At 56.4% G+C, this 51316-nt stretch carries 44 protein-coding genes and 1 tRNA gene; 11 read left to right on the top strand and 34 right to left on the bottom strand.

Translation table 11 applies throughout. The annotated features are described in order from the left end of the window. Window positions 1-172: 172 nt before the first annotated feature. From BM029_RS19530 to BM029_RS19495, 8 genes are all read right to left on the bottom strand, one after another. Complete coding sequence (locus tag BM029_RS19530) at window positions 173-991, bottom strand: M55 family metallopeptidase (protein ID WP_092438872.1); 819 nt, start codon at window positions 989-991, stop codon at window positions 173-175. A 20-nt stretch (window positions 992-1011) separates the two neighbouring features. Next, window positions 1012-2043 carry a DmpA family aminopeptidase gene (locus BM029_RS19525; protein WP_092438870.1) on the bottom strand — a complete coding sequence of 344 codons (1032 nt, stop codon included), beginning with the start codon at window positions 2041-2043 and terminating at the stop codon, window positions 1012-1014. Beyond that, window positions 2043-2948, bottom strand: a complete 906-nt coding sequence (gene gsiD, locus BM029_RS19520; protein ID WP_244545130.1) for a glutathione ABC transporter permease GsiD — start codon at window positions 2946-2948, stop codon at window positions 2043-2045. The genes BM029_RS19525 and gsiD overlap by 1 nt, the downstream gene beginning before the upstream one ends. 8 nt (window positions 2949-2956) lie before the next feature. After that, window positions 2957-3877 (bottom strand): glutathione ABC transporter permease GsiC, encoded by a 921-nt coding sequence (gene gsiC / locus BM029_RS19515; protein ID WP_092438867.1) that lies wholly within the window; start codon window positions 3875-3877, stop codon window positions 2957-2959. Between the two features lie 188 nt (window positions 3878-4065). Beyond that, window positions 4066-5619, bottom strand: coding sequence for a glutathione ABC transporter substrate-binding protein GsiB (gsiB, locus tag BM029_RS19510; RefSeq protein ID WP_092438865.1), 1554 nt, complete (start codon window positions 5617-5619; stop codon window positions 4066-4068). Between the two features lie 100 nt (window positions 5620-5719). Continuing rightward, entirely contained in the window at window positions 5720-7582 is a 1863-nt protein-coding gene (locus BM029_RS19505; RefSeq protein WP_092438864.1) for a dipeptide ABC transporter ATP-binding protein, read from the bottom strand. 58 nt (window positions 7583-7640) lie between these two features. Next, the gene (locus BM029_RS19500; RefSeq protein ID WP_092438862.1) at window positions 7641-8642 is read right to left on the bottom strand and encodes an isoaspartyl peptidase/L-asparaginase family protein; all 1002 of its coding nucleotides are present in this window, start codon (window positions 8640-8642) and stop codon (window positions 7641-7643) included. A 1-nt stretch (window position 8643) separates the two neighbouring features. After that, on the bottom strand, window positions 8644-9615 hold the full coding sequence (locus tag BM029_RS19495; RefSeq protein ID WP_092438860.1) for a MurR/RpiR family transcriptional regulator: 972 nt from the start codon (window positions 9613-9615) through the stop codon (window positions 8644-8646). Between the two features lie 300 nt (window positions 9616-9915). Between BM029_RS19495 and BM029_RS19490 the strand changes: the two genes are divergently transcribed. Beyond that, window positions 9916-10419: a cupin domain-containing protein gene (locus tag BM029_RS19490; protein WP_092438858.1), complete on the top strand. Its 504-nt coding sequence runs from the start codon at window positions 9916-9918 to the stop codon at window positions 10417-10419. A 46-nt stretch (window positions 10420-10465) separates the two neighbouring features. Here the strand turns inward: BM029_RS19490 and BM029_RS19485 are convergent, their stop codons facing one another. The 3 genes from BM029_RS19485 to BM029_RS19475 form a co-directional block, all read right to left on the bottom strand. Next, window positions 10466-11743, bottom strand: coding sequence for a dicarboxylate/amino acid:cation symporter (locus tag BM029_RS19485; protein WP_092438856.1), 1278 nt, complete (start codon window positions 11741-11743; stop codon window positions 10466-10468). A 236-nt stretch (window positions 11744-11979) separates the two neighbouring features. Beyond that, entirely contained in the window at window positions 11980-13068 is a 1089-nt protein-coding gene (locus BM029_RS19480; protein WP_092438854.1) for a sialidase, read from the bottom strand. Window positions 13069-13070: 2 nt separating this feature from the next. Then, entirely contained in the window at window positions 13071-13340 is a 270-nt protein-coding gene (locus BM029_RS19475; protein WP_092438852.1) for a MoaD/ThiS family protein, read from the bottom strand. A gap of 164 nt (window positions 13341-13504) precedes the next feature. Between BM029_RS19475 and BM029_RS19470 the strand changes: the two genes are divergently transcribed. Beyond that, window positions 13505-14986 (top strand): aminotransferase-like domain-containing protein, encoded by a 1482-nt coding sequence (locus BM029_RS19470; RefSeq protein WP_092438850.1) that lies wholly within the window; start codon window positions 13505-13507, stop codon window positions 14984-14986. Between the two features lies 1 nt (window position 14987). Here BM029_RS19470 and BM029_RS19465 read toward each other — a convergent pair whose 3' ends face one another. The 12 genes from BM029_RS19465 to BM029_RS19410 all read right to left on the bottom strand — a co-directional run bounded on the left by BM029_RS19465 (window position 14988) and on the right by BM029_RS19410 (window position 27358). Beyond that, on the bottom strand, window positions 14988-15284 hold the full coding sequence (locus tag BM029_RS19465; protein WP_092438848.1) for a helix-turn-helix domain-containing protein: 297 nt from the start codon (window positions 15282-15284) through the stop codon (window positions 14988-14990). Window positions 15285-15288: 4 nt separating this feature from the next. Beyond that, window positions 15289-17610: an FdhF/YdeP family oxidoreductase gene (locus BM029_RS19460; protein ID WP_092438846.1), complete on the bottom strand. Its 2322-nt coding sequence runs from the start codon at window positions 17608-17610 to the stop codon at window positions 15289-15291. Window positions 17611-17775: 165 nt separating this feature from the next. After that, a complete protein-coding gene (locus tag BM029_RS19455; protein WP_092438844.1) occupies window positions 17776-18210 on the bottom strand; it encodes a CzcE family metal-binding protein in 435 nt (144 codons plus the stop codon). A gap of 235 nt (window positions 18211-18445) precedes the next feature. Then, window positions 18446-19537, bottom strand: coding sequence for a redox-regulated ATPase YchF (gene ychF / locus BM029_RS19450; protein ID WP_092438842.1), 1092 nt, complete (start codon window positions 19535-19537; stop codon window positions 18446-18448). A gap of 288 nt (window positions 19538-19825) precedes the next feature. After that, a complete protein-coding gene (locus BM029_RS19445; RefSeq protein ID WP_092438840.1) occupies window positions 19826-20998 on the bottom strand; it encodes an acyltransferase family protein in 1173 nt (390 codons plus the stop codon). 102 nt (window positions 20999-21100) lie between these two features. Beyond that, complete coding sequence (gene pth / locus BM029_RS19440) at window positions 21101-21685, bottom strand: aminoacyl-tRNA hydrolase (RefSeq protein WP_092438838.1); 585 nt, start codon at window positions 21683-21685, stop codon at window positions 21101-21103. A gap of 199 nt (window positions 21686-21884) precedes the next feature. Then, window positions 21885-22511: a 50S ribosomal protein L25/general stress protein Ctc gene (locus BM029_RS19435; protein ID WP_092438836.1), complete on the bottom strand. Its 627-nt coding sequence runs from the start codon at window positions 22509-22511 to the stop codon at window positions 21885-21887. 120 nt (window positions 22512-22631) lie between these two features. Continuing rightward, window positions 22632-23582, bottom strand: a complete 951-nt coding sequence (locus BM029_RS19430) for a ribose-phosphate pyrophosphokinase (RefSeq protein ID WP_038485244.1) — start codon at window positions 23580-23582, stop codon at window positions 22632-22634. A gap of 175 nt (window positions 23583-23757) precedes the next feature. Beyond that, a tRNA-Gln gene (locus BM029_RS19425) sits at window positions 23758-23834 on the bottom strand. A gap of 86 nt (window positions 23835-23920) precedes the next feature. Beyond that, entirely contained in the window at window positions 23921-24805 is an 885-nt protein-coding gene (ispE, locus tag BM029_RS19420) for a 4-(cytidine 5'-diphospho)-2-C-methyl-D-erythritol kinase (RefSeq protein ID WP_092438834.1), read from the bottom strand. A 25-nt stretch (window positions 24806-24830) separates the two neighbouring features. Further along, window positions 24831-25538: a lipoprotein insertase outer membrane protein LolB gene (lolB, locus tag BM029_RS19415; protein WP_244545129.1), complete on the bottom strand. Its 708-nt coding sequence runs from the start codon at window positions 25536-25538 to the stop codon at window positions 24831-24833. Next, on the bottom strand, window positions 25535-27358 hold the full coding sequence (locus tag BM029_RS19410; RefSeq protein WP_244545128.1) for a tetratricopeptide repeat protein: 1824 nt from the start codon (window positions 27356-27358) through the stop codon (window positions 25535-25537). The genes lolB and BM029_RS19410 overlap by 4 nt, the downstream gene beginning before the upstream one ends. Before the next feature lie 229 nt (window positions 27359-27587). Here BM029_RS19410 and mutM point away from each other — a divergent pair, with 229 nt between their 5' ends. The 3 genes from mutM to mutY all read left to right on the top strand — a co-directional run bounded on the left by mutM (window position 27588) and on the right by mutY (window position 31589). Then, on the top strand, window positions 27588-28409 hold the full coding sequence (gene mutM / locus BM029_RS19405; RefSeq protein WP_092438830.1) for a bifunctional DNA-formamidopyrimidine glycosylase/DNA-(apurinic or apyrimidinic site) lyase: 822 nt from the start codon (window positions 27588-27590) through the stop codon (window positions 28407-28409). 105 nt (window positions 28410-28514) lie between these two features. Beyond that, window positions 28515-30452: a dynamin family protein gene (locus tag BM029_RS19400; protein ID WP_092438828.1), complete on the top strand. Its 1938-nt coding sequence runs from the start codon at window positions 28515-28517 to the stop codon at window positions 30450-30452. After that, window positions 30453-31589, top strand: a complete 1137-nt coding sequence (mutY, locus tag BM029_RS19395; RefSeq protein ID WP_092438826.1) for an A/G-specific adenine glycosylase — start codon at window positions 30453-30455, stop codon at window positions 31587-31589. 273 nt (window positions 31590-31862) lie between these two features. Here the strand turns inward: mutY and BM029_RS19390 are convergent, their stop codons facing one another. The 7 genes from BM029_RS19390 to ilvA form a co-directional block, all read right to left on the bottom strand. After that, on the bottom strand, window positions 31863-32489 hold the full coding sequence (locus BM029_RS19390) for an LON peptidase substrate-binding domain-containing protein (RefSeq protein ID WP_092438824.1): 627 nt from the start codon (window positions 32487-32489) through the stop codon (window positions 31863-31865). A gap of 48 nt (window positions 32490-32537) precedes the next feature. After that, on the bottom strand, window positions 32538-33401 hold the full coding sequence (gene rapZ / locus BM029_RS19385; RefSeq protein ID WP_092438822.1) for an RNase adapter RapZ: 864 nt from the start codon (window positions 33399-33401) through the stop codon (window positions 32538-32540). Window positions 33402-33468: 67 nt separating this feature from the next. Next, window positions 33469-34416 (bottom strand): HPr(Ser) kinase/phosphatase, encoded by a 948-nt coding sequence (gene hprK, locus BM029_RS19380; protein WP_092414262.1) that lies wholly within the window; start codon window positions 34414-34416, stop codon window positions 33469-33471. A 102-nt stretch (window positions 34417-34518) separates the two neighbouring features. Beyond that, window positions 34519-34995: a PTS sugar transporter subunit IIA gene (locus BM029_RS19375; protein WP_092414263.1), complete on the bottom strand. Its 477-nt coding sequence runs from the start codon at window positions 34993-34995 to the stop codon at window positions 34519-34521. A 328-nt stretch (window positions 34996-35323) separates the two neighbouring features. Beyond that, window positions 35324-35935, bottom strand: a complete 612-nt coding sequence (locus BM029_RS19370; protein WP_092438820.1) for a hypothetical protein — start codon at window positions 35933-35935, stop codon at window positions 35324-35326. A gap of 145 nt (window positions 35936-36080) precedes the next feature. After that, entirely contained in the window at window positions 36081-36920 is an 840-nt protein-coding gene (queF, locus tag BM029_RS19365; protein ID WP_092438819.1) for an NADPH-dependent 7-cyano-7-deazaguanine reductase QueF, read from the bottom strand. A 156-nt stretch (window positions 36921-37076) separates the two neighbouring features. Next, a complete protein-coding gene (ilvA, locus tag BM029_RS19360; protein ID WP_092438817.1) occupies window positions 37077-38603 on the bottom strand; it encodes a threonine ammonia-lyase, biosynthetic in 1527 nt (508 codons plus the stop codon). A 242-nt stretch (window positions 38604-38845) separates the two neighbouring features. Here ilvA and BM029_RS19355 point away from each other — a divergent pair, with 242 nt between their 5' ends. The 4 genes from BM029_RS19355 to BM029_RS19340 all read left to right on the top strand — a co-directional run bounded on the left by BM029_RS19355 (window position 38846) and on the right by BM029_RS19340 (window position 44755). Next, window positions 38846-39337: a YqaA family protein gene (locus BM029_RS19355; RefSeq protein ID WP_092438816.1), complete on the top strand. Its 492-nt coding sequence runs from the start codon at window positions 38846-38848 to the stop codon at window positions 39335-39337. Window positions 39338-39834: 497 nt separating this feature from the next. Further along, window positions 39835-43863, top strand: coding sequence for a DUF3683 domain-containing protein (locus BM029_RS19350; RefSeq protein ID WP_092438814.1), 4029 nt, complete (start codon window positions 39835-39837; stop codon window positions 43861-43863). 2 nt (window positions 43864-43865) lie between these two features. Then, on the top strand, window positions 43866-44294 hold the full coding sequence (locus tag BM029_RS19345; protein ID WP_092438812.1) for an HIT family protein: 429 nt from the start codon (window positions 43866-43868) through the stop codon (window positions 44292-44294). Window positions 44295-44323: 29 nt separating this feature from the next. Then, window positions 44324-44755 (top strand): gamma-butyrobetaine hydroxylase family protein, encoded by a 432-nt coding sequence (locus BM029_RS19340; RefSeq protein WP_092438810.1) that lies wholly within the window; start codon window positions 44324-44326, stop codon window positions 44753-44755. Window positions 44756-44813: 58 nt separating this feature from the next. Here the strand turns inward: BM029_RS19340 and BM029_RS19335 are convergent, their stop codons facing one another. From BM029_RS19335 to BM029_RS19320, 4 genes are all read right to left on the bottom strand, one after another. Beyond that, window positions 44814-45956, bottom strand: a complete 1143-nt coding sequence (locus tag BM029_RS19335; protein WP_092438808.1) for a 2-aminoethylphosphonate--pyruvate transaminase — start codon at window positions 45954-45956, stop codon at window positions 44814-44816. Window positions 45957-46020: 64 nt separating this feature from the next. After that, window positions 46021-47754 carry a putative 2-aminoethylphosphonate ABC transporter permease subunit gene (locus BM029_RS19330; protein ID WP_170851145.1) on the bottom strand — a complete coding sequence of 578 codons (1734 nt, stop codon included), beginning with the start codon at window positions 47752-47754 and terminating at the stop codon, window positions 46021-46023. Continuing rightward, on the bottom strand, window positions 47751-48878 hold the full coding sequence (locus tag BM029_RS19325; protein WP_092438806.1) for a putative 2-aminoethylphosphonate ABC transporter ATP-binding protein: 1128 nt from the start codon (window positions 48876-48878) through the stop codon (window positions 47751-47753). Before BM029_RS19325 ends, BM029_RS19330 begins: the two co-directional genes overlap by 4 nt. 37 nt (window positions 48879-48915) lie before the next feature. After that, window positions 48916-49980, bottom strand: coding sequence for a putative 2-aminoethylphosphonate ABC transporter substrate-binding protein (locus BM029_RS19320; RefSeq protein WP_092438804.1), 1065 nt, complete (start codon window positions 49978-49980; stop codon window positions 48916-48918). 194 nt (window positions 49981-50174) lie between these two features. Here BM029_RS19320 and BM029_RS19315 point away from each other — a divergent pair, with 194 nt between their 5' ends. Both BM029_RS19315 and BM029_RS19310 read left to right on the top strand, forming a co-directional pair. Then, entirely contained in the window at window positions 50175-50891 is a 717-nt protein-coding gene (locus tag BM029_RS19315; RefSeq protein WP_170851144.1) for a phosphonate utilization associated transcriptional regulator, read from the top strand. 37 nt (window positions 50892-50928) lie between these two features. Beyond that, window positions 50929-51316 (top strand): alkaline phosphatase family protein (locus tag BM029_RS19310; protein WP_170851143.1); only part of this gene is annotated, 388 nt, incomplete at its 3' end.

The raw sequence follows: 51316 nt of genomic DNA, 5'->3' as shown, positions 1-51316 counted from the left end.
AAGACCAACTCGCTGCGCTCAAACATGTCTTCCCACAATTCCCGACTGACACGCGCCACATTTGGCAGCGTCCCAATGCGGACTTCAAATTCAAATGCCACTTCAAAAGCAACCGCAACCGCAACCGCAACCGCAACGTCAAAAGCCCGTTCGTTGTGCTTCGCTTACTCCGCTACCGCAGCATGAAAGACATGGCCGACAGGCTGTTCAGTACCCGTACTGCGTATTGAACAGATGGCGCAGAAAATGTGAGATTGACGCCGTCGATCCGTTCAATTATCGGTAATTGACAGAACAGGTCGGCTAGCGCGGGACTGGTGGTTTGCAGCTTGCATGTGATGGTGGGCGGCAGGACGAATGGACTGCAGGTTGGAATCTTGCCGATCGCTGCTTTTGCGCCGTCACCTAACACAGCCAATGCGCTTTGCGGTGACAGCGATGTCCCGCTGTTGGCGCCGTCCGCGGTTTTTATGGTGACTAACGTGGCTTGCGGGAACAGCGGTTGGTTCTCTTCGACAAACACATCGTCGCCGCTGCCGAAAATTACCGGCACGCCGAATTCTCCGGCGAGGGCGCCGTAGATGCCTGCTTCGCCTAGTTCTTGATCGTTGAGCCAGACGCGCGCGAATGCAAAACTGTTGATGGTGTGGGCCAGGATGCCGCGGCTTTGCGAACGGCCGTGGTAGCCGACCAGCATTACGCCGGCGACGCCGTGATCGACGCCACTCATCATGCCTAACAGGCGTGGCTTGCCAAGAATGGCGTTGGCCGCGGGATGCAGCAAGTCCGGCAGCAGGTTGCGGAAACCGCCGTGCGAGTCGTTCACCAAAATCTCGGTCGCACCGCCAGCCAGCGCGCCTTCGATTACGGCATTGGCTTCGGCCGTCATCAGGCGCCGCGCACGTTCGTATTCGGGATTGCCGGCGCGGGTTTGTTCCGGATGGAATACTCCGGCCACGCCTTCGATATCAACGGAAATAAGGATTTTCATTGTCGTTTATTTATAAGGGACTAAGGCAGGCCGGCTGCCGCTTCACGTAGCGATTGGCGCTGATGACCGTCACGGCCGGTGACGCTTTCCGCGGCAAACAACGCATTGACGATGGCTTGTTCGGTGCTGTCGACCACGGCCTCAAATAGCGGGTCCAGCAAATTATCGTACAAGGAAAAGGATCGTCGTAGCACACTGCAGGCGCGATATGGCACCGTCTGCGCCGTCGAAAAAGCTAAAGCCAGGTCGCCGCTGCCATGGCCGTAGATCGAACCGGTACGGCCCAGGCCGACGCCGCAGCGGGTTGCCAGCCGCCCCAGCTGGCGCGCATCCAGCGGCGCATCGGTTGCAATAATCATGATGATGGATCCCATCTCGGGGATTTCTGCGACCGGTTGCCGCAAACGGATCAATTCTTCGCCGATATGCTTGCCCGCCAGCGTCAGCGCCGCCAGTTTGCCGAAGTTGGCGAGTACCAGCGCGCCAACGCAATATTGCTGGTCGCCGATGGTTGCATAGCGTGAAGCCGAGCCGATGCCGCCCTTGAGGTCGAAACATGACATGCCACGCCCTGCGCCGACCGCACCTTGGGCAAACTCAGGCGCGGCGTTGGCCAGCGCTTGCTGATAATGCTCGGCATTGATCGCCATCGCCTGGATATCGTTCAGATAACCGTCATTGCATTCGAACACCAGCGGATTGACCGTGGGGTCGCTGCGTCCGATCTCGGGGTTGGCCTGGATCGCAGAAATGATCTGAGCCGTCGCCACGCTGCCGACCGATAAGGTATTGGTTAGCGCAATCGGCGTTTCAAGCAGACCCAATTCCTGCACCTGCACCAGTCCGATGCTTTTGCCGAAGCCGTTGAACACTGCTGCCGCTGCCGGTACCTTGTCGCGAAACGGATCGCCTTGATGCGGTTGGATCACCGTCACGCCGGTTTGCAGCGCACCCTGCGCCAGCGTAACGTGGCCGACAGTAACGCCGGCGACGTCGCTGATGGCGTTCAGGGGGCCGGCAGGTAAACGGCCAATATGAGGAATGGCAAGCATCAGCGGCGGTCGATCTTGGGATCCAGGGCGTCGCGCAGACCATCCCCCAGCAGGTTGAATGCCAGCACAGTCAGGAAAATCGCCAGGCTAGGGAAAATCGCAATATGCGGCGCCGTCATCATGTCGGAGCGCGCTTCATGCAGCATCGCGCCCCATTCAGGCATCGGCGGTTGCGCACCCATGCCGAGGAACGACAGGCTGGCGGCAGTGATAATGGAAGTGCCGATACGCATGGTGAAATACACCACCACGGCCGACACCGTACCGGGAAAAATATGGCGCAGGATAATGGTGCTGTCGCTGGCGCCGATGCTGCGCACCGCTTCGATGAAGGTCAGGTGTTTCAACGCCAGCGTATTGCCGCGCACCAGTCGGGCAAACGTCGGGATGCTGAAAATCGCCACGGCGAAGACCACGTTGGTCATGCCGTTACCGAGAATCGCCACAATGCCGATCGCCAGCAAGATGCCGGGGAATGCAAACAGCACATCGCAGATGCGCATGATGATGCGTTCGGCCCAGCCTTCGTAGTAGCCGGCAATCAGTCCGGCAAAGGTACCGATCACTGCGCCCACGGCCACCGATGAAAAACCGGCGGTCAGGGAAATCCGGGTGCCCATCAGGATCCGGCTGAAAATATCGCGGCCCAGGGAGTCGACGCCGAACCAGTGCGCCAGCGACGGCCCGGCATTCAGAGCGTCATAGTCGAAATAATTTTCGGCGTCGTATGGCGTCAGCCAGGGTGCGGCAATCGCCACCACGATCAGGAACAGGACGAAACAGCCGGCCACGACCGCCAGGTGCTGCTTCTTGAACTTGCGCCAGAATTCGCTCCACGGAGTGCGGATGGTATTCGGCAGCGGCGCGGCAGCTATTGCGGCCACAGGATTGAGTGGAGTAGACACAGGCGGCCTCACTTGTAACGGATGCTAGGGTTGATGACGGCATACAGCACGTCAACCACCAGATTGATGAAAATGAATTCCAGCGAGAACAACAGAATCTCGGCCTGGATGACAGGGTAATCGCGCATTTCAACAGCGTCGATCAGCAACCGTCCCATGCCGGGCCAGTTGAACACTATTTCCACCACGATCGAGCCGCCCAGCAAAAAGCCGAATTGCAAGCCCATCATGGTGACCACGGGAATCAGGGAATTGCGCAGGCAGTGCTTGAGCACCACGATGGTTTCCGACAGACCTTTGGCGCGTGCTGTCCGGACAAAATCTTCCTGCAACACTTCGACGAAGGAAGCGCGGGTAAAGCGTGCCATCACGGCTGCCACCGCAGCGCCCAGCGCCAGCGACGGCAAGATGTAATTGCGCCAGCCGTCGGCGCCGATGGCTGGTAGCCAGCCGAGCTTGACCGAGAACAGCTCCATCAGCAGCATACCCAGCGCAAACGAAGGAAACGAAATTCCCGATACCGCCAGCGTCATGCCGAGACGATCCGGCCATTCATTACGCCATACCGCGGAAACGATGCCGATGATCAGGCCGAACAGCACCGCCCACACCATGCTGGTGACGGTGAGCCAGAAAGTGGGCCAGAAACGTTCGGCAATTTCGGTACTGACCGGACGCTTGGTGCGCAGTGAGTTGCCAAAATCACCGCGCAGGGCCTTGCTGAAATAGTTGATGAATTGCTCGTGCATCGGCCGGTCCAGCCCGAGATCCTTGCGGATCAGCTCGACTGTCTGCGAATCGGCTTCAGGTCCGGCCACCAGCCGTGCCGGATCGCCCGGCAGCAAGTGGACAAACATGAATACCATGACCGCCACGATCAGCAAGGTTGGTATCAGGCCCAGCAAGCGTTTTATTACGTAAGGAAACATGGCGTGCTCTGGTAGTTGGCTGGACTGTAACGACAGGTCCAGCCCGGGATTATGTATCTCACCAGGTCTGTGCCTGGTTTGAGTAAATTCGTTTTGGCGCACATCGGATGGCTAGCTGAATTGCAAGCCATCCGATGCCGCTTATTTCTACTTGTTTTCTGCTTATTTACTACTCATTTTCTACTTAATTATTTCAATTCGATTTCATCGAAATTGAACGAACCGTCAGGCATCACATAGACACCCTTCAGGTTCTTGCTACGCGCATACAGCAATTTTTCAGTAACCAGGAAAGCCCAAGGTGCATCTTTCCAGATTTCAGTTTGCGCATCTTTGTACAGCGCGGTTTTTTCAGTGCGATCAGTGGTGGTCAGCGCCTTGGCGATATCGGCATCGACTTTGTCGCTCTTGTAGTAAGCGGTGTTGAACAGCTTAGGCGGGAACGATTCCGATGCCAGCAAAGGACGCAGGCCCCAATCGGCTTCACCAGTCGACGATGACCAGCCGGTGTAGTACATGCGTACCGGTGCGTTGGCCGCAACCGGTGCGCTCTCGACTTTCTCTACCCGTTGGCCAGCTTCCAGCGCCATGACCTTGGCTTTGATGCCGACTTGCGCCAGTTGCTGCTGCACGAACTGGATGATCTTCTGCGCGGTAGTGTGGTTATAAGCGGACCACAATTCGGTTTCGAAGCCATTTGGATATCCGGCTTCAGCCAGCAATTGCCTGGCCTTCTTCGGATCGTACGGCCAAGGCCCGGTCTTCAACGCGTAATCGACGCCTTGCGGCAACACGCCATCCTGTGGCATGGCATAGCCGGTGAACGCAACCTTGACCAGTGCTTCCTTGTTGATTGCGTAGTTGATCGCTTGCCGTACCTTCGGATTGTCGAAAGGCTTTTGCAGCGTATTCATCGAGATGTAACGTTGCACGATCGACGGCGACGAAATCAGGTCCAGATTTGGTTTGGACTTCAGCAGTTCGGCTTGCTCGTACGGCAGCGGATAGGCGAATTGCGCTTCGCCGGTTTGCATGATGGCGCTGCGGGTATTGTTGTCTACCACCGGTTTCCAGGTGATGCTGTCGATCTTCGGATAACCCTTCTTCCAGTAACCGTCGAATTTGGTGACCTTCAGGTAATCGGTCTGTTTCCATTCTTCGAACTTGAACGGGCCGGTGCCGACCGGATGGAACGCGATATCCTTGTTGCCCCACTTCTTGAGCGCAGTCGGTGAAATCATCGCCGCGGACGAGTGTGCCAGGGTATTGATGAAAGGCGAGAACGGTTCTTTCAAGGTAATCTTGACTTCGTAATCGTTGACGATGTCGACCTTGGAAATGCGGTTGAACAAATTGAAGCGCTTGAGCTTGTTGTCCGGATTGATGACGCGTTCCAGCACCATCTTCACTGCATCCGCCTTGAAGTCGGTGCCGTCCTGGAATTTGACGCCCTTGCGCAGGCGGATGGTGTAGACCAGGCCGTCTTTGCTGACTTCATAGCCTTCTGCCAGCACATTGACCAGTTTCAAATCCTTGTCGAAACCGAACAAGCCCTGATAGAAGGACTTGATGGCGGCCTGCGACAGCGTGTCGTTGCTGTCGTAAGGGTCGAGCGTGGTAAAGGTCGAAGCCACTGCCAGCGTGACGTCTTTGGCGGCAAAAGCCTGGCCGACCGCAAACTGGGCGGTCAGTGCAACGGCGGTGGTAGCCAGTACCTTGCCGAAATATCGAGTAGTGCGCATGTGTTACTCCCCTGGTTCAAAGATCATTGAAGATAGACAAACAAACAAAGCAAAAAAACGCTTTAGAAAAACGATTAAAACGAACGCTTAAAACGAGCACTTAAAACGCACCGGAAATCCGGTGAGTAGCAACAAAATGTCCCGGTCCCACCTGTTTCAGCGGTTCGACCACGGGCAGGTCGTCTATATTGCGGATCGGGCTGGGAATCTCTTCCGGCAGCATCTCGCGCTTGCGATGCCGCTGGTTCGGATCTGCAACCGGCACCGCCGCCATCAGTTTCTTGGTATACGGATGCTGGGGATTTTCAAAGATCGCGCGGCGCGGGCCGATTTCAACGATCTGTCCCAGATACATCACCGCCACCCGATGGCTGATGCGTTCTACCACCGCCATATCGTGCGAGATGAAAATGAATGAAATCCCCAGTTCCTGTTGCAGGTCGAGTAGCAGGTTGACGATCTGCGCCTGGATCGACACGTCCAGCGCCGATACCGATTCATCGGCGATCACAATCTTTGGATTCAACGCCAGAGCACGGGCGATGCAGATCCGCTGGCGCTGGCCACCGGAGAATTCGTGCGGATAGCGTTGCGCATGTTCCGGCAGCAGGCCGACCCGTTCCAGCAACGCCGCGACTTTCTCTTGCGCGCCTTCCGGCATGCCGTGTACCAGCAACGGTTCCATGATGGAATACCCGACCGTCAGGCGCGGATCCAGTGAAGCGAAAGGATCCTGGAAAATGAATTGAATATCCCGCCGTAGCGAGCGCAACTCCGAACGTGGCAATTTGGCCAGATCGCGGCCGCCGAACTCGACGCTGCCGCTGGTGATGTCGACCAGTCGCAGCAACGAACGGCCGGTGGTCGATTTGCCGCAACCGGATTCGCCCACCAATGCCAGCGTTTCACCCGGATACAGGTCGAAACTGATTTGTTCCACTGCGTGCACGCGCTGCTTGACGCGACTGAAGATGCCGCTCTTGACGTCGAAGCGAGTGGTCAGGTTGCGTACTTTCAGCAACGGTTGTTGCTGTGGGTCGGCGCCTGGAATGCTGCGTACGATCTTGGCTTCCGCTTCCATTTCAGGAGTGATGATTGCCCCTGCGATGGCAATCCGCTCCGGCAGATCAGTGCCATGCATTGCACCCAAACGAGGCACCGCTGCCAGCAGGGCGCGGGTGTAAGGGTGTTGCGGTGCTTCAAAGATTGCGTGCACATTGTTTTCTTCGACCTTTTCACCGCGGCACATGACCACTACGCGATCGGCGATCTCGGCCACCACGCCCATATCGTGGGTGATAAAGATTACCGCCATTTGCATTTCATCTTGCAGCGCGCGTATCAATTGCAGAATCTGCGCCTGTATCGTCACATCCAGTGCGGTGGTCGGTTCGTCGGCAATCAGCAGCGATGGCTTGCAGGACAGTGCCATGGCGATCATCACGCGCTGACGCATGCCGCCGGAGAGTTGATGCGGATGGCGGTCGAGGATGCGCCTGGCTTCGGGGATACGTACAACTTCCAGCATACGCAAGGCTTCGGCGCGTGCTGCCGCCATGCTCTTGCCCTGATGCAGGCGTATCGATTCGGCGATCTGCTCGCCGACCGTGAATACCGGATTGAGCGAGGTCATCGGTTCCTGGAAAATCATGGCGATTTCCGAGCCGCGGATACGGCGCATGGTGCCTTGATCGGCGCTGGCCAGGTCGATAACGCTACCATCGCGCCGCTGGAAATTCATGCTGGCGCCGGTGATCCGGCCGCCGCCGTAGTCGATCAGGCGCATGATCGATTGCGACGACACCGATTTCCCCGAGCCGGATTCGCCGACGATGGCCAGCGTTTCGCTCGCATCGATATGGAACGACAGATTGCGCACCGCTTCCACCTTGCGTTCGGAAGTGGTGAAGCCAACGCTCATTTGTTCCACCGTCAGTACCCGGCGGCCGATTTGCTTGTTCATAGGATCGCTTTCTGCATCTTGCGTATCAATTGCGTCATCAACTTTTGCATCTTTTGCATCATTTGTAGATTGCAGTCACCGGTGTTTCACCAACCTTGGCGAAGCCGCGATACATGCCTTCGGTATTAAACGGCAGCACCACGTTGCCCCGGGCATCGACAGCGATCAGGCCGCCGCGGCCTTTATAGCGCGGCAGCAGATCCATCACCACCTGTTCGGCAGCTTCTTCCAGCGATTGGCCCGCATACTCCATGCGTGCCGAAATATCGTAAGCCGCTACCGTGCGCATGAATGCTTCGCCGGTACCGGTGGCGGAAACGGCGACGGTGCGGTTGTTGGCGTAGCAGCCGGCGCCGATCAAGGGCGAGTCACCGACCCGGCCCACGCGCTTATTGGTAATGCCGCCAGTCGAGGTGGCCGCCGCCAGGTTGCCGTGCATGTCGACGGCGACCGCACCGACCGTGCCGAATTTGTCATCCGGATCGATGGGAGCGATTTCAGTTGTCTCATCGCTCGCCGCCTGGCTAGTGGCGTCGTGATCCAGCAACAGCATGCCTTCCTTGTCGCGTGCCCGCAGCCATTGGGCGTGACGGGCTTCGGTATGGAAATATTCCGGTTCGACCAACTCTATGCCATGTTGAGCGACAAATGCTTCGGCGCCCGCACCTGCCAGCAGGATATGCTCGCTATTTTCCATTACCGCACGCGCTGCCAGTATCGGATTGCGCACATGTTCAACCATGGCGATAGCGCCGGCGTCCAGTGTGGCGCCGTCCATGATCGCGGCGTCCAGCTCGTGCGTACCGGCGTGGGTGTAGACCGCACCTTTGCCGGCGTTGAACAGCGGGCAATCTTCCAGCATGCTCACTGCGCAGGCGACCGCATCCAGCGCGCTGCCGCCGTCAGCCAGGATTTTCTGGCCGGCGCTGAGGATCTCGTTGAGGGCGTCGTGGTAAGCCTGTTCCTGTGTGGTGTTCATGGCGCTGCGCAGAATGGTGCCGGCGCCGCCATGGATGGCGATGGTGGCAATGTTGGCGGGCTTGGTCACTGGGGTATTCACGTTATTTCACTTTCGCTGCAGGTTTGTTGGTGGCTGCTTGGTTGCCATTTTTCCCAGCCTTGTTAGCAGTAACTGGCTGGCGGTGTCCATCCGGGTGATGCAGCCACGGCAACACGGCTTCAGTCATTTTCGACGCGGCATGCACCGAACGATTGGCGCGATGGGCGACGGCGTCGCATACTGCCTGGATCAAGGCCAGCGCCGCAGCATCCGAAGTCGGCGACAGCAGACGTTCGGTCTGTGCGTACAGGGTCACGTCTGCCAGCGGCACCAGCGGCGATGTCGGCCCGTCGGTAAATGCCAGCAGTTGCGCCGAGCGTTCCTTGGCGCGGCCTGCGAGCGTTACGGTATCGGTGACATAGCGCGGGAACGCAAGCGCAATCACCAGGTCGCGTTGATCGAGTTTAAAGAATTGGCGGCTGGCTTGTGACGGCCCGCCAGGCCCGGCCACGGTAAGCACCGTGCGGCAATAGGGTTCCAAGGCGTGCGCCATGAGGCCGGCCAGAAAGCCGCTGGCGCCGAAGCCTAGTATGAATATCCTGTCTGCGTTGAGAATCATGCTCACCGCCTGGTCGCAATGCGCCGGCGACAATGCGCGTTGTGTGGCCTCCAGGTTTTGCCTATCCGCGATCAGCGCTGCTGCCATGATTTCCGCGCTGGTGGCAGGGCGCTGCACTTGATCGCGCAGTTTTTCGACCGGCGCCAGCGACGATGCGAAATCCAGCACCAACGCTGCCCGGAATGCCGGGTAACCGTCGAATCCCAGTGCATGCGCGAAGCGGTTCGCCGTCGCCAGCGAAACGCCGACAGCATCAGCCAGCTCGTCGATGGTCATGGTGGCGGTGTGGAATACATTCGCCAGCACGTAATCGGCTGCCTTGCGGTGCGCTTTCGATAGCTCCGGGTAGGCTTTGCCTATGCGTGCTGCGACTGCACTTTCGCGTTGCCATGCTGTGATTGCGGAATGTTGCACCGTCTGCCCCTTGGATTGTTTTTTATAATTTGTGTAAATATATTTTCATTTTCGTTTCAAGTAAAGGAAATTTATTTTCTTTTTTGAGATGTGTAGTTTGTGTCATCGCATGTGTGCGGAAGTGGTGCGCAAGTAGCGAGTGAGTAGCGTGGAAATGCGGCCTTGCACCATTTTTGCGTGTGGTTGTCCGCAACGGTGCATGTGAGTTTCCGCTGGGAATTACAAGGAAATGTGCTTGCGTGTATTCTGCTGTTCAGGCCCAGAATTCAGTCCTTGGAGCCGTCAATTTTCGGAGAAAAAATGAATGAAAACGCAGAGAGTCTGAGCCGTCGTTTGATTCGGAACTTCAACACCGCGCCGACTACGCATGACGTGCGCGAGCCTTTATACGATTCAATCGGCGCGCGCCTGGCGCCGGGCACCGCGGCACAGAAGCTGGGCGCCAGCATAGATACTGTCGCGCCCGGCAAGATGTCATGCCCGTACCACTTCCACTACGCGCAGGAGGAGATGTTTATTATTCTGGAGGGGAGCGGCACGTTGCGGGTGGCGGGCGAAATGCTGCCGCTGCGCAGCGGCGACGTCGTCTTTATTCCGCCTGGCCCGGAATATCCGCACCAGATAGTGAACACCTCGGATCAGCCGTTGAAGTATCTCTCGGTCAGTACCAGGGAGCAGCCTGAGGTGTGCGAATATCCCGATTCCGGGAAGTTTCTGGCGATGGCGTCTGCCGGTGGCGAACGGGTTTTCGATGTGGTGCAGCGCAGGTCGAACGACCTGGATTATTGGGACGGTGAACCGTAATGCCGTTACTGTGCTGCGTCAATAACGCAGCACAGTAGTACGTGGATCAGGCAGCCGCGTTGCTGTTCTGATCGAGTCCGACGTCGCTGTTGGAGGCGTTATAAATGTCCAGGTCCAGCAAACCTTCTTCCTTGGCCACCAGCACCGGCACCAGCATTTGGCCGGTGACATTGGTCATTGTGCGCATCATGTCGAGAATGCGGTCGATGGCGACGAGATAGCCGATGCCTTCAAGCGGCAGGCCGGCCGAACTCAGCACCAGCGTCACCATCACGATCGCGGTACCGGGTACGCCGGCGGTGCCGAACGAGCCGAGCACCGAGGCCAGCATGATGATGAAGTACTGCGACAAATCCAGCTGCAGGTCGAAATACTGGGCCACGAAAATCGAAGCAATCGCCGGATAGATAGCGCCGCAGCCATCCATCTTGATGCTGGCGCCGAGCGGTACGGCAAACGCCGCATATTCCTGTTTTACGCCGAGGTTATGCACCACGCTGCGCAGGGCGATAGGCATTGAGGCAAAACTCGATGAACTGGTGAACGCCACTTGCATGGCCGGGAAGGCGCCGCGGAAAAAGCGGATCGGATTGAGACGATGGCTCAGCAGCAGGCCGCCGTACACCACCACGATGTGCAGCGCGCACGCGAGGTACAGGGTAAATACGAAATTCCCCAGCGGCAGCAGGCGCTCGAAACCGTAAGAACCAACCAGCGCAGCGATCAGGCCAAAGGTGCCGAGCGGGGTCATTTCCAGCACAAAGCGGGTGATCTGGATCATGGCGCTGCTGGCTTCACCCATCAGTTCACGCACCTGTTTCACCTTGTCGCCCAGCTTCACCAGCGCCATGCCGAGCAGTCCGGCGAAGAAAATCACTTGCAGGATCTTGCCCTCAGACAGCGCCTTGAACGGATTCGACGGCACCACGTCCAGCAGTACCTGGATCGGGGTCGGCACTGCACGCACGGTGTAATCGGCAGCAATCGTGAGCTGGCCCAGGTTATGGCCCGGATTGGTGAAATTCGCGACCAGCAAGCCAACGCCAACCGCCAGCACCGCCGTAATGGCGAACCACAAGAAGGTCTTGCCACCCAATGCAGCAACGCTTTTCATGCCGTGCAAACTGGAGATGCTATTGGTGACGGCAAAGAACACCAGCGGCACGGCGATCATCTTGATCAGCGTGACATACAGCGTGCCGAGCGGGCCGAACCAGGTTTCAGCGGGAGCGCCCACCAGCCAGCCGGCCAGCGCGCCGAGTACGAAACCGCCAAGGACACGTTGCCAAAAGGGAATGCGGAACCAGAAAGAGAAAATGTTCATAGAGTAATCAGGGAATAGGTATGTGTCTTGCCGCAAAGTGGGTGGCAAGAGCGTGGTACGCACGGGACAGGCACGTAAACCGGATGACCCGAGAGTATCGGGGCTGGCTGCAACTGCGTCCAATATTTTTTTGCTCTATCGATATGTTTTGTTGTTATATTAATATCGAAAATCGCACGAATAAGAAAAGAAGCAGGGTGGGCACTTAGCGCCCACGATTAACGTAACAGATCCGATTAGCCGAAGCACACCGCATAAACCGGCGGCATGGTGTTGGAAATAGTCTGCCAGCTATCACCGCCGTTTTCCGACAGCCAGACACTGCCGGTAGTAGAAGCCATCAACAGGGTGCATCCGTCATCTGCCACAGCCAAGCCATGGCGATAGATCAGGTCATAGCAGTGCTGCTGGGGCAGGCCGTTGCGCAAGGCGGTAAAGGATTTTCCACCGTCGGTGGTGCGCGTGACTGTCAGGGCGGCATCCACGGGAATGCGTGTCTGGTCAGCCTGCGCCGGGGCAAACCAGGCGGTATTGCCGTCGCCCGGATGCACCGCCACGGCGAAACCGAAATTCGACAAAGGCGCCGGACTGATTTCCTGCCAGTCTGTGCCAAAGTTGCTGGAGCGCCAGATACCATTATGATGCTGGCACCAAAGCTGATCCGGGGTATCCCTGGCGCCTGCAATCCGGTGCGGGTCTTGAATATTCTGATCGTCGATGCGCTCCGGCGGCATGTAGTTGGCGTTCATGCCTTTTGCGCTCAAGTTCCAACTGCCGCCGCCGTCATGCGTAACCCAGGCGCCGCCGCAGGAAATGCCGACCAGGACATGGCGGCTGTCGCGCGGGTCAACGCAAATGCTGTGAATTCCGGGAACGTCGTAGCCTCCGCCGAACCATTCGCGGCGCTCGGGTGCATCCCACAAGGAGTGCATGAGCGTCCACGATTCGCCGCGGTCGCCGGAACGGAACAAGCCGCCCGGCAAGGTGCCAGCCCAGATGACGCCGGGCTGGTCGGCGCCGCCGCAAGCGAGCGACCAGATGAATTTCACGCTCCAGTCGACCGGGTCGCTTTCGCCTTCGGGTTTGAGGGAATAAGCCGGTGCGGCGATTTCAGTCCATTGCTCCGTCGCAGCATCCTTGCGATGCAGCTTCACACCGAAATGGCCAAGGTTCAGCGCAGCGTAGACTGCGCCGTCGCGTGGGTCCTGCAGCACCATGGAAACCGGTTCGCCGAGAAAGGCAATCGGGCCCAGGGACCAGCCGCCATCTTGCTTTTGCAGTGAAAACAATCCTTTGCGGCTTGCGATCCAGGCGCGTTCAGTCATGGTCAACCTCCGGAGAGAGCTTGCAGAACGTGCACCTTGCTATGCGCCGTCAGCGGCGCGCTCAGATGCACGTGGTCACGTACGTTATGGCCGTCGATGAAAATCGCGACATTCGGCCGCAGGCAGCCTTGTTCATCGAGCAGATAGGCGCGCAAGCGCGGGTTGGATGTGAATGCGGTTTCCAGGCCTGCACGCAAGGTGAGGGCGTCGGTGTGGATTTCCGGCGCTGAGATAAAACGGGCAAGTTGCGGAGTAAAAATGAGTGTTGCCATAAATAGTCACCATCAGTCACCAGAACTGTTTACGCGTACTGCAATTACTATAGATCGAACCTGTATTTTTGCGATGCCTGGGTGATAACTGCCGCTGACGAGCAGGGCAACGGTGTGATTTTCACTATAATGAGCCCATCCTTGGCCTCTGTCACTCCCCCGGTTTGAAAACAACGCGCCAGCCCCTTTATCAACGTTTTGCCGAGCAGATCAGGGCTTCACTGCAGAATGGCGTGCTGCGTCCCGGCGATCGCCTGAGTTCGGTGCGGCAGGCCAGCCAGCAACACGGTTTGAGCATCACGACCGTGGTGCGCGCTTACGAACTGCTGGAAAGCGGCGGCTTGATCGAAAGCCATCCGCAGTCGGGTTATTTTGTGCGAGCCCGGTTTGCAGCCGAATCCGCATCAGCTTTGGCACTTGATCCTGCGTTTTCCGCAGTCAATGCCTCCCCCGCTGAACCTGACCGATCGCAACCGCTGCCGGTATCGGCCGAAGTTGACGTCAGCCGCCATGTATTGGCTACCCTCAAATCGATTCATCAGAACGATGCCATTCCGCTCGGTTCGCCGTATCCCGATCCAACCTTGTTTCCTGCCCGGCGCATCAGTCAATACAACGGCGCCATCCTGCGCAGCGGCGGTCCGCTGGGTGTGCTGGACGATTTACCGCCTGGCCATCCGGACCTGATCCGGCAGATCGTTCGCCGCCATCTGGAAACCGGCCTTAGCGTCGATCCCGGCGATGTGGTGATCACGGTGGGTGCTACCGAGGCCATCAACCTGTGTTTGCAGGCGGTGGCGAAAGCTGGCGACACGATCGCGGTAGAGTCGCCGACCTTTTATGCGATGCTGCATGCGATTGAGCGGCTTGGCATGCGCGCCATTGAAATCCCGACCGATCCGAGATTGGGAATGGATATCGCTGCGCTGAAAAAAGTCATGCAGAGCCAGCCGGTTGCGGCCTGCATGGTGATGCCGAATTTCCAGAATCCGCTGGGTTTTGAAATGCCGGAAGAAAACAAGCGGCAACTGGTTGAACTGGGTTCCCGCTACAACATGCCGATTATCGAAAACGGCGTGTGCAACGAGCTGTATTTCGGCACGGCGCATCCGAGCGTGTTGAAGGCTTACGACAAACGCGGCATCGTGCTGTACTGTTCATCGTTTTCCAAAAGCCTGACTTCCGCTTACCGCATCGGCTGGACCTTGCCGGGGCGTTATCGGGAGCAGGTGGAAAAACTGAAATTCCTCAACACGCTCAGCACTTCGACTTTGCCGCAACGGGCCATCGCCGCTTATCTGACGGCTGGCGGCTACGATCGCCATCTGCGCCGGGTGCGACGTACCTTGCAACAGCGCTGCGACATCATGAGCGCTTTCGTCGGGCGCTTTTTCCCTGCGGGTACGCGCATCACGCGGCCTGCCGGGGGGTATGTATTGTGGATAGAATTGCCGGCGGCGATCGATTCCATGGCCTTGTATCGGCAAGCGCTGGCGGAAGGTATCACGATTGCGCCGGGCCGCTTGTTTTCAATTTCAGACGCCTATCGTAGTTTCATTCGCATGAACTTCAGCTACAGCTGGACGCCGCAGATCGAACAGGCTATACGACGCCTGGGTGAGATGTTGGCCGAGATGCTGGCGTAGATCACGCCATCTCCGCAGCCTGGTTCGCATCCAGGGCATCGAAAATCGCTATCCCGAACGCGGTCAGGGACACCCGGCCGGTACCGTCTTCGTTGAGAGCGACGCTGACAATTTCGGCATCTTCCAAGGCACTAAGATTACGTCGCAACGTGCTCATGCGCTGCTCGACGCGTTTACTGAGTTTTGCAAGCGACATTCCCGGCTCGGCGTAGTGACCGCGCTCGTCGTTAGCATCGGCGTGCAGTGCGGACAAGATCGCCAGCACTGCATCGTCAATCTGATCGTCCCAGTTCATCATCGAATCACGCCGCAAGCTGCATGGAGCGGCGCATCAGCACCGGGATCGATTTCGATGTCGGCGTGCGCGCTTTGTCGGCGAAGCTGTTGAGCGGTACCAGCGGATTGGTTTCCGGATAGTAGCCGCTGATGCAGCCGCGTGGAATGTCGTATTCCACCAGCAGGAAGCGGTCGGCGCGGCGTTCGATGCCGTCGTCCCAGACGCCGATCAGATCGACCCAGTCGCCGGGAGCGAAGCCCAGCATCTGGATATCGAGCAGGTTGGCGAATACCACGCGCCGTTGTCCGAATACGCCGCGATAACGGTCGTCCAGTCCATAGATGGTGGTGTTGTACTGATCATGCGAACGGGTGGTCATCAGGACCATCAGTTCGGGCCCGTATTTGCGGCGCGCCTGGTGAATCGGCGTGTCCTTGGGAATCGCATGCACGATGAACTGGGCCCGGTTGCTGGCCGTTTTCCAGACCCGCTCGCGCGACGCTACGCCAAGGTGGAAACCACCCGGCTGCTTGATGCGCAGGTTGTAATCCTTGAAGGCGTCGTACACTTTTTCGATGTCGTCGCGGATCAGCGCGTAGTCCTTGACATAGTCGAGCCAGCGCGTGCGGCTCTGTTTCAGCGTGGCGTGCGCCAGGCGCGCAACAATGTCGATTTCCGACAAGCAGGTTTTGGCGACGGGTTTGTTGATGCCGTAGGAAATGTGCACCATGCTCATCGAGTCTTCGACGGTCACGCCTTGCGGGCCGCTTTCCTGCTGGTCGATTTCGGTGCGGCCCATGGTTGGCAGGATCAAGGCTTCCTTGCCGTGGATCAGATGGCTGCGATTCAGTTTGGTGGTGATGTGCACGGTCAGCGCGCAAGACTGCAATGCCTGCCATGTGCGCGGCGTGTCGGGTGTCGCCATGGCGAAGTTGCCGCCGAGTCCGATGAATACCTTGACCTGTCCTTGCAGCATCGCTTCAATCGTGCCAACCACGTCGAGACCATGCTCACGCGGCGGCTTGAAGCCGTAAACCTGCTCGATGCGATCGAGGAAAGCGGCGGTCGGTTTTTCGTCGATGCCGACAGTGCGGTCGCCTTGCACGTTGGAATGGCCGCGGACCGGACACAAGCCGGCGCCGGGGCGGCCGATATTGCCGCGCAATAGCATCAGGTTGGAGACCATCTGGATCGTCGCGACGCCATGCTTGTGCTGCGTCAGGCCCATGCCCCAGGTCGCGATGACGTTTTTGCCGCGCACGTACACTTGCGTCAGTCGTTCGATATCGTCCCGGCTGACACCCGATTCGGTGACGATGTCGTCCCAGCTCTCGGCGCGGATATCGGCAGCGAACTCTTCGAAGTAGGCGGTGTGTTCGGCAATGAAGCTGATATCGATCACGCGTTCGGTCTGGTCTTGCAGCGCCAGGTCGTCCAGTTCCAGCACGCGCTTGATGACGCCCTTGACCAGCGCCAGGTCACCGCACAGGGTAGGGCGGATAAACATGTTGCTGATGCTGGTGCCGGAGCGCGACAGCATGTCGGACGGATGTTGCGGGCTGGAGAAGCGCTCCAGTCCACGCTCGCGCAACGGATTGATGGAAACGATGGTGGCGCCACGCTTGGCGCATTCGCGCAACTCACCCATCATGCGCGGGTGATTGGTGGCGGGATTCTGGCCGAAGATCAGGAAGGTATCGGCCAGGTCGAAGTCGTCCAGCGTTACCGTGCCCTTGCCGACGCCTACGGTTTCCGGCAAGCCGACGCTGGTCGGCTCGTGGCACATGTTGGAGCAATCGGGAAAGTTGTTGGTGCCGTATTCGCGCACAAACAATTGATATAGAAACGCGGCTTCGTTGCTGGTGCGGCCGGAAGTATAGAACGACGCCTGGTTCGGATCGTCCAGCGTGTTCAGGTGATCGCTCATCAGGCTGAATGCGTCTTGCCAGGAGATCGGCTGGTACTGGTCGCTGGCGGCGTCGTACACCATTGGTTCGGTCAGGCGGCCGTGTTCTTCCAGTTCGTAGTCCGATTGCTGCAGTAATGCGCCGACGCTGTTTTTTGCAAAAAAATCTGCCGTGACGCGCTTGGAGGTAGCTTCCGCCGCCACCGCTTTGACGCCGTTTTCACAGAATTCAAAGGTCGATGCATGATCGCGGTCCGGCCAGGCGCAGCCGGGACAGTCGAAGCCGTCCGGCTGGTTCTGCGCCAGCAAGGTACGCACACCACCGCCCGGCACTCTCTCTTTCAGCAAGTGCAAAGCTACATATTTCAAGGCGCCCCAGCCGCCGGCAGGGTGGTTATATTGCTGGATTTTCTGGTCGCTCAATTTTGTTCCCCGGAGCATCTTGCGCAAACCGCGCAGAGTCCGTGGGAGTGTAATTGGCGCCCGCTTATAGCAGCATGTACAGTCAATACGATGCTTTTGGAGCACAGTTACATTTTTCGTTGTAACTGTGCTTGTTGTTGTTCCGTTGTCAGGATGAGTTGCCCGGTTGTCGCGTCGGTTTGGCTATTTATGACCGCCGCCTCCACCGTGGCCACCACCGCTACCGCTGGTAAAGTCTCCCCCGTGACCGCCGCCATGATCTCCATGCCCGCCGCCGTGGCGACCGCCATCGCCGCCGCCGGCATAGAGAGGATTGGCTGCAACATAGGCAATGACACTGTGATCAAGTATGCCAGGTGGCGCGGTCTGACTTAAATCGAATTTATCAAGATAGTCGGCGCCGTCGAAATTCCAGGCAAATGATTTGTCGCCCACGACGAATTTAACGATTTCGCCGCACGTAACATTTACGTAGGTTGTATCCGGAGCGATAACGATGGTCCGCGTGGCGGCGGTTACTACAGCCGGATCGCCCATAAGATCGATTCTGGGCGGTAATGAGCATGCGGCCCATAGCGCACTCGCAGCAATTGTCGGGATAAGCAATTTGGCGTTCATGGCTCCTCCTGGAACAGATGCGGCGAGACGCAACATGCTGATGTCGCGGGCCACATGTTGTTAGAGTGAGTCGCACCCGGCTTTGTTCATCGAAGTTTGATATAGAAAAGCCCGGCGCTCATTCCCCGAGTTGCTGGGGAGAGGGCCGGGCTTTGCTGGTTTTTGAATCGGGGGCAGTCACCGCAATTCGATCAGGGCAGTCAATCTGCCCATCGAAACGGATTTTTAAGCAGATTTAAACGTTAAACAGGAAATTCAAGACGTCGCCGTCCTTGACCACATACTCCTTGCCTTCAGCACGCATCTTGCCGGCTTCCTTGGCGCCTTGTTCACCCTTGTGGCTGATGAAGTCGTCATAGGCGATGGTTTGGGCGCGGATGAAGCCGCGTTCGAAGTCGGTGTGGATCACGCCTGCTGCTTGCGGGCCGGTATCGCCCACATGGATGGTCCATGCGCGTACTTCTTTAACGCCGGCGGTGAAGTAGGTTTGCAGGCCGAGCAGCTTGAAGGCGGCGCGGATCAAACGATCCAGGCCAGGTTCTTCCATGCCCATGTCGGCCAGGAATTCGTGTTTGTCAGCTTCGTCCAGGTCGGCGATTTCCGATTCGATGGCGGCGCAGATGGCGACGATAGGGGCGTTTTGCGAAGCAGCGTAAGCGGTCAGCTGATCCAGCAGGGGATTGTTGGTGAAGCCGTGGTCGGAGACGTTGGCGACATACATGGCCGGCTTGGCGGTGATCAGGCACAGCGGCTTGATCAGGGCCATTTCTTCGGCGTCGAGACCGCAGGCGCGTACCGGCTTGGCTTGATCAAGTTCCGGCATCAGGCGTTCCAGCAGGGCGACCAGCTTGGCGGCATCCTTGTCGCCGGAGCGGGCTTTCTTGTTTTCGCGATGGATGGCTTTTTCAACCGTGCTCATGTCGGCCAGCGCCAGCTCGGTCTGGATCACGTCGATATCGTCCAGCGGATTGATTTTGCCGGCCACGTGGATCACGTTGTCGTCTTCAAAGCAGCGTACGACGTTGACGATGGCGTCGGTTTCGCGGATATGGGCGAGGAACTGGTTGCCCAGGCCTTCGCCTTTGGAGGCGCCAGCCACCAGGCCGGCGATATCGACAAATTCCACGGTCGCCGGCAGGATACGCTCGGGCTTGACGATCTCGGCCAGCGCCTTCAGGCGTGGATCAGGCACCTCTACCATGCCGACGTTCGGCTCGATGGTGCAGAAGGGATAGTTTTCTGCCGGAATGCCCGCTTTAGTCAGGGCATTGAAGAGGGTAGATTTGCCGACGTTGGGGAGGCCGACGATGCCGCATTTGAGACTCATGGAAAAACTTTCTAAATCAATAGGTTACAGGTGGTGATAGGCGTTGCAGCTCAAGATTTATTTGGTCCGCAATGACAGGACCTATAATTGCCAGACGCACAACAAAACCAACAAAATCGAGAGTGTTTTCACAAATTTTGCGCGGATTTTGTTCAAAAAAGATGACTATTGTAACTCTGTCGGAAGGCCTTCTACAAAGGCTGCAGCCTAAAAACGATCTATATCTCCCTGATCGCATTTTGTGCGGCTTTTGCGTACGAACAGGATGGCGCTCACGAACCTTTTACGTTATGAATCAATCCGCTCGACCGACGAATACTTTAAAGCCGGAGAAGTATCCTTCTGCACCAAAGAGCTGTCAGATGGATTTCGCATGGAAAGCAGATGAGCAGGTAGCCTGTTTATAAGTTTGAGCGCAGATTTCTCCACTCGACGGAAAATAACCGCTGCGGTAATGCTAGCTGCAATTGAAACAAAAATGATTAAGAAGATATGGGGCGTGTCGAGAGTCCCGAGTTCGGAAAATTTAATCGTTAAAAAAGACGTGAGCGAAATAATCACACTGAAGTGGACCAAATATAAAGGGAATGAAATTTCACCTAGAAAATGAGAAAGTTTCGACGAGAAAAAGCCAATGGCCCAGTCAGATGTGTAAAAACAGAACACGAGAGCCGCTGAAGTCACGACGTTTATATTTATGTATTGCCAGAAATATGGCTGTCTTTTGGAAAATGTGTAGATAATTACAATGGCTATCAGTAACGCTATAGCGGCAAAACGCCATATACCAGATGCGCGTAGTCGGTTGAAGACGCCATTTGCCCGGTATTGCGCAAACAGTACTCCGATAAAGAAAAGGCAATAAAATGATTGGGCAATGACTAGAAAAATAATCACTGCATACAATATCTTAATAGGGTTTTTGAGCCGGGTAGAAAGATATAAATAAAGGAAGACTAGCAGTGAGCCCACTAGCTCAATAGACATCGTCCAAAGAAATGGATTGTACGAAACAATTTTTGAATGTCCGTCATAGACTAAATAAAACGAATAGCGCAGTAGGGAAATCAAACTTGGCTCAAAAGGTATGAACGAACCAAGCCAATCTTCACGATGGACAATCTTCGCTGCGGCAACACTGTAGTTAGCTCCGGCCAGCATCAAGACATACACGATTGCACAGGAAAGCAAAATCGGGACAGTCAGACGAAAATACCGTTTAATTAGCAGTGAATCCAGGAGCGTAAGATCCGCCTTTTTAGAGAAACCAGACGAAAGTGCATCTCCGGAAAGAATAAAGAAAACGGTTACAGCTAAGCCGCCATTGGATAAAAAATAAATGAAATCGCTGCGAAACATCGGCACTAAATTACCAAATGTCTCATTCATCAAATGGAAAAATAACACGACAAGTGCGGCCCACCCTCGGATACCGTCAATTTCGTGAAGTCGGTTTTTCATTCGGACATTATCCTGTGCGGCAAATAGCCATTAGTTGTCTAGCATTAATTTCTGGCTTTTTTAATCCTGACGTCTGCAATCGTATTGACGGTTTTAGCGGCCTTATTTAGCGGTATGCAACTGCATGGTCGCTGCTTCAAATTTGCCTTCGCAAAGCTGGGGAATGATTTTCAGGCTGTCGCCGATCGCATCTTCAATCAGCACTTGTTCATCTTTGCGTGGGCGATGCAGTACAAAGTCGGCAACAACCTGCTGCAGGCTCAAGCTGCGCGGATGGCCGATACCCAACCGCAGGCGCCAGTAATCCTGGGTGCCAAGGGCGGCGGTGATATCTTTTAAACCATTATGTCCACCGGAGGAGCCGCCTTTTTTCAATTTGGCGCTGCCTGGCGGCAGATCCAGCTCATCATGCACCACCAGGATTTCTTCCGTCGCGATCTTGTAGAAACGCGCCAGCGCACCGACCGACTGACCAGAGCGATTCATGAAAGTCTGCGGTTCCAGCAGCCAGACTTCCTGGCGGGCAATGCTGGTCTTGGCGACGAAGGCGTTGAAGCGTGCTTCCCTGGCCAGTTTGCAGCCGAGCTCGTTGGCCAGATTGTCGACCAGCCAGAAGCCGGCGTTGTGACGGGTTTGCTCGTATTCCGGGCCGGGATTGCCGAGGCCGACGATGAGACGAATGGACATAGGTTTGCTTTGTACTTTTTTGGGTTGTGCCGATTTTGAACTGGCTGCTTTTGACCTTGCCGATTATCGCGGATATTGCGCATCAGTGTCTTATCGTGGCCCGGCGATTTACCTTAAACAGCTTTGCAACAATAAAAAACCCGCCACGAAGGCGGGTTTTTCGACCAGAAAACCGCTCTGGCAAATACGACGATTGCTATTACTTCTTGTCAGCAGCAGGAGCATCAGCAGCTGGTGCAGCTGCAGCGGCTGGCGCTTCAGCTTCAACCTTGCCGGCTGGGATCGATGCAGTAGCGATAGTCAGGTTTTCTTGCGAAACCGCTGTCACGCCCTTAGGCAATTTCAGGTCAGCCAGGTGGATCGAGTGACCGACTTCGATGTTGGTCAGGTCGACTTCGACGAATTCTGGCAGGTCGGCAGGCAAGCAAGCGATGTCCAGGTCAGCGATAACGTGGCTGATGATGGCGCCGGACAATTTCACTGCAGGAGCTACGTCTGCATTGATGAAGTGCAGAGGCACTTTAACGTGGATTGCTTGTTTTGCATCAACGCGCTGGAAGTCAGCGTGCAATACCAGTTGTTTGTATGCGTGGACTTGGAAGTCGCGCAGCAAAACTTTCTGTACCGAACCGTCGATTTCGAGGTCGAGGATCGAGGAGTGGAAAGTTTCTTTTTTCAGCGCGTGGTACAGCGCATTGTGGTCCAGCGAGATATTCACCGGCGCGTCGGAACCACCATAAACGATACCTGGGGTTTGGCCAGCATTGCGCAGGCGGCGGCTCGCTCCGGTCCCCTGCTCTTTGCGTACAAATGCGATTACTTTCATTTTGAAGCTCCATTGTGTGCCGGACTATTTAATGTCCGGCGGTAAAAATTCCCCGCGACCAGGGAATTTAAGGTCGTCTTTGCATCTGTTGCCAGATGCGAGGACGATAAAACTGAATTCTTATTCTGCAAACAGCGACATGACCGAGTCGCCCTTGGTAATACGCTTGAACGTTTCGGCGAGCAACTCTGCACATGACAACTGGCGGATCTTGCCGCAGGCCTTGGCTTCTGCCGACAGCGGGATGGTATCGACAACTACCAGTTCATCCAGCGGCGAATTGACGATGCGCTCGAGGGCCGGGCCGGACAGCACCGGATGTGTACAGTAAGCGACTACTTTCTTGGCGCCGCGCTCTTTCAATACTTCGGCTGCCTTGGTCAGGGTGCCGGCGGTATCTACCATGTCATCCATGATCACGCAGTTACGGCCTTCGACTTCACCGATGATGTTCATGACTTCAGACACATTCGCCTTCGGCCGGCGCTTGTCGATGATTGCCAGGTCGCAATTCAGGCGTTTTGCCAGTGCACGGGCGCGAACCACGCCGCCGACGTCCGGCGATACGACCAGCAGGTCGTCGTAATTCTTGCTAACCAGGTCGCCCAGCAAAATCGGCGATGCGTAAATATTGTCAACTGGAATGTCGAAGAAGCCTTGAATCTGGTCAGCGTGCAGATCCATGATCAAGACACGTTCGACACCGGCTTCCTGCAACATGTTGGCGACAACCTTGGCTGAAATCGCAACCCGCGCCGAGCGTGGGCGGCGGTCTTGTCGTGCGTAACCATAATAAGGAATCGCAGCGGTAATCCGGCCGGCTGAAGCACGCTTCAGGGCATCGACCATCAACATGATTTCCATCAGGTTGTCATTGGTCGGCGCGCAGGTCGATTGCAGCACAAATACATCTTTGCCGCGCACGTTCTCGTTAATCTCGACCATTACTTCGCCGTCGGAGAATTTGGTAACGTTGGCTTTGCCTAGCGGGATACCGAGTTGCTTGGCAACTCCAATAGCTAGTTCCGGGTTTGCGTTACCGGTAAAAACCATCAGGTTTTCGTTTGCCATGGATATCCCTGGATACTGTCGTTAAAAAGTTGAAAAGCCGACAATGCCAGACTGGTGCAGTCTTGCGTTGGCGGCTTATGTGTTCGCTGTGTGCAGTTTTGTATTTCTGATGCGGCGTAATGTTGCTACCGCTGTAAGACCAAATTTCCTGCTGGACATTATTGTCCGTATTTAATGGCAGGGGAAGAAGGATTCGAACCTTCGAATGCTGGAATCAAAATCCAGTGCCTTAACCAGCTTGGCGATTCCCCTACGCAACTTGTTGTCTACCATAAATCCGCGCCGCATTTGAAAGCTGCGCTTGAATCTGATGCTAAACCGAATTCTGTACTTCTCTACTACTTCAGCAACCCCGCGAGCGGATGTTCCTGCATCGCCTTGGCTTTCCATGCTTTCCAGTGACTCGGTACCAGTTTCAGTACTTCCTCAGCCTCGTTTTCTTGTGTAAAGTCACAAAAAACACAAGCGCCGGATCCGGTCATTCTGGCATCTCCATAATTACTGAGCCATTTGATGGCATCGGCAACTTCTGGGAACTGCTTGGCAGCCACGGGTTCCAAATCGTTTTTTCCGAAGATCTTTTTAGTACCTATCGAAAAGTCCGTCATTTTGACGGGTTTCGTACACCTTGTCAATTCCGAACTTGAAAAAATTAATGCAGTCGGAATTGTTACGCCGGGCTGAATTATAACGAACCACAGCCCGGGGGTGTCAAGCATTTGTAAGGTTTCTCCTATTCCTTCTGCAAATGCATTCCGCCCGAACAGGAAAAACGGCACATCAGCGCCCAATTGCAGACCCAAAACCATTAATTCTTCACGTGACAGGCCGCCTTGCCAGAGATGGTTGAGCACCATCAGCGTGGTGGCGGCATCGGAAGAGCCGCCGCCCAGTCCGCCGCCCATAGGCAGATTCTTTTCGATACGGATGTTTGCGCCTAATGCTGCAGGGGTAATTCCTGCAGCGCCGGCTTTTTCACGTATCGCGTTTTGCAGCAATTTGCCGGCGCGGACGATCAGGTCGCTTTCCTCAGGCACACCCGCAATCTCGGTGGTGCGGCGGATCTGGTCGTCAGCGCGCACTTCGAAATGCAAAAGATCGTTGAAATCGACGAGCTGGAACACGGTTTGCAGCAGATGATAGCCATCCGGGCGGCGTCCGGTGACGTGTAAAAACAGATTCAGCTTGGCTGGCGCGGGGCAGTTGTTCAACGTGCGTGTCATTACAAACTCAGTGTGGTCGATATATTTAGTGTGGCTGGCGGCTGTCGATGACGATGCGGATCGCGACATCGCCGGCTTGCGTGGCGTTGCGCGCCAGGTCTATCCGCTTCGGATAGCTTTCGGCACCGCTGCCGAGGTCTTGCCAGTTGGTATATTGGATCAGCCAGTTATCGGCGGTCGTAACGCTGAAGCTGTCGGCGGCTGTCGGCGGGGTCGCTGTAAAGCGCTTGCCGGCGGCGCTCTGGCCGAAACCTTGCAGCCAATCGCGCAGGCCGGCAATCGGCAACGGCCAGCCCAGCGCCTGCACCGTCAGCGCATCGACATCGCTGGCGCTGCGCGCCGGTTGGCCGCTTTGTTTGAGCGTTGCCTGGTCAGCCGCAATATTGATGGTGGCCAGGGTTTGTCCCAGTGGCGAGAGCAGGGTGATCACGGTTTCCCGCTTGTCTTGCGACCAGGTAAAGCTACCGTGTACTGCCTGGTCTTTGCCGTTTTGCTGATAACGTATCGACAGGCGGCCGCTGACGTCGATGGCTTGATGATATTGCCGTGTTGCCGCGCCGGCGGCGACGCTAGAGCCAGTTGCGGCAGTCGATGTGGACGGTGGCGACAACGTGCTGCAGCCGCTGAGCACAACGGCTGCCAAGGCAACCGCCGGCAGGCCGCTGCGCCGGATTGCCGCCAGCGTTGGCCACGTGGTCTTGATGCTCTTGGTCTTGCCTGATACTTGCATCATATGCTGGCGCCCAGCCGGATCAGCGTATTTTTCAGCGCGTCGTTTTGCGGGTCTTTCTGGCGCACTTCGCGCCACAATTTTTGCGCATCGGTTTTTTGTCCTTTAACCCACAGGACCTCACCCAGGTGCACGCCGATTTCCGGATCGGGCAGCAAGCCGTAGGCATTGCGCAGCCGTGATTCGGCTTCGTTCAGGTTGCCCATGCGATATTGCACCCAGCCCATGCTGTCGACAATGAACGGATCTTGCGGCGCCAGCGCCAGCGCTTTCTGAATCAGCGCCAGTGCTTCCGGCAAACGGATATTGCGCTCTGCCAGCGAGTAACCTAGCGCGTTATACGCCTGCTGATTCTCCGGCGCCAGCGCGATCAGCTTGCGCAGCGCGATTTCCATGGCGGTCAGGTTGTTCAGTTTTTCTGCTGTCATGGCGTAGTCGTACAGCAGGTCTGGATTCTCCGGTTGCGTCTTGAGCGCTGTCTCCAGAACTTTGAATGCTTCTTGCGGACGATTGGATTCGCGTAGCAATTGTGCTTCCACCTGGGTTACCTGGGCTTTTTCATGTTCGCCATTGGTCTCGATCTCGGCCAGCACCCTGCGCGCGCCGTTCAGGTCGCCGCGTTTGGACAGTAACTGGGCACGCCGCAACTGGGCATCCAGATAGGCATCGCCCGGTTCGACTTGCGCCAGCCATTTCAGCGCGGCATCGGTGTCGTTCCGATCGGCGGCAATCTGCGCCAGGATCAGCAAGGCCTGGGTGTTGTCGCGTGCTTCGTTAGGATGCTGGCCCAGTTGATCGACATAGCTGGTCAGGTAACGTTCTGCCGCCCTGGTGTCGCCGATCTGCGCATTTAACAGGCCGAGCGCCAGTAGAGTGGTGACATCCTGCTTGTCGCTTTTTAGCAGGATTTCAAATTGACTGCGGGCCTGTTCATATTTCTTCTGGTCGATCAGGGTACGCGCATAAGCCACCCGCACTTCACGCGAACCTGGATACTTCTTGAGGAAATCGGTCAGGATGGGTTCGACGTCTTTACTGTCCGGCGCGACTTGCGCGCTGGTCAGGATCGCCAGTTCAGAATCGGGCTTGAGATTCAGCGCTATTTTCGCTTCCTCTTGAGCACGGATGCTGTTGCCTGAGCCGAACGCTTGCTGCGCCAGCGCCAGATGCGCTTCCGACATTGCGGTGTAGGGCGTGACCAGTTGTTCCAGCAAGGTAAACGCGCCGGCCTTGTCTTGCGCCCGCGCCAGCAAACGCTGGATCTGCAGCATCATCACGCCACGCGCTTGCGCCGGCGCGTCTTGCAGGCGCTTTTCGAGAATTGGCCTGGCCTCTGCCAGATTGTTGCTGAGCATGATGAAGCCGAGATAATACTGGGTTGCCTCGTCCGAATCCGGTGCAAGTTCACGCCACAGACGGATGGCGACCAGCGCTTCGTTGGCTTGTTTGGCGCTGAGCGCCATTTCGGCCGCGCGCCGGGCCAGGCGCGGGTCACGCGTTTGCTGGGCAGCGCCCAGCAGCGTTACGTATGCGGATTGCCAGTTGCCGCGCTGGAAAGCGATTTCGGAACTGAGTATTTTGAACAGGAGTTCCTTGGACAACGCCACCGATGGCAAATGTTCTTCCGGCGGCTTGACCGGCATTACCCTGGGCGCCAGCTTACGGCTCGTGATTTGCTCGGGACTGGCCGTTGCGGCGGCTGCAGGTGTTGTGCTGACTGCACCTGCGGCAGCATCAGGATTTGTAGCATCGTTGCCTGGCGTCACACCGGCGCAAGCCGACAGCAAGGTGGAGAGCGTTACAATGGCAAGGGTTTTTTTCAAGGGAATATCCTGGCTTGGCATGCATTTGTAGAGACCTGATGTGGGAAATCCAAAATAAATATTACATTCAGGTCCTTAGTCATTTCCCGAAAACTGGTTTTCAGAGGTAATCTTGATTTTACGCCCAACCAGAGAGCAATGCGCAGTCGCCACCTCCGGATTTGTTTCAAAAAGTACATAAAAATAGTTGAATCGATTATGCCATTTCACGCAAGAACGTATCTGAACCATGCCCGAATTACCTGAAGTCGAAGTGACGCGACGCGGCGTTGCGCCGTATCTCGACGGTCGTGCGGTGACTGCCGTGACCTTTCGCCACCGCGGCCTGCGCTGGCCGTTTCCGCTCGATTTGCCGCAACTGCTGATCGGCCATAAGGTACGCAGCACTGGCCGCCGCGGCAAGTATCTATTACTACGTTTCGATCACGGTACTGTGATTATCCATCTGGGGATGTCTGGGCATCTGCGTATCCTGGAACTTGGCGTTGAACCGCAAAAGCATGACCATTTCGACCTGGTGGTTGGCCGGCAGTTGCTGCGCCTGACCGATCCGCGGCGTTTCGGCGCAGTGCTCTGGCATGCCGATGCCGACGGTCCGGTGGAGCAGCACGTGCTGCTGGCAGGATTGGGGCTGGAGCCGCTGGAAGATATTTTCTCCGCGCAGATTCTTTATCAAAAGACGCGTAACCGCAGCGCGCCGATCAAGCAGGTGCTGCTGGCCGGCGACATCGTGGTCGGGGTCGGCAATATCTATGCTTCCGAGAGCCTGTTTCGCGCCGGCATCAATCCAAAAACGCCAGCGCATCGCATCAGCCTGGCGCGCTATGAAAGGCTAGTTGATGCCATTCGGATAATTTTAGCGGCTGCAATTGACAAGGGTGGCAGCACTTTACGTGATTTTATTGGTGCCGATGGTCAATCTGGCTACTTCCAACAGAGTTATTTCGTCTATGATCGTGCTGGGTTGCCGTGTAGAAATTGTGGAGCATTGATTACGCAGATTAAACAGGGGCAGCGTTCGACGTTTTATTGCAAAAAATGTCAGAAATGAATATGGCTGAAATGCGTGGCTGAAATGCGTGTGTGAAGTGCGTCTCCGAAATGCACGTCAGAAGTGCATATTAAAGAAAATTAGAGAAGATAGGCGAGAGAGATAGTGAGCAATCTAGTCCAAAAATTCCAGGAATATAGCGAGTGGCGCACCGGCGTGGCGGGCGCCTTGCGACGTTATCAGACGTGGGCGAGCGCTTCGAAGCTGTCGGATGTCGCCAGCGAGCAGCGCATCAGCAGGGCTTTGGCGCGGCTGACCGACGATAAATTATCGATCGCCTTCGTCGCCGAATTTTCGCGTGGCAAATCGGAACTGATCAATGCGATCTTTTTCGCCGATTACGGCCAACGCATCTTGCCGTCAGCCGCCGGCCGCACCACCATGTGTCCGACCGAGCTGCTGTATGACGCGTCGTTCCCGTCGTGCATCCGCCTGTTGCCGATAGAAACCCGGGCAGAATCGCAATCGACCAGCGACTACAAGGGCGCACATCATGTCTGGACGGTGTTGCCGCTGGATATTTCATCCACGGACGGCATGCTGGAAGCTTTCAAGCAGGTCAGCCTGACCAAATGGGTGCCGGTGGAAGAGGCCAAGCTCTACGGCCTCTACGACGAGGACGATCCGGACGCCGCGATGACCATCGATGCGCTGGGGCGCGTCGAAATTTCTCAATGGCGCCATGCCATCGTCAATTTCCCGCATCCCTTGCTGAAAGAGGGGCTGGTGATTATCGATACGCCGGGTTTGAACGCGATCGGTACCGAGCCGGAGCTGACGCTCAACCTGATTCCCAACGCCCATGCGGTATTGTTCATCCTGGCGGCAGATACTGGCGTCACAAAAAGCGATATCGACGTCTGGCGCCATCATATCGGCAGCGGCGCCGGCCGCATGGTGGTGCTGAACAAGATCGACAGCATGTGGGATGAGCTGCGCTCGCCGTTCGAGGTAGAGCAGCAAATCAGTCGGCAGGTGTCGAGCGTGGCGCACACGCTGGGGTTGGCGGAGACGCAGGTGTATCCGGTTTCGGCGCAAAAGGGCTTGGTCGGCAAGATCAACGGTGAGCCTGATCTGCTGAAGAAAAGTCGTTTGCCGGCTCTGGAAAATGCTTTGTCGCGCGAGTTGATCCCGGCCAAGCGCGACATCATCCGGTCCCAGTTGATTGGCGATATCCATGATCTGACGGTCACCAAGCAAGCCTTGATGTCGGCGCATATCCGCAGCGTGGTTGAGCAGTTGCTGGAATTGAAGAGCTTGCGCGGCAAGAATACTTCCATCATCAGCCACATGATGAAGCGTATCGATATCGAGAAAAAGGAATTCGACGAAAGCCTGTTGAAGTTGCAGGGCACGCGCATGGTGTTTGCGCGCTTGTCGGCGGGCGTGTTTTCGACGCTGGGCATGGGTTTGCTGAAAGAAGAAATCCGTAAAACGCGGGAGACCATGGAAGGCAGCATGTTCACCGCCGGCTTCCGCCATGCTGTGAAGGAGTTCTTTGACAAGGCCCAGGAAAACCTGATGCTGTCGGGCCAGAAGACGGATGAAATTTCGGAAATGATGACCATCATGTACCGCAAGTTCTCGACCGAACACGGGCTGGCCCTGTCGACGCCGATGCCGTTTTCGCTGGATAAGTATCGCAATGAAATCGGCGTGATCGAAACTGCTTATCATCGCCAGTTCGGCGCGGTCACGTTGGTGAAGACAAGCCAGGTGGTGCTGATGCAGAAATTCTTCGATTCGATCGCCTCGCGCGTGAAGCAGAGTTTCTTGCAAGCCAACCGCGATGTCGATGCCTGGCTCAAGGTGGTGATGGCGCCGCTGGAGGAACAGATCCGCGCCCACAAATCGCAGCTCAAGCAACGTACCGATTCGATTGAACGGGTGCATGTGGCGATTGACAGCCTGGAAGAAAAAATCGAGTCGGTGGAAATGCTGCAGAGGGAACTGACTGCACAAAGGAATACTTTGATGGCGTTGGAAAACGATTTGAGAAATGCGCTGGGAAGCGAACTGGCGCCGATGAAAGTTGCGGTATAGATGAAACGTGTAGTTACTAATAGCAGTATCGGCAGCAACGGCGGTAACGGGTCTACAGATGCGCAGGCATTTGCTGACCCGTCATTTTCTTCTGCAGTGATTCTCTGGCAGAAGCAACACGGCCGCCACGCATTACCGTGGCAGCAGACGCGCGACGCCTATCGTGTCTGGCTGTCCGAAATCATGTTGCAGCAAACGCAGGTGGCCGCTGTGATTCCCTATTACCAGCGTTTCCTGTCAAGCTTTCCGGATGTGCAATCCCTGGCTGCCGCACCAAGCGAAGAGGTGATGGCGCATTGGAGCGGCCTGGGTTACTACACGCGAGCGCGCAATTTGCATCGCTGCGCGCAACGCGTGGTGGCCGAGCATGGCGGGATATTTCCGCGGGATCCTGAGCTGCTGCAAGAACTGCCAGGCATCGGTCGTTCGACAGCTGCTGCCATCGCTGCATTCTCTTACGGTGTGCAGGCGGCGATTTTGGATGGCAACGTCAAACGCGTGTTCGCCAGGGTGTTCGGTATCGATGGTTATCCCGGCGCCAAGCCGATCGAAGATGCCATGTGGCGCCGCGCAGTGGCACTGTTGCCGGAACAAGGTGTGGAATCGTATACCCAGGGCCTGATGGATCTCGGGGCAACGCTTTGCACACGCAGCAAACCGTCTTGCGGGACTTGTCCGCTGGCGCAACGCTGCGTCGCGCTGGCCACCGACCGGGTTGGACAACTGCCGGTACGCAAACCGAAAAAAGCCATTCCCGAAAAACATACCGGCATGCTGGTGATCGTCGATCGACATCAGGTTTTGCTGGAGCAGCGTCCCGACAGCGGTATCTGGGGCGGCTTGCTGTCGCTGCCGGAAATCGCGCCGGGAGCAGATTTCGAGGCAACGTTAAGTCGCGCCACCGCTGCGTTAGGCGTAGTCGCATCATGCGAACCGCTGCAACCGTTCACCCACGTCTTTACGCATTTCAAATTGCAGATATCACCATTCCAGATTGCGCTTGAGCGACGACTGGAAGGTATCGCCCAGGCCAACTACGTATGGTATCCGGCTGAAAAACTGGCAGACGCGCCGTTGCCGGCGCCGGTCAAGAAATTGTTGCTGGAAGTCTTTCGCGAAGCTGATTTGTTCGCTTGAATTTGTAGTTGCGGTCTGTGCGAAGAGCAATCCGAACTAACCGGGGTCAGAGTGAGCTTTCGGTATGCTTCACCGCCCAAACTTCACTCTGACCCCGCTTAGTGGACCACGGAGCAGGAGTCGTAAAACAAAAAGAAAAAAGCAGACGATAAGTGAACTACATTTCTCCGAAACCGTGATGTGGGGTCAGAGTCGAGTTTCGCGATAAAGCCTGCGAAAGTCGACTCTGACCCCAGATCACTATGTCGTCGATTCGCATCCACGTACCAAAGCTTAGATGATGTTGTGCTGCAGAAGATATTGATGGACTACGCCCAGCCGCTCGCGGCCGTCGATCAGTTCCAATAGCTTCTGGCGCGCTTTCAATGGAATCGGCAGGATTTCACACCAGCGGTTGGCAACCCAGCCCGCATTGTCGAATTGCATCGGCAGCGCAAACGGGCTGGCGAAATTTGCGCCATGTGTGGCGCGGCTTTTCTTGTCGATGTCGTCAATCACCAGCTTCAAAGTACTGGCACATTGCAGATGTACTTCATCGGGACGGGTTGCCTGATCGGCCTCGATCAGCGTTATTTGCGCTTCCACGCGCTGGTCGGGCAACACCCGTTGCTCCACAATCCGGAACCGCTGGCTGCCTTCGGTGCGCAACATCATCACACCCAGATCCTGCATGTCCCACTCTGTAATCCTGGTCAGGCAGCCGACGCTTTCGGGTTCGGCCGCTTTGCCAACCTCTTGCCCGGATTTGATCAATACCACGCCGAACGGCTGCTCGGTTCTCATGCATTCGCGCAGCATGTCGAGGTAACGGGTTTCAAATACCTTGAGCGGCAGTACGCCGCCGGGAAACAGCACGGTATTGAGTGGGAACAGCGGAATCCAGTGGTTATTTTCGGACATGGTAAAAGAGGGATGTGAAGCGAGTCACGAACTAAAAAGCCAGTTCGTCTAGCCCAGTTCGCGGTGACGTCGCACCACGCGTTCGGAAACCTGGAAATATTGCGCCAGCTGTTCGACCATATACACCGAGCGATGCTGGCCGCCGGTACAACCGATCGCTACCGTCAGATAGCTGCGGTTGTCGTCCTTGAACGCCGGCAGCCATTTCTCGACAAAATTGCGGATGTCGCCGAGCAGGTCGGTTACCTTCGGCAAGTCTTCCAGGAAAGCGATGACGGGCTGATCGCGCCCGGTCAGCGGACGCAGATTGGCGTCGTAATGAGGATTCGGCAGCATGCGCACGTCGAACACCAGGTCGGCATCGAGCGGCACGCCGCGTTTGAAGGCAAACGATTCGAACAGCAAGGTCAGCGGCGCCGGTTCGGTATCGACCAGTTCCTTGATCCAGCTGCGCAGCCGGTTGGCGCTGACGTCGGAAGTGTCGATCGTATGGCCGATACCCTGGATTTCAACCAGCATCTCGCGTTCATTCAAAATGCATTCGGTCAATGTCAGGCGGTCTGCCGGATTCTGGCCCGGCAGCAGGCGGTGCGATAACGGATGGCTGCGGCGGGTTTCGGAAAAGCGGGCAATCAGGGATTCGGTCTGCGCTGTCAGGAAGAACACTTTCACGTCACATCCTTCCGCCTTTAATTGCCGGATGTCCGACGCCAGGCCGGTAAGCGAGTCGGCGCTGCGAGCGTCGGTAGCCACCGCCAGCATTTGCGCGCCCTCATGCTGCCGCGTTGCGACCAGATCCCGCAACAAGGTCGGCGGCAGATTGTCGACGCAAAAATAACCCGCATCTTCGAGCACGCGAAGGGCGACTGATTTGCCGGAGCCGGAGATGCCGGTGATAAGAATTATGCGCATTATTCAATGATACCGTAAGTACGGTAATCGAGAACGTGGGTAGGCACGATGTGCCCATCCTGCAGATTCAGAGATCGCTGTCGCTATCCATCGCAATACGCTGGCGGGCGATAAAATCCTTGAGTGTATCGATGCCGCGTAATTGCAGAATGGTATTGCGTACCGCTGCTTCAAGCAGTACCGCGATATTGCGGCCGGCGGCCACTGGAATGATGACCTTGCGGATCGCCAGCCCCAGCACTTCCTGGTGTTGAGCATCAAGCGGCAGGCGCTCGTAATTTTCTTCCAGGGTGGCGCGCCGCACCAGATGCACAATCAGCTTGAGGCGCATTTTGCGGCGTACCGCGGTTTCGCCGAAGATCGTCTTGATATCGAGCAGGCCCAGGCCGCGTACCTCAAGCAGATTTTGCAGCAAATGCGGGCAGCGTCCCTCGATCATGTTCGGTGCAATGCGGGAAAATTCTACCGCATCGTCGGCCACCAGGCCATGGCTGCGCGAAATCAGTTCCAGCCCCAGTTCGCTTTTGCCGAGGCCTGATTCGCCGGTAATCAGCACGCCAACTCCCAGCACGTCCATGAACACACCGTGCATGGTGATCCGTTGCGCAAGTTTTTTCGACAGGTATACCCGCAGATAATCGATTACCTGCGCTGCCGGCAACGGCGTCGAAAACAGCGGGATATTTTTTTCGTCGCAGATCTCAAGAATGTTCGGCGGCGTCGCCAATCCTTGCGCGATGATGAAGGCGGGTGGTGCGCCGGCCACCAGTTCAGCAGTCTGGTGGACTCGCGAGGCTGGCGAGAGGCGTTGATAGTATTCGGTTTCCTGATGGCCGAAGACCTGGATCCGGCCTGGATGGATCAGGTTCAGATGGCCGACCTGGTCGGCCGCCGAGGCAGCATCGCCGGAAATCAGGCGTTCGCCGCCGGGGAAACCGGCAAACCAGCCTAATTGCAACGATTCACGGTTTTCGTCATACAGCTGCTGAATCGATAAGGGCGTGGAAACGGGCATGGTTGGCGTCTGACTTGGTTAGGTGGCAAAGTAAGATCGCCCGCGGGCGACCCGGACACGATGAGCGCTGTCTTCTTGGAACCAGCAGGTTCCTACACCAAATTATGTAGCATTTTCGGTGCCCATGGGCTGCCAGGCGACGATATGGGCGTGTACCGAGGCCGGATCGGGATCGCTGGCCAGAATGGTGCGGAAGGCATCGCTGGAAAACATTTCAGCGATTTCCGACAGGATTTCCAGATGTTGCTGGGTGACGTTGTCCGGAATCAGCAAAAACACCAGCAAGCTGACCGGTTCGCCGTCCGGCGATTCGAAGGGAATCGGTTCGGCCAGGCGCACAAAGGCGGCCAGCGGCGCTTTCAATCCCTTGACGCGACCATGCGGCACGGCGACGCCGTGGCCAAGGCCGGTAGAACCTAGACGTTCACGCGCAAACAGGTTGTCGGAGACGGTAGAGCGGGCAATCCCGCAATTGTTTTCGAAGAGTAAACCGGCTTGTTCGAAGGCGCGTTTTTTACTGGAGACTTCCAGATCCAGCGCCACATTTTGTGCGGGCAGGATTTTTGCAAGATTAGTCATAATACAAAGTGGTATGCGGCACAATACGGGTGGTTGTGTCTAAGTCAGTGTTCAGGTCAGCATTCAAGTAACCATTCAGGCCACCACTAAAACTGCCGCAGCATATCGAAAACAGGCCAATCTCGGGATTACGCGCTACTGATCGCAATAATGTGATTGTAGCTGTTATTGCAACGTCTCCCCCGGTTCTGGCCCAAGTCAGCATAACTCAGGCTACGGTGTTATTAACTTCCGGCCGTCATTAATGGCGCCCATCTCGGATTATAGACTTGATTCCAGCCAACAACATCAACTTGCGGTCATCGTTTTGGCCGGTTGACCTGAGTTTTTACTTAACTTCAAAGCGTGCAAATATCAGCCAGACGTCGCCATTGCCCTTATTTTGCGACAGGCGGGGCACATAGGATCCCATTAACTTGGCGCCTTTTACGCCCAGCGACACGACTGGTAACGCTATCGGGAACGGAAAGCCGCCGAAATAATCCTGGCGGCTCATCAACATGGCGGTATAGCCGGCGCCTACTTCGACCGGTGTCTTTGGTACATTCCAGATCCATTCATAGGCATAACCAGCCATGACCTGTGGCTTGTAGTGGGAATCGCGGATCGCAAACAGGTACAGGGATTCATCATTGCCGTCTTCATTGCGGATAGTGCGGCCGCCACCCAGGCCCCAGGCCTTTTCATTCAATTCCTCGATGCGCTCTTTCGTATAGGTTCGACGGCCGTGATAGGCGTAACCCGACAGATACACTTCCATGTCGCCGTTTTCGACAATATTGTCGAGCCGGTTTTTGGTCTGTGTGAGAGTTTTGCTGAACCAGCCGGTGGTGTCCGGGGTTTCCTGAGCGTGGGCTGGAGCACCCACAGCGACGAGTGCGGTCATGCAGGATAGCAAAGCGGTGCGTTTGAGAGCGGTAAAACGAGAAAAAATTGTCATGTTTAAAAGAATCCTTTACAGCGAGGTCGTAAGGTAGACGCCGATCCTTTGAACGTCAATAATCCTGACCAATTAATTGTCATTCAGCTATTTAAGTGCTGTCTTTTTGCCACGATTTGTGGCTAACCCCGTAGCTAATTGTTAACTATTGCCGTGCCTGGCGCCAATTCAACGGTGGCTGCGGAGTGGAGAAATTGCTGCGCCATGGATTGATATCGAGACCACCGCGCCGGGTATAGCGCGCGTATACAGACAACTTTTGTGGCGAACAGTTGCGCATCAGGTCCATAAATATCCGTTCGACGCATTGTTCATGGAATTCGTTATGGTCGCGGAAGCTGATCAGGTACTTGAGCAAGCTTTCCTGGTCGATGGCGGCGCCTACATAATGGATCTGCACGCTGCCCCAGTCAGGCTGGCCGGTAACCAGGCAATTCGATTTCAGCAAATGCGATACAAAAGTCTCTTCTACAACAACCTGGTTCGGGTCGCTTTTCAATAGCGATGGGTTTGGCTGGTATTCATTTACTTCAATATCCAGCCGGTCCAGCAGCAAGCCCTGCGGCTCTTGCAGCTTGAGTTCGGAGAAAGCATCTGCAGTTGTCAGGGTGACATGTGCCGGAGCGCCGAAACCAGCCGACAGGTCGGTGCGCAATAGCTGCAGCAACGCATCGGTGTCAGCCAGCTTGGTCTGGTTGAAGGAATTCAGGTACAGCTTGAACGATTTCGATTCGACGATGTTAGGTGAATCCGCCGGCACCGTGAACGTGGCGATAGCGACCTGCGGCTTGCCGCGCAAATTGAGCCAGGATACCTCGTAGGCGTTCCAGATATCGACGCCGAAAAACGGCAGCGTGCCGCTAATGCCGATTTCTTCGCGCTTACCCAGGCGGGCAATCGGAAATAGCAGTGATGGCTGGTATTGCGTCTGGTAGGCGGCGGGTTTGCCTAACGGCGAAGCGTCAGGCGTATTCGGTGTGCTCATGGCGTTTGCTTATGCTTGATAAAGCAGTATTTTGCCAGAAAAGCACGCCGGGCCTGATGTCGCACCTTAAATGCCATGTATCAGAATGTGTTTCGAGGCCGATTTTAGTGTAGGACCTGCTTGCGGTGGCAGCTACCGCAAGCGAGGCTGATAGTTTTAGCCCAGAAACAATTTATAGACCGGATTATTGCTTTCATCCCAATAGCGATAGCCCAGGCCCGCCAGGAATGCGCGGAAAGCTTTCATTTCCTTTTTCGGTACTTGCAGTCCGACCAGGATGCGGCCGACGTCGCCGCCCTGGCTACGATAGTGGAACAGACTGATATTCCAGTCCGGCGCCATCGAATTCAAAAAGCGCATCAGCGCGCCCGGACGCTCCGGGAATTCAAAGCGGTACAGCAATTCGTCTTTCGCCAACGGGCTCTTGCCGCCCACCAGATGCCGCACATGGACCTTGGCCAGTTCGTCATGCGTCAGGTCGAGCGTGTTAAAGCCGTGCTTCTCGAAATTCTTGGCGATCAGGCTAGCTTCTTCACCGCTTGAAGTTTGTACGCCGACAAACACATGGGCGATTTTCTCATCGCTGATGCGATAGTTGAACTCGGTGACGTTGCGCGGCCCGACCAGCTCGCAGAAACGGCGGAAGCTGCCGTGCTCTTCCGGGATGGTGACGGCATACACGACTTCGCGCAATTGGCCGATATCGGCCATTTCGGCGACGAAGCGCAAGCGGTCGAAATTCATGTTGGCGCCGGACGCAATGGTGATCAGGGTTTGGTCCTTGATCGGCTTGCGGGTGCCTTTGGCGCGTTCGACATAGGCTTTGGCGCCAGCCACCGCCAACGCTCCGGACGGTTCCAGAATGCTGCGGGTATCCTGGAAAACGTCTTTGATCGCGGTGCAGACCGCATCGGTATCGACCAGGATCACTTCGTCCACATACATGCGCGCCAGGCGGAATGTTTCTTCACCCACCAGCTTGACTGCAGTACCGTCGGCGAACAGGCCGACATCCGGTAGCGTGACGCGACGGCCGGCCTTCAGGCTGCGCGCCATGGCGTCGGAGTCGGTAGTTTGCACGCCGATGATCTTGATCTCGGGCCGTACCGCTTTGACATAGGCCGCGATGCCGGCAATCAGGCCGCCGCCGCCGATCGGCACGAAGATCGCGTGGATCGGTCCTGCGTGCTGGCGCAGGATTTCCATGCCGATGGTGCCCTGGCCGGCGATCACATGCGGATCGTCGAACGGATGCACGAACGTCAGCTTGAGTTTCTTTTCCAGTGTCAGCGCGTGGTTGTAGGCGTCGGTATAGGAGTCGCCGAACAGTACCACTTCGCCGCCTCGGGCCCGCACCGCGTCGACCTTGACTTGTGGCGTGGTGGTCGGCATCACGATCACGGCGCGGCAGCCGAGCTTGGCGGCAGACAGCGCCAGCCCTTGCGCATGGTTGCCTGCGGAAGCGCAAATCACGCCGCGCTTGAGCTGGGCCGGGGTCAGGCTGGCCATCTTGTTGTAGGCGCCGCGCAATTTGAAACTGAACACGCTTTGCACATCTTCACGCTTGAAATAAATCGGGTTGCCAATGCGTTGCGACAGCGTCGACGCAAATTCAAGCGGGGATTCGACCGCGACATCGTAGACGCGGGCGGTGAGGATTTTCTGCAAATAGTCTGTGGTCATGTTGTTGTCAAATTATGGCTGTCGAGCGCGCCGCGGGCATGGTCGGAAACCAGTCAGAAGCGTGGTCGGCAACAGGATCAGGCCGGAAGGAACAGCGGATCATTATAATGGACGGTTTTTAATCGTCACCAGGTTTTGTCGGCTGCAGCGTAATAATTGCTATCAATCAGTATCAACTACGTCGTGTCAGCTGCGTCGTATGCTGTTGCGCGCACCGCGTCTGCCGTCTCTGAATTGTCCCTATGATCGAATCCGCCGTTTTATGGTTGCTCAAGACACTTGCCGTGCCAACGGTCGGACTGACTTCCGTCTTTATCATCAGTTTTGTCGCCGCGACCTTGCTGCCGCTGGGCTCGGAGCCGGCAGTGTTTGCGGTGATCAAATCCAACGGCACGCTTTTCTGGCCGGTGATTTTCGTCGCAACGCTGGGTAACACGCTGGGTGGTGTGGTCGATTACTGGATGGGCTACGGTGCCAAGCAAGCCTTCGCCCGTGAGCGCGACAGCAAATGGTTCAGCTGGCTGCAGCGCTATGGCGCAAAAACCATGCTGCTAGCCTGGGTGCCGGGCATCGGCGACCCTATCTGCACTTTAGGCGGCTGGCTGAAATTGCCGTTCTGGCCCTCCGTCGTGTACATGGCGATCGGCAAATTCGTCCGCTATATATTGGTGGTCTGGCTGCTGATGCATGTGCCTGACGGTTTTTGGCGGCAAGTTGCGAGCTGGCTGGCGTGAGTCATGCACCATAAATTGCCGTATGGCATCAAATCGCGGACAGGCCAGCCCAAAACATCGCCAGTGTAATCAGCAGTAGTATGAGATATGGCAATACACGCAATGGCCAGGCACGCTTACGAAGCAGATAAGAAATGCCGAAATAAGGGTTTCTTTTTGACAATGATACGTGTGTCATGACATCGCTCCTGAGGTCAGAGAAATCAGCCTTTGCATTGGCCGTAGTCGGCCAATGTGAGGGAAATGCTTTCCAATATTTCGCTGATGATTTGGCTAAACATAAGAGCTCCTGAAAAATGTGGGCATGGATTCATTGTAGATAAAAACTATTAATAAATAAAAATTGATTGTTTTTATTGATTCAATTGGCAATGCCTATCCTGGCATGATCAGTCTCTTGCACTGCACAAATTGGCATGTTGCCGTCGCGAAGTAGCGCGATAAGCTAAAATACTGATCCAGCAGCAGTAGTCAAAGTAGTCAACTTTCCTAGACCAATGAACGCCCCAGTAAAAATCCAGGCATTATTGTCAGATGCGCCACACGGCGCCACTCCCACGCGTTTGCGCGAAATTCCCTACAACTACACCTCGTTTTCCGATCGCGAAATTGTGATCCGGCTACTTGGCGAAGCGTCCTGGCGACTGCTCGACGAACTGCGCAGCAAGCGTCAGACCGGTCGTTCCGCCAGGATGCTGTATGAAGTCCTGGGCGACATCTGGGTGGTGCGGCGCAATCCGTATCTGCAAGATGACATGCTGGACAATCCGAAGCGCCGGCAGGCCCTGATTGACGCGTTGCATCATCGTCTCAGCGAAGTCGACAAGCGCCGCATCGTCACCGACAGGGAAGATGAGGGTGGCGCAGCGCGCGATGCCGTCGGCGATGAAGAAGCGAAACGGCGTAGCGAGAATGTCGAAGCGTTGCTGGCTGCCGCGCGCAAGGCGATTGCCGCTTTCGCCGACGAATTCCGCCAGACCTACGATTTGCGTAAGCGCACCAATAAAATCCTGGGTCGCTACACCGCCAAGGACAACATCAAGTTCGATGGCCTGTCGCGCGTATCGCATGTGACTGACGCCACCGACTGGCGCGTCGAATATCCATTCGTGGTGCTGACGCCCGATAGCGAAGATGAAATGGCCGGGCTGGTCAAGGGCTGTATCGAACTTGGCCTGACCATCATCCCGCGCGGCGGCGGCACCGGCTACACCGGCGGCGCGATTCCGCTGACACCTTTGTCGGCTGTCATCAACACGGAAAAGCTGGAGCAGCTGGGCGCTGTCGAAATGGCCGTGTTGCCAGGCTTGGATAAAGAATACGCGACGATTTATTCCGGCGCCGGCGTGGTGACCAAGCGGGTTTCCGACGCCGCTGAAAAAGCCGGCTTCGTCTTCGCGGTCGATCCGACTTCGGCCGAAGCATCGTGCGTCGGCGGCAATATCGCGATGAATGCCGGCGGCAAGAAAGCCGTGTTGTGGGGCACTGCGCTCGACAACCTGGCCAGCTGGCGCATGGTCGATCCGAACGGCGACTGGCTGGACGTAACCCGTCTCGACCACAACCTGGGCAAGATCCACGACACGCCGTTGGCGCGTTTCCAGCTGGAATGGCGTCACCCGGCTGAAAAAGGCCACCCGAGCGAAAAGCCGTTCAAGACAGAAATACTGGAAATTGCCGGCCGCGTATTCCGCAAGGAAGGCCTGGGCAAAGACGTGACCGACAAATTCCTGGCGGGTTTGCCAGGAATTCAGAAAGAAGGCTGCGACGGCTTGATTACATCCGGCCGTTGGATTCTGCACAAGATGCCGAAGCACACGCGCACCGTCTGCCTGGAATTTTTCGGTCAGGCGCGCGACGCGATTCCTTCGATCGTCGAGATCAAGGATTTCCTCGATGCGGAAACCAAAAAGGGCGGGGCGATCCTGGCCGGCCTGGAGCATCTGGATGAGCGTTATCTGCGCGCGGTAGGCTACACCACCAAGTCGAAACGTGGCGTGTTGCCGAAGATGGCCTTGTTCGGCGATATCGTCGGCGACGATGAAAACGCAGTAGCGCATGCAGCATCGGAAGTGGTGCGCATGGCGAACAACCGGGTCGGTGAAGGTTTCGTCGCGGTCAGCCCGGAAGCACGCAAGAAATTCTGGCTGGACCGTGCCCGCACGGCGGCCATCGCCAAACATACCAACGCCTTCAAGATCAATGAAGACGTGGTGATTCCGCTCAACCGCATGGGCGAGTACACCGACGGTATCGAACGCATCAACATTGAATTGTCGGGCAAGAACAAGCTGCAATTGCTGGGCGAATTGCGCGATTTCCTGCTCAAGGGAAATCTGCCTTTAGGCAAGGGTGACGATGCCGATGGCGACGACATTCCTGCAGCAGAAATCCTGGAAGACCGCGTGCATCAGGCTGAGCAACTGTTAGCCGACGTGCAGGCGCGCTGGACTTATCTGCTGGCGAATCTGGATACGCCGCTCAAGGATGCGAAAGAAGAGCTGGCCGCGTTGGGGCTGGAAAAACTCAGCGCGACATTTGACCAGCGCCTGTTGCAACAACCTGCCGCCACCGTGTTCGACGTGGTGCAGGACCGCACTGTGCGGGTCTCCTGGAAACAGGAAGTACGCGCCTTGCTGCGACAGATTTTCAACGGCGCCTCGTTCAAGCTGATTCTCGACGAGTTCAACGCGATTCACAAGCAGGTCTTGCGTGGTCGCGTATTCGTTGCCTTGCACATGCACGCCGGCGACGGCAACGTGCACACCAACTTGCCGGTCAATTCCGACCACTACGAAATGCTGCAGGATGCGCATGCAGCCGTAGCTCGCATCATGACGCTGGCGCGCTCGCTGGATGGCGTGATTTCGGGCGAACACGGGATCGGTATCACAAAGCTGGAATTCCTGACGGAAGACGAGATCAAGGATTTCCGCAGCTACAAATTACGTGTCGATCCGGAAGGCCGCTTCAACAAGGGCAAGCTGCTGAACCTGCCTGGTTTCGAGGCTGACCTGAGCAACGCCTATACGCCGTCGTTCGGCCTGATGGGACACGAATCGCTGATCATGCAACAAAGCGATATCGGCGCCATCGCCAACAGCGTCAAGGATTGCCTGCGTTGCGGCAAATGCAAACCGGTGTGCGCCACCCACGTGCCGCGCGCCAACCTGCTGTATTCGCCGCGCAACAAGATCCTGGCGACTTCGCTGCTGGTGGAAGCCTTCCTGTATGAAGAGCAAACGCGGCGCGGCATCTCGATCAAGCATTGGGAAGAGTTCGAGGATGTGGCCGATCATTGCACCGTATGCCACAAATGCTTGACGCCATGTCCGGTCGATATCGATTTCGGCGACGTCTCGATGAACATGCGCAACCTGCTGCGCAAGATGAACAAGAAATCGTTCAATCCGGGCACCACTGCCGCCATGTTCTTCCTGAATGCAACCGATCCGGCCACCATCAACATGACCCGTAAAGTCATGACTGACTGGGGCTTCAAGGCACAGCGTCTCGGCAACGACATACTGAAGAAATTCGCCAAGAAGCAGACCAAGAAACCGCCGGCCACGGTAGGCAAGGCGCCGATCAAAGAGCAGGTGATCCACTTCATCAACAAGAAGATGCCGGGTAATCTGCCGAAGAAGACTGCGCGCGCCTTGCTGGACATCGAAGACGACAAGATCGTGCCGATCATCCGTGATCCGAAGAGCACCACGGCGGATACCGAAGCGGTGTTTTACTTCCCCGGCTGCGGTTCCGAGCGTCTGTTCTCGCAAGTGGGATTGGCGACCCAGGCCATGTTGTGGGAGGTCGGCGTGCAAACCGTGCTGCCACCTGGCTATCTGTGCTGCGGTTACCCGCAACGCGGCTCCGGCGATTTCGACAAGGCGGAAAAGATCATCACCGACAATCGCGTGCTGTTCCATCGTATGGCGAATACCCTGAACTACCTCGACATCAAGACCGTCATCGTATCTTGCGGTACTTGCTACGATCAGTTGCAGGGCTATCAGTTCGACAAGATCTTCCCGGGCTGCCGGATTATCGATATCCACGAATACCTGCTTGAGAAAAATCTCAAGCTGGAAGGCGTCAGCGGTACGCGTTACATGTACCACGATCCGTGCCACAGCCCGATGAAATTGCAGGATCCGATGAAGACGGTGAATGCCTTGATCACCACCGACAACGGCGCCAAGATCGAGAAGAACGAACGTTGCTGCGGCGAGTCCGGCACGTTCGGCGTGAGCCGTCCGGATGTCTCGACCCAGGTCCGTTTCCGCAAGGAAGAAGAGATGAACAAGGGCGCGGATAAACTGCGCGCCGATGGTTTTGGCGGTGACGTCAAGATCCTCACTTCCTGCCCGTCTTGCCTGCAAGGTTTGTCGCGCTACAACGATGATTCCGGCACCACCGCCGATTACATCGTGGTGGAAATGGCGCGTCATATCCTGGGCGAGAACTGGTTGCCGGATTATGTGGCGCGCGCCAATAACGGTGGCATCGAGCGGATCCTGGTGTAACCATGACAGAGCATTCGGTTGATTGCGAACTATGCAGCGGCGACGGTGGGGAGATTCTCCACCGCGCCGAAAAATTCCGCGTGGTGCTGGTCGACGATCCCTTGTATCCTGGATTCTGCCGTGTCATCTGGAACGATCATGTGAAGGAAATGACGGATTTGCCGATCGCCGATCGCAGCACTTTAATGGCTGCGGTATGCAAGGTGGAATCTGTCGTGCGCGCCGTCATGCAGCCTGAAAAAATCAACCTGGCCAGCCTCGGCAACATGACGCCGCATGTGCATTGGCATGTGATTCCACGTTATCTGGACGACGCTCATTTCCCTAGTCCGGTGTGGGCGCAAGCCCAGCGGCAACCGCTGCCGGCCAGCCATGCGCAGCGACAGGCATTGCTGGGCGCATTGCGCTCGGCGATATCCGAGCAGTTTTAATCTTATTTAATCTCCCCCGGATAATCTCAATGATCGGTTCCAAACAATCAGCACCTGCGCCAATACCGGTATCATTCACAGTACACAAGCAATCGTGCACGCTGGAAGTCGCCTTCGATGACGGCGCGGTGTTTTCATTGCCGTTTGAATTGATGCGCGTCTATTCGCCATCGGCGGAAGTAAGCGGCCACGGTCCAGGGCAAGAGGTACTGCAAACCGGTAAACGCAATGTCGAAATGGCTGCGCTTGATCCGGTAGGCAATTACGCAGTCAAGCCGACCTTTTCGGATGGGCACGTCAGCGGCATTTATACCTGGGCCTATCTGTACAAACTGGGGCGAGATCAGGAAGCGATGTGGGAAGATTATCTGCAGCGACTGGAAGCCGCCAGTCATACACGCGAAAGCGGACGGGATTTGCCGATGACTAGCAAGACCGCGGGCGGTCATGGTTGTGCGTAACGATCTTGTATAACCAGGCCGGATTCTGTCTTTACAAAATCCGGCCCGCGTTCTCTCTTTAACGCCTCTCACAAGAGTTGTTTACGTTCCTGGTTTTAATTTCCATCTCGTTCAACGCATCGCCGATCGCATGCACCGCCTGCCGCATTTCATCCGGGCCAATCGCGCCGATACAACCCACGCGGAAAGTCTCAGCCTGGGTCAGCTTGCCCGGATACAAAATGAAACCTTTATCGCGCACCCGGTTGTAAAAATTCTTGAACTCGTAATTGGCGCTGTTCGGCGCATGCATGGTGACGATGATAGGCGCCTGGATTTTTGCCGGTAAAAACTGGATTAATCCCAACTCGCGCATACCCGCCATCAAGGTGTCGTAGTTTTTGGTATAGCGCGCCAGCCTTGCCGGCTGGCCGCCTTCCGCAAAAAACTGATTCAAGGCCTGATGGAAGGCAACCACGATATGCGTCGGCGGCGTGAAGCGCCATTGCGTGGTCTTTTCCATGTAAGTCCACTGGTCGTACAAATCGAGCGACAAAGACCTTGAGTTGCCTGCGCATTTTTCCAATACGCTCTTGCGTGCAATCACAAAGCCCATGCCTGGCGGACCTTCGATGCATTTGCCGCTGGCCGCGATCAGCGCATCGAAACTGATTTTCGCCGCGTCGATTTCCAGCGCGCCAAAGGAACTCATGGCGTCAATGATCAGGCTCTTCTTGTACTGCGCTACCACCTCGGCGATTTCTTGCAATGGATTCAGGATGCCGGTGCTGGTTTCGCAATGGATCACACCCACGTGCGTGATGCTACGATCGTTGCTCAGCACACGCTCGACGTCGGCGGCGGTGGTAGGCACGTCCTCGGCGGTTTCGAATACAGTTACCTGGCGTCCCATCATCTCGACGATTTTTGCCATGCGCTTGCCGTAGGCGCCGTTGATCAGCACCAGCATGTGGCCGTTACGCGGCAGCAGCGTGTTGATCGCCGCTTCGATCGAAAACGTGCCGCTGCCCTGCATCGGCACACACACATGCGTCTCGTGGGCGTTCGCGATGTCCAGCAATTGCTGGCGCACCTTGCCGGTGATGGCATTGAATGATGCATCCCATGAACCCCAGTCCTGCAGCATCGCGCTTTTGGTGGCGAGCGACGTGGTCAATGGGCCTGGGGTCAGAAGAATCGGGTCGCGGCTTTGCAGGCTCATGATATTTCCTTTGGTTTGATGCGAGTGTTAGTCGAATATTGAATAGATGTAAGATGTCGCTTGATCAGGTCTGGCGCCAGCTTTGCGCTTTCTTTAGCAGCACGCGTGTAATCAATGCGTACAGCAGGCAGACGATGGCGGAAGTCAGTACGATCAACGTTCCCATCGCCGCTGCCGGGCCGATTTTGCCCTCGGCTTCCAGATTCAGCAGCGCCACCGATGCCAGTGTGGTGTCGGGAGAGTACAGAAACACCACTGCCGAAATGGTGGTCATGGCATTGATGAACAGGTAGCGGCCGATGTCCAGGATCGCCGGCAGGCAAACCGGCACCGTCACCCGCAGAAAAGTTTTATAGAAGGGCACCTTGAGTGATGCCGATACCGCTTCGAACTCGTTGTCTATCGCCTTCAAGGCAGTGACAGCAGTCAGGTAACTGGAGGTGAAGTAATGCACCACCGTCGACAACACCAGGATCGCCATGCTGCGATACAGGAAATTCAAAGGATTGTCGGGATGGTTGAAGAACATGATGTAACCCAGGCCGAGTACCAGTCCCGGTACACCCATAGGCAGCATGGCCAACAGGCGGAACACAGGGCGCGCCGCGTCCATGCCGCGCGTCTTTTCGACCAGGTAGGCACTACCGAAAATCAGGACTATGCCGCTGACAACCACATAGCCCGCCAACCGCAAGCTATTGAAATACGATTCCAGGATGCCGTCCTGGATCAGGCCGAAATAATAGTGGTCCCAAACCAGCGTCAGGTTGTAAGGCCACAGCTTGATGAAAGAGGTGTACACCGCCATGCCCAATACCGACAGCAGCAGAAAGCAGACCAGGCCGCAGTAGCAGAACATCAAGGCATCGAACAGGCGATGGCGCTTGGGCACAAACGGTACGGCGCGTGCCGATAGCTGCGATTGCAATTTACGCCGGATGGTAAAGTCGATAGCAAACGCCATCAACGCCGGCAATAGCAGCAGCAAGCTGACCACCGCACCTTTGTTGAAATTCTGCTGGCCGATGACCAGTTGATATACATCGATCGCCAACACATTGAAATCGCCGCCGATGACTTTTGGTACGCCGAAATCGTTGACGGTGAAAGTAAACACTACCAGCATTGCACTGATCAACCCGTACTTGGCGCCGGGCAGGGTGATGGTCCGGAATTTGCGGAAGCGGCTGGTGCCGAGCGATTCCGCCACTTCATACAAGCGGCCGTCAGCCAGCGATAGTGCAGTAATCAAAATCATCAAGGCGTGCGGAAACACGGCATAGCATTCGCTGATGATGATACCGATCGGACCATAGATAGAAGCGCCGCCCAGTAAACCCTTCAGCGCGCCCTGGGTGCCGAACCACTGCACGAACGAGATGGCGGCCAGCAGCGACGGCGCCAGGATCGGGATCAGCGATAGCGTACGGAAAAAGCGTTTGAACGGCATCATGCTGCGCGTCAGCGCATAGGCAAAAGTGAAGGCCGCCGGGATCACCAGCGCCGTCACCGATATCGCAATGAATAATGTATTCAGCACCGATTGCCGCAGTGCCGGCGTCGACATGTAGTCGGTGAACTGGCGCAGCCCGACAAAAGCGCCGTCCTTGTCTTGCACGCTTTGGATAAGGATCATCAGCACCGGCATCAGCAGGAATATCGCCAGTCCGGCGCAGACCAGCAATAGCAAGCCATGCGCAATCCGTTCATGCCAGTGGCTTTGCTGGCGGCCGCCAACGGTTTTGCCGCCGCTGGCAGTAAGCGGCGTCAGGTTGAGTGCGCTGGCCGGCCTGTTCATGCCGCCACCGTCTGCGCCTGTTCGTGATCCGGGTACACGCGGATGCGCTCCGGCAGCAATCCGTACCGCAGCTTGCTGCCGATGCCCAGATCAAGTTCTTTCAGCAGATTGAGTGACATCGAAGCCACCACCGGTTGCTGTTCCATGCCGTCCAGCACCACCGTCAGGTAACTGAATGCACCCAGGAACTCTATTTTCTTCACTTCCGCCATGGCGTGATTGTGAGTACGCTGTTCGACGCTGCGGGCGACAAAATCCTCGGGCCGCAAATATACTTTGACCGGTTGGCCCGCCGGGATGTGATCGACCCGCGATTCGCAATTGAAATCCAGTTTGCCGATGCGGAAATGGCCGTCGCCAAGCGAAATGCCGCGCAAGATATTCACCTTGCCGACGAAAGAAGCAACGAAGGGCGAGCCCGGTTGCAGATAAATGTCTTGCGGGCTGCCGCATTGTTCGATGGCGCCGTGATTCATGACCACGATGCGATCGGCCATGGTCAAGGCTTCCTCCTGGTCGTGGGTCACCATGATGGTGGTGACGCCCAGGCGTTGCTGCAGCTGACGGATTTCGCTGCGCAGGCGAACCCGCTCCAGTGCATCCAGGGCTGACAGCGGCTCATCCAGCAACAGCAGGCCGGGAGAGGTCGCCAAGGCCCGCACCAGCGCAATCCGCTGTTGCTGGCCGCCGGACAATTGTCCCGGGAATTTCTTGCCGCTGGTGGGCAAGCCTGCCAGCGTCAGCAACTCCTGGACCCGTTCCGCAGTGGCGCTGCGGCTCTGACGCCGGTTGACCAGGCCGTAGGCGACATTGTCGGCGATGGTCAGGTTGGGAAACAGCGCATAGGACTGGAACACGATGCCATAGTCGCGCTTGATAGGTGCTAGCCAGGAGATGTCTTTGCCGCCCTGGACGATGCGTCCCTGGTCTTGGCTTTCCAGGCCGGCAATGATGCGCAGCAGGGTAGTCTTGCCACAACCGGACGGCCCCAGGAAACAGACGAACTCGCCTTCCGCAACAGTCAGGTTGATGTCGCGCAGCGCATGAAAGCTGCCGAACGATTTCGAGATGTTTTCCAGCGCCAGATAAGGCTTGGACGCTAGGCAAGGATTCTGCTGAGACATGATGCTGCTCTCCCGGGTAGTCACGAATGGCGAAGCGTTACTTCTTTTCCGCCTTGGAGTTGTAACGTGTGCCCCATTCAGCCAGGATACGCTCGCGGTTCTTGGCCGACCAGTTGAAGTCGTTAGGCGTGATCAGCAGTTTTTCGTAATTATCAGGAATACCCTCGACTTTTTTGGCGATGCCGGGATAGGCAACGATGGCCCACCAGTTGGAGCTGACCTGGTTAGCTTCCTTGCTGCTCATCCAGTCGACCAGTTTCTTCGCTGCATCCAGGTTTTTGGCGCCCTTCATGATGCCGCTGGCTTCCACATCCCAGCCTAGGCCTTCTTTCGGGAAAATCAACTCGATCGGGGCGCCGCTGCGTTTTACCTGATGGCCACGGAATTCAAATGAAATGCCGATAGGAAATTCGCCGGTGCCGGCCATGGTGCAAGGTTTGGAGCCGGAGTGGGTATATTGGGCGATGTTCTGATGCAGGGCATCCATGTACTTCCAGCCGTTGGCTTCACCGAACATCTGCAACCAGGCTGTGACATCCAGGTAACCAGTACCGCTGGATGCCGGATGCGGCATGACGATCTGGCCCTTATAGATCGGCTTGGCCAAATCTTGCCAGCTGGTCGGCTTTGGCAAGTTCAGTTTCTTGGCTTCTACCGTATTGAAGCAAATGGTCGCGCCCCAGACATCCATGCCAACCCAGGATGGCGGCCGGGCGCTATCTACGTAGGCCGGATTGAGCTGTTTCATGCCGGTCGGCTCGTACGGCAGCAACATGCCTTCCTGGCCCAGCAAGGCCAGGCTGGTGGCGGCCAGGCCGACCACTACATCGGCCTGCGGATTGTTCTTTTCAGCCAGCAATTTGGCAGTGACAACACCGGTAGAGTCGCGCACCCAACGGATTTCGACAGTCGGATTGGCTTTCTCGAAACCGTCCTTATACTGTTTCATGGCATCGGTTTCCAGCGCGGTATACACCAGCAGCGAGGTTTTAGACTGGGCCAGGCTGCTGGCTGCCGTCAGGGCAAGGCCGGCGCCTAGCAGGACTGTTACAACTCCGGCTACTGCGCTTGTGCGCAGGATTCGTGTAAATTGCTGTTTCATTGCCATCTCCTCAGATGTTGAGCAAATCGTCTACCGTGATGCCGCCAATGTCGAAACCTGATCAATCTGCTGCGGGGTGCTGTCTTTTATTTCTTTTTTGATGTTTTTTTATTACATCATGTTTTATGTATTTTGTTGACAATCTACACGTTGTTAAATTAAAGTGCAATCACCATCTCAAAAAAAGATCTGCCATGACCAATAACCGCACCATGAACACCATCGCCCTGGTTCAGAAAAACTCGCTGCCGTCGCTAGTTCAGAAAGAGCTGGAGCGCATGATCCTGAGCGGCGATCTGGTCGCCGGCGACAAGCTCAATGAAGTCTCGCTGGCGGAAATGCTAGGGGTCTCACGCGGCCCGGTGCGTGAGGCGTTCCGGGCGCTGGAAGAGGCGGGGCTGGTCCAGCAGGAAAAGAATTGTGGCGTCTTCGTGCGCCAGATCTCGGTCGAAGAAGCCGATGAAATCTATGAGGTGCGAGCCGCACTGGATGAGCTGATCGGTCGCAAGCTGGCGGGGACCATCAAGCCGGCCCAGGTGCAGGAGTTACGCACGCTGCTTGATCGCATGGATGGCATGGTGGCGCTGGGCGACGTCGATGGTTACCTGAAGTTGAATCTGAACTTCCATGACTCGCTTGTGCAATTCACCGCCAACAAGAAGCTGTTGCATACCTATCGGCGTCTGGTCAACGAACTCAATCTGTTCCGCCGCTCGGCGCTGGCGCAAAAGGGCAGCCTGCCGACTTCCACCACTGAGCATCACAAGATCGTCGACGCCATCGCCAGTGGTGACTCGCAAGCCGCAGGCGACATCATGCGCGAACACGCAGTTGCCGGACGCAACCGCATGCACAAGGCGCAAGCGCAAGCCACCGTCGGTGCTGGCAGCACTGTTCCTGCAGTCAACTAACTGATCGTAGCTCGTCGACTCACAGCGAAAGAGAAGCATGTCCGATACCAAGACCCTCAACGTAAATGGCCGCAGCTATTCATGGATGAAGCAGCCTGTCGTCGTTGTCTGTGTCGACGGCTGTGAACAGGAATACATCAATCAGGCGATTCAAGCCGGCGTCACGCCGTTTCTTAAAAAAATGGTGGCGCAAGGCACCGTGCTTACCGGTGATTGTGTTGTACCGAGCTTTACCAATCCGAACAATCTGTCGATCGTGACCGGCGCGCCGCCTTCCGTGCACGGCATCTGCGGTAACTATTTCCTGGATCGCGAAGCGAATCAGGAAGTCATGATGAATGACGCCAAATACCTGCGCGCCGGCACCATATTCGAGGCCTTCTCCAACGCCGGAGCCAAGGTCGCCGTGATCACTGCCAAAGACA

The sequence above is a fragment of the Collimonas sp. OK607 genome, from assembly GCF_900111995.1.
Lineage (GTDB): Bacteria > Pseudomonadota > Gammaproteobacteria > Burkholderiales > Burkholderiaceae_D > Collimonas.
Note: the sequence above shows the minus strand (reverse complement) of the source record. Positions and strands in the feature narration are given on the sequence as shown.

Bases quoted from the DNA above. Each gene is read 5' to 3' on its own strand.
- BM029_RS19375 (WP_092414263.1), bottom strand. From the start codon at position 34,995: ATGACTAATCTTGCAAAAATCCTGCCCGCACAAAATGTGGCGCTGGAT.
- ychF (WP_092438842.1), bottom strand. From the start codon at position 19,537: ATGAGTCTCAAATGCGGCATCGTCGGCCTCCCCAACGTCGGCAAATCT.
- BM029_RS19350 (WP_092438814.1), top strand. From the start codon at position 39,835: ATGAACGCCCCAGTAAAAATCCAGGCATTATTGTCAGATGCGCCACAC.
- BM029_RS19345 (WP_092438812.1), top strand. From the start codon at position 43,866: ATGACAGAGCATTCGGTTGATTGCGAACTATGCAGCGGCGACGGTGGG.
- BM029_RS19480 (WP_092438854.1), bottom strand. From the start codon at position 13,068: ATGACTGAACGCGCCTGGATCGCAAGCCGCAAAGGATTGTTTTCACTG.
- BM029_RS19335 (WP_092438808.1), bottom strand. From the start codon at position 45,956: ATGAGCCTGCAAAGCCGCGACCCGATTCTTCTGACCCCAGGCCCATTG.
- rapZ (WP_092438822.1), bottom strand. From the start codon at position 33,401: ATGCGCATAATTCTTATCACCGGCATCTCCGGCTCCGGCAAATCAGTC.
- BM029_RS19445 (WP_092438840.1), bottom strand. From the start codon at position 20,998: ATGAAAAACCGACTTCACGAAATTGACGGTATCCGAGGGTGGGCCGCA.
- pth (WP_092438838.1), bottom strand. From the start codon at position 21,685: ATGTCCATTCGTCTCATCGTCGGCCTCGGCAATCCCGGCCCGGAATAC.
- BM029_RS19505 (WP_092438864.1), bottom strand. From the start codon at position 7,582: ATGAACAAGCAAATCGGCCGCCGGGTACTGACGGTGGAACAAATGAGC.
- BM029_RS19460 (WP_092438846.1), bottom strand. From the start codon at position 17,610: ATGCTCCGGGGAACAAAATTGAGCGACCAGAAAATCCAGCAATATAAC.
- mutM (WP_092438830.1), top strand. From the start codon at position 27,588: ATGCCCGAATTACCTGAAGTCGAAGTGACGCGACGCGGCGTTGCGCCG.
- BM029_RS19530 (WP_092438872.1), bottom strand. From the start codon at position 991: ATGAAAATCCTTATTTCCGTTGATATCGAAGGCGTGGCCGGAGTATTC.
- BM029_RS19370 (WP_092438820.1), bottom strand. From the start codon at position 35,935: ATGACAATTTTTTCTCGTTTTACCGCTCTCAAACGCACCGCTTTGCTA.
- BM029_RS19325 (WP_092438806.1), bottom strand. From the start codon at position 48,878: ATGTCTCAGCAGAATCCTTGCCTAGCGTCCAAGCCTTATCTGGCGCTG.
- lolB (WP_244545129.1), bottom strand. From the start codon at position 25,538: ATGATGCAAGTATCAGGCAAGACCAAGAGCATCAAGACCACGTGGCCA.
- BM029_RS19330 (WP_170851145.1), bottom strand. From the start codon at position 47,754: ATGAACAGGCCGGCCAGCGCACTCAACCTGACGCCGCTTACTGCCAGC.
- BM029_RS19430 (WP_038485244.1), bottom strand. From the start codon at position 23,582: ATGGCAAACGAAAACCTGATGGTTTTTACCGGTAACGCAAACCCGGAA.
- BM029_RS19355 (WP_092438816.1), top strand. From the start codon at position 38,846: ATGATCGAATCCGCCGTTTTATGGTTGCTCAAGACACTTGCCGTGCCA.
- BM029_RS19390 (WP_092438824.1), bottom strand. From the start codon at position 32,489: ATGTCCGAAAATAACCACTGGATTCCGCTGTTCCCACTCAATACCGTG.
- BM029_RS19315 (WP_170851144.1), top strand. From the start codon at position 50,175: ATGACCAATAACCGCACCATGAACACCATCGCCCTGGTTCAGAAAAAC.
- BM029_RS19455 (WP_092438844.1), bottom strand. From the start codon at position 18,210: ATGAACGCCAAATTGCTTATCCCGACAATTGCTGCGAGTGCGCTATGG.
- mutY (WP_092438826.1), top strand. From the start codon at position 30,453: ATGAAACGTGTAGTTACTAATAGCAGTATCGGCAGCAACGGCGGTAAC.
- BM029_RS19465 (WP_092438848.1), bottom strand. From the start codon at position 15,284: ATGATGAACTGGGACGATCAGATTGACGATGCAGTGCTGGCGATCTTG.
- ilvA (WP_092438817.1), bottom strand. From the start codon at position 38,603: ATGACCACAGACTATTTGCAGAAAATCCTCACCGCCCGCGTCTACGAT.
- hprK (WP_092414262.1), bottom strand. From the start codon at position 34,416: ATGCCCGTTTCCACGCCCTTATCGATTCAGCAGCTGTATGACGAAAAC.
- ispE (WP_092438834.1), bottom strand. From the start codon at position 24,805: ATGACACGCACGTTGAACAACTGCCCCGCGCCAGCCAAGCTGAATCTG.
- queF (WP_092438819.1), bottom strand. From the start codon at position 36,920: ATGAGCACACCGAATACGCCTGACGCTTCGCCGTTAGGCAAACCCGCC.
- BM029_RS19340 (WP_092438810.1), top strand. From the start codon at position 44,324: ATGATCGGTTCCAAACAATCAGCACCTGCGCCAATACCGGTATCATTC.
- BM029_RS19525 (WP_092438870.1), bottom strand. From the start codon at position 2,043: ATGCTTGCCATTCCTCATATTGGCCGTTTACCTGCCGGCCCCCTGAAC.
- BM029_RS19320 (WP_092438804.1), bottom strand. From the start codon at position 49,980: ATGAAACAGCAATTTACACGAATCCTGCGCACAAGCGCAGTAGCCGGA.
- BM029_RS19485 (WP_092438856.1), bottom strand. From the start codon at position 11,743: ATGAACATTTTCTCTTTCTGGTTCCGCATTCCCTTTTGGCAACGTGTC.
- gsiC (WP_092438867.1), bottom strand. From the start codon at position 3,877: ATGTTTCCTTACGTAATAAAACGCTTGCTGGGCCTGATACCAACCTTG.
- BM029_RS19475 (WP_092438852.1), bottom strand. From the start codon at position 13,340: ATGGCAACACTCATTTTTACTCCGCAACTTGCCCGTTTTATCTCAGCG.
- gsiB (WP_092438865.1), bottom strand. From the start codon at position 5,619: ATGCGCACTACTCGATATTTCGGCAAGGTACTGGCTACCACCGCCGTT.
- BM029_RS19490 (WP_092438858.1), top strand. From the start codon at position 9,916: ATGAATGAAAACGCAGAGAGTCTGAGCCGTCGTTTGATTCGGAACTTC.
- BM029_RS19435 (WP_092438836.1), bottom strand. From the start codon at position 22,511: ATGAAAGTAATCGCATTTGTACGCAAAGAGCAGGGGACCGGAGCGAGC.